We start from the raw sequence: 57671 nt of genomic DNA on the forward strand, positions 1-57671 counted from the left end.
TACCGGTGGACTGCTGGCCGAGCTGCTGGCCTTGTTCGACTCGGGTGTGTTGAGTCCGTTGCCGGTGCGGGTGTGGGATGTGCGGCGGCCCTTTCTTATGTGCGGCGGCCTTTTCGTATGTGCCGTACGGCCGCCGGCTCAGCCCTGCTGGAACAGCTCAGCGGGCAGGGGCTTGAGGAGGGCGTACAGGTCGTCCGTGATGGGGCGGTCCCAGGCGGCGATGGTCACCAGGACGTTGTCGCTGCGGTCGAACTGCACGCAGGAGATCCGGCCCTCGGAGAGCTTGACGCGGCGGACGATCAGGAGGTTGTCGCCCTGCATCACCGGCACGTCCTCGGTGCTGACGACGGTGACCTCCTCGTCGTTCTCCAGTGCCAGCAGCAGCTGGGCCACCTCGAAGGGGACCTGCCCCTCGGGGACCTCGCGCGCCGGGGAGCCCTCGGGCAGGTTGCCGATGATCATCGCGGGGCCGCGGCCGCCGAACAGGTCGTAGCGCAGGAAGACGCCCTGGCAGGTGCCGTCGGGGGCGGGCAGCAGTCCCGCACCGAGGTTGCCGGGCCAGTCGCCCGGGTCCATGGCCAGTACGTCGAAGTCAGGCCCGGCGGGAGTGGCGCTGCGGCGGCGGAGGAACGACATGTCGCCAATGGTACGTGCCCCGGCCTGCGAAGTGCCGGGCGGGCGGCGGCCCGGTCGGCCCGCGACAGGGCCTCAAGTCGTCGTCCGGTGCCGTTGGTGGTGGCGGGCGACCCGGGCGCGGTTGCCGCAGGACGGTTTGCACCACTCCTGGCGTGGGTGCTCCTTGAGGAAGTACCGCACGCAGCGCGGTGCGTGGCAGGCTCGCAGCCGGTCGCGGTCGGGGCTCGCGAGGAACGCGATCACGGCGTGCGCGAGGGTCGCCGTCAGGTCGTCGGCGCCATGTACGGGCCGCTGGTGGACGACGGGTCCGGCCTCCCGGGGCCAGTGCAGGACCGGCACGGTGGGGGTGCGGGCGGCTGCCTCGTTGAGCCGCCGCACGGCCTCGGTCTCGGGCAGGAGGCGGGCCGCGTCCGCAGGGCTGGGCTCGCCGGGGCGCACGGCGCGGGCGAAGAGCGCGCGGGTAGCGGCACGCAGCTCGCGGACGGCGGCGAGCCGCTCGGCGTCGGCGGTGACCACCTCGGTGTCCGGCAGGACCTCGGCGTGTGCCCGGACCCAGGCGGTCAGGTCCGCCGGGTCGGTCAGATCGTCGGCCACGCCGCCGTCGCCGTCGTGCCGGACGGTGAGGGCCAGGTCCAGGGCGAGCCGGGCGTCCCTGCTGATCGGTTCCCGCATGGGGCTAATGATAGGCCTGGCGGTATCCATTACAGCGCGGTCAGTCCTCGGGCGGCGCCGGCGGGACCACCGCGACGGGGCTCGCGGCGTGCAGCAGGACGGCGTGGGTGACCGAGCCCATCATGCGGGCGGGTGCCAGCAGGTGCCGGCGGTGCCGGCCCACCACGACGAGGTCGGCGTCCCGGGAGGCGGCCACGAGGTGCCCGGCCGCGTCGCCCGCAGCGGCGAGCGGCTCGGCCCGGACGTCGGGGTGCCGTTCGCGGTACGGGGCGAGGAAGCCCTCGGCGAGCACCCGGGCCTCGTCCTCGATGACGTCCTGGTCGACCACCGGCGGGGGCATCTCCCCGGGCATCATCCAGGGCTGCGCGGGCCACGGGTAGGCGGCGACCGCCTGGAGCCGCGCGCCGCGCCGGGCGGCCTCGGCAAAGGCGAACTCGAGCGTGGCCTCGTCGGGGCCGTCCACCTTCAGGCCGACGACGACCCGCGAGCCGGGGCCCTCGGATGTCTCGTCCCGCACGTCGCCCGCGGCCCGGGGCACCACGACGACGGGGCACTCGGCGTCACGGGCGGCGGCCATACCGTTGGAGCCGAGCAGCAGGCTGGCGAAGCCGCCGCGGCCCCGGGAGCCCAGCACCAGCAGCTGGGCGGAGGCTCCCAGTTCGGGCAGGACGGCGCTGACCACGCCCTCCAGTGCGACGTACTCCGTGTCCGGCTGGTCAGCGCGTCCTTCCAGCCGGGTGCGGACCCGGTCGAGGACGGGGTCGTCCTGTGGGTCCGCCGGCCCGGCGGCGAGCATCTCGGGCTGTGCCCAGTGGGCGTACTGGCGTACATGGACCACTCGCAGGGGCGCCGAACGCCGACGGGCGGCGTCGAGGGCCCACTCCAGGGCGCGCAGACTGTCGTCCGAACCGTCGACCGCCGCGATGACCGGCAGGTTGCTCACGGGTTCCTCACCTCCGGGATACGACCGTCCCTTCCGGGGGCCAGCCTGGCTCAGGTGCCGGCCCCGGGAGGATGTCTCGGGTCGCGTGTCCGGAAACGCGGGCGCAACACCCCCGGATCAGCCGTCGGATCACGGCCGTCCGGGACGGCTCACCCGGCCCGCGTCACGTGAGGTCGAACTCCCCTTCCCGCGCTCCCGACACGAACGCGCCCCACTCGTCGGGCGTGAAGATCAGGGAAGGGCTTTCCGGGCGGCCACTGTTCCGCATGGCGATGAAGCCCTCCACGAAGGCGATCTGGACATCTCCCACGCCACGGCTGCTGGACTGCCACGCCGCGTTGGTGAGGTCCAGATCCGGCTTGTCCCAGCCCATGAGCGGGCGCTGCTGGGTGGTGGTCTCGGCCACGTCCGTGCTCCTCCCGATTCGTCGTCCGCGGCCAGCCTAGCGATCGTGTCCCACGGCCAACAGGGCACGTGAGGGGGACCTTTCAGGAGTCGTCCCGGGAGTCGTTTCAGGACGCGGGGGGCTGTGCTCCCACGAGCCACATCGAGAAGAACTGCGATCCGCCGCCGTAGGCGTGTCCGAGGACCCTGCGGGCGCCGTCCACCTGGTGTTCCCCGGCCTGTCCGCGCACCTGGAGCGCCGCCTCCGCGAAGCGGATCATGCCGGAGGCGCCGATGGGGTTGGTGGACAGGACGCCGCCCGACATGTTGACGGGCAGGTCGCCGTCCAGTTCGGTCACGCCCGCCTCGGTGAGCTTCCAGCCCTCGCCCTCGCCGGCGAAGCCGAGGTTCTCCAGCCACATCGGCTCGTACCAGGAGAAGGGCACGTAGATCTCGGCGCCGTCGATCTCACGGCGGGGGTCGGTGATCCCGGCCTGCCGGTAGACGTCGGCCGCGCAGTCCTGGCCGGCCCGCGGGGAGACGAAGTCCTTGCCGGCGAAAAGGGTCGGTTCGCTGCGCATCGCGCCGCCCAGCATCCAGGCGGGCGGTCGTGGTGCCCGGGCGGCTCCGGCGCGGTCGGTGAGGATCATGGCGCAGGCGCCGTCGGAGGAGGGGCAGGTCTCCGAGTAGCGGACCGGGTCCCACAGCATGGGCGAGGCCGTCACCTTCTCCAGGGTGATGTCGTGTTCGTGCAGGTGGGCGTAGGGGTTCTTCAGCGCGTTGCGCCGGTCCTTGTAGGCGACGAGGGCGCCGATCGTCTCGGGTGCGCCGCTGCGTCGCATGTACGCGCGTATGTGCGGGGCGAAGAAGCCGCCGGCCCCGGCCAGCAGGGGCTGCTGGAAGGGGATGGGCAGGGACAGGCCCCACATGGCGTTCGACTCGGACTGTTTTTCGAAGGCGAGGGTGAGGACGGTGCCGTGGACGCGGGCCGCGACGAGGTTCGCTGCGACGAGCGCGGTGGAGCCGCCGACCGACCCGGCGGTGTGCACGCGGAGCATGGGTTTGCCGACGGCTCCGAGCGCGTCGGCGAGGTAGAGCTCCGGCATCATGACGCCCTCGAAGAAGTCGGGCGCCTTGCCGATCACGACGGCGTCGATGTCGGCCCAGGTCAGCTCGGCGTCGTCGAGCGCCCGTCGCGCCGCCTCCCGGACCATCCCGGCGATCGACAGGTCCCGGCGTGCCGCGACGTGCTTGGTCTGGCCGATGCCGACGACGGCCACGGGCTCCTTGCTCATCGGGGTTCCCCTTCGAGTACGGCGACCAGGTTCTGCTGCAGGCAGGGGCCCGACGTGGCGTGGGCGAGGGCGCGGTCGGACTCGCCGCGGTGGACGCGGGCGGCGGCCTCTCCGAGGCGGATGAGGCCGGCGGCCATGATCGGGTTGGCGGCGAGGGCTCCGCCGGAGGGGTTGACGTGGACGCCGTCGTCGAGCCGGAGGGCCTTGCGCAGGACGATCTCCTGCGCGGTGAAGGGCGCGTGCAGCTCGGCGGTGTCGACGGGCCGTTCGAAGGCGCCGGCCCGCTCGGCGGCCAGGCGGGTGGAGGGCGAGTCGGTCAGGTCGCGCACGCCGAGGCCGTGGGCCTCGATGCGGTGGTCGATGCCCCGGATCCAGGCGGGGCGGGCGCACAGTTCATGGGCCCGGTCCCCGGCCGCGAGGATCACGGCGGCCGCGCCGTCGCCGATGGGCGGGCAGTCGCCGGTGCGCAGGGGCCGTACCAGGTAGTCGCCGTGTGCCACGGGCCCCTTGAGCTGTGCGTGCGGGTTGGCGGAGGCCGCCTCCCGGTTGCGGGCGGCGACGGCCGCGAGGGCGGGCTCGTCGGTGTCGCCGGCGTCGATGAGTGCCTGTGCCTGGAGGGCCGCGAGCGCCACGGAGTCGGGCCACAGGGGTGCCACGTAGTAGGGGTCGAGCTGGCGGGTCAGCACGTCGCGGACCGGGCCGGGTGAGGACTTGCCGTACGAGTAGACCAGGGCGGTGTCGGCGTCGCCGGTGAGGAGCTTGGTCCAGGCCTCGTACAGGGCCCACGCGCCGTCCATCTCGACATGGGACTCGGAGATCGGCGGCCAGGCGCCGACGCCGTCGAGGGCGAGGGTGAAGGAGAAGGCGCGGCCGGCGAGGTAGTCGCTGGAGCCGGAGCAGGTGAAGCCGAGGTCGGCGGTCTTCAGGCCGGTCCGGTCGAGGACCTCGTGCAGCACCGGCATCAGCATCTCCACTTCGGAGAGCTCCTCGCTGGTGCGCCGGTGGGCGGTCTGGGCGAAGGCGACGACGGCGATCTCGCGGCCTCGCGGTGCGCTCGTCACAGCAGCTCCTTGTAGGTGTCGTAGTCCGCGTCGGGTTCGCCCGTGGGCCGGTAGTGGTCGGGGTAGCGGGCGCCCTCGGTCCAGACGGGTTCGACGCGCATGCCCATGCGGACCTCGTCGTAGGGGATGCCGCCGATCCGGCCGTGCAGCGCGAGCCCGGCGCCGTCGAGGGCGATGTGGGCGTAGACGTACGGCACCTCGATGTTGAGGTTCTTCGCCTTGATGTTGACGATGCAGAACGTGGTCACCGTGCCGTGCGGCCCGACCTCGACCTGTTCGTCCGTGGCGACTCCACAGGTGGGGCACGCGCCCCTCGGCGGGACGTAGACCTTCCGGCAGGAGGTGCAGCGCTCTCCGACGGTGCGCCGGCCGCCGAGGGCGTTGATGTAAGCGGTCTGGGCGCGGCCGGGCGAGTAGGTGTAGTCGAGGCGGGCGGCGGCGACGATGCCGGTGACCGGGTCCTCGAACTGGCCGGTGGCCCCGGCGAGTTGTGCGGGGCCACCCTCGTACGGCTCGAAGCAGGCGATGTCCGTGATGGCGCCGGTGCGTTCCTCGGCCCAGCGGACACGGACGCGCATGCCCGTGTGCACGGCGTCGGGGCCCGGGGCGTCGAGGGCGTGCAGGAGGGCGGTGTCGGCGCCGTCGAGGCGGACCAGGGCCCAGGCGAAGGGGGTGGTGAGGGGCTGGCCGCGGCGGGGGGCGTGGTTCCAGGCCCAGGTGGTGACCGTGCCGGTGGGGGCGACCTCGACGAGGTCGCGGATGTCCTCGGCGGTGACGGGGTCGTACTCGACGGGCGGGACGAGGACGCGGCCGTCGCTCGCCCGTACGCCCAGCACGACGCCTTCGCGCAGGCCGGTCAGGAAGGCGCTCTGGACGGGGCCGAGGGAGCGGGTGAAGGGGAACTCGACGACGAGGGGGGCTTTGAGGACTTCGGGCATGCCACGGGGCTCCTTCGGTCAGGCGCGCGGACGGGAGGGGACGGTCAGGCGCGCTTGTAGACGGGGGGTCGTTTCTCCGCGAAGGCGCGGGCGCCCTCCTTGGCGTCGGCGGTGTCGAACACCGGCCAGCCCCGGGTGAGTTCGGCCGCGAGGCCGTCGGACTCGGTCAGCTCCGCGGTCTCGTAGACGGAGGCCTTGACGGCCTCGACGGCCAGCGGGCCGCAGGAGTTGATCTGTTCGGCGATCTCCAGTGCCTTCGCGAGCGCGGTGCCGTCGGGGACGACGTGGCCGACCAGGCCGATGGCGGCGGCCTCGCGGGCGCTGTAGGGGCGGCCGGTGAGGAGCATCTCCAGGGCGTGGGTGCGTGGGATCTGGCGTTGCAGCCGGACCGTGGAGCCGCCGATGGGGAACAGGCCCCGCTTCACCTCGAACAGGCCGAAGGTCGCCGATTCTCCGGCGACGCGGATGTCGGTGCCCTGGAGCATCTCGGTGCCGCCCGCGACGCAGTACCCCTCGACGGCGGCGATCACCGGTTTGCGGGGGCGGTGGTGGCGCAGCATCGCCTTCCAGTGCAGGTCGGGGTCCGCCTTGAGCCGGTCGCGGTACTCCTCACCGGCCATGCCGTTCCCGGCGAGGGCCTTGAGGTCCATGCCCGAGCAGAACGAGCCGCCCGCGCCGGTGAAGACGATCGAGCGGATCGAGTCGTCCGCGTCGGCTTCGAGCCAGCCGTCGTGGAGGCCGACGAGCATCGGCAGCGAGAGCGCGTTCCTCGCCTCCGGCCTGTTGAGCGTGAGCACCAGTGTGGCGCCTTCGCGCCGCACGGTGAGGTGTTCCGTCCCACCCATGGCCAACTCCCCTCTCGAAGAACGAGAACAGGTTGCAGTAGGGAGGTGGGCACTTCAAGGGTTTTCTGACAGGTAGTCAGTTTTCTTCGCGCGGACCCTTCACAGTTGGGCCGCCCTTTGCTCTGATGACCGGCGAACCGTCCGATGCCAGGCACGTCCCGGGTCAGGAGGAGCGGTGGAGTACAACCTTGCCGACCTGTTCGAGTCGGTCGTCGACGTCGTTCCCGGCCGTGAGGCGCTGGTGTACGCCGACCATCCCGGCACGGGCGCGGAACGCCGTCTGACGTACGCGGAGCTGGACGCGGCGGCCAACCGCGTCGGCCACCATCTGCTCGACAGCGGGATACGGCCCGGTGAGCACCTCGGCCTTCACCTCTACAACGGGGTGGAGTATCTGCAGACGGTGCTGGGCTGCCTGAAGGCGCGGATCGTCCCCGTCAACGTCAACTACCGGTACGTCGAAGAGGAGTTGGTGTACCTCTACCGGGACGCGGATCTGGTGGCGCTGGTCTTCGACGCGGGGTTCACGGACCGGGTGGCGGCGGCAGGGCCGCGGGCGGAGAGGCTGCGGCATCTGGTCCGGGTGGGCACGCCGGCGCCGGGGGCTGCCGACGTGGCGTGTACGGAGTTCGCGGATGCCGAGGCCGCGGGGTCGCCGGGGCGCGGCTTCCCGGCGCGTTCGGCCGACGACCAGTTCATCATCTACACCGGCGGTACGACCGGGATGCCCAAGGGTGTGATGTGGCGGCAGGAGGATCTGTTCTTCGCGGGTCTCGGCGGGGGTGCCCCGACCGGTGAGCCGGTGAAGAAGCCGGAGGAGCTGGCCGAGCGGGTCGCGGCGGGTGGTTCCGGGATCACCTTCTTCCCCACGGCTCCGCTGATGCACGGCACCTCCACCCTCACGGCGTTCATCGGCTTCAACTTCGGGCAGCGGGTCGTGATCCACCGGAAGTTCGTGCCCGAGGAGGTGCTGCGGGCCGTGGAGAAGGAGAGGGTCAGCAGCATCTCGCTGGTGGGCGACGCGATGCTGCGGCCGCTGATCGACGCGCTGGCCGGTCCGCTGCGGCACATCGACCGCTCGTCGCTGTTCAGCGTGTCGTCGTCCGGCGCGATCATGTCGGACACGGTGCGCCGGCAGTTCCAGGAGCTGGTGCCGAACGCCATGCTGCTGAACAACTTCGGCTCGTCGGAGTCCGGTTTCAACGGCACGGCGACCGAGGACTCGGGACCCGAGCGGGGCTTCCGGATCCGGGTCCACGCCCGTACGCAGGTCGTGGACCCGGCCACGTACGAACCGGTGGCACCCGGCGAGGTGGGCCGGATCGCCCAGTGCGGACATGTGCCGCTCGGCTACTACAACGACCCCGCCAAGACCGCCGGGACCTTCTTCGAGAGGGGCGGCGAGCGGTGGGTGCTGCTCGGCGACATGGCCACGGTCGACGAGGAGGGCGTGGTCACCGTCCTGGGGCGCGGCTCGCAGTGCATCAACACCGGCGGCGAGAAGGTGTACCCGGAGGAGGTCGAGCAGGCCCTCAAGTCCCACCCGGACGTCTACGACGCGCTGGTGGCCGGGGTGCCGGACCCCCAGTGGGGCCACCATGTGGCGGCCGTGGTGCAACTGCGCGAGGGTGCGGTGCGGCCGTCGCTGGAGGACATCCGGGCGCACTGCCGTGACCGGCTCGCCGGCTACAAGATCCCGCGCCAGCTGGTGATCACGGAGTCGGTCCGGCGGTCGCCGAGCGGCAAGGCGGACTACCGGTGGGCGCGGGAGGTGGCGGTGGCGGCGGACGGGTGATTCTCCGGCCTGTCGTTTGAACCTAAGGTGACGTGCGGACGTACTGGTGGTGGCAGGCTCGGTTCACCGGGCTCTGTTTGCCATGCCTAGCAAGACCGCACGGAAGGACCTCCGGGTGTCGCTCTTCACTCGCTCCCGTCAGCAATCGGACCCGACCGGGGGCGGGGCGAAACCGGATGACGACGCGACCACGCCGGATTCCGACGACGACCCCGACGCCGCCACCGCCGTACGCGAAGAGCAGGAAGCCGCACCCCAGGAGACGCCGGACGCGACGAAGCCCGGCTGGTTCGGCTGGCGGCGGCGCTATCCCCGTACGGCACGCGGTGTCAGTGTCGGGACGACCGTCCTGGCCGGTGCGCTCGTGTTCTTCGCGCTCCTCGTGCCCAACCAGCTGGAGAAGATCGAGTTCGCCTCGTTCGTCCGCATCCCCGCCGAGGGCGTGCTGCTCGCCGGCCTGCTGCTCGCGCTGCCGCCACGGCCCAGGCGGATCGCGGCGGTCGTCTCGGGTGCGTTCCTCGGGCTCGTCACCATCCTGAAATTCGTCGACATGGGCTTCTACCAGGTGCTGGCCCGGCCCTTCGACCTGGTCCTCGACTGGATACTGATCGAGAACGCGACGGACTTCCTGAGGGAGACGTTCGGCCGGACCGGCCAGGTGCTGGCCGTGGTCGGCGTGATCGTGCTGTTCATCGCGGTGCTGGTCCTCACGACGCTCGCCATGGTGCGGCTGACGAACCTGATGGTCAGCCACCGTCCCGTCGCCGCCCGTACGACCCTGGTCCTCGGCACGGCGTGGATCACCGCCATGACACTGGGTGTGCAGGTGGGCAGCGTGCCGTTCGCCACCAAGGGCAACGCCGAGTTCATCGGCAACCGGGTGGACCAGGTGCAAGCGGGCCTGAAGGACGCGCGGGTCTTCCGGAAGCAGGCCGCCGTGGACGCCTTCGCGAAGACACCGCCCGACCAGTTGCTGACAGGGCTGCGCGGCAAGGACGTGCTGTTCACCTTCATCGAGAGCTACGGCCGTGTCGCGATCGACGACCCGTCCATGGCGCCCCGGATCGACTCGGTTCTCAAGGAGGGCACCAGCTCGCTGAAGGCCGCCGGTTTCGAGTCGCGCAGCGGCTGGCTGCAGTCGCCGGTGACGGGCGCGGGCAGCTGGCTCGCCCACTCGACGTTCCTGTCCGGGCTGTGGATCAAGAACCAGCAGCGCTACCGCAGCCTGACCACCAGTGACCGGATGACGCTCACCAACTATTTCGGCAAGACGAAGGCCTGGCGGACCGTCGGTGTCGTGCCCGGGGTGCGCCGGGCCTGGCCGGAGGGGAAGTACTTCGGCCTGGACCACATCTACGACTCCGAGCACCTCGGCTATCACGGCCCGTACTTCAGCTGGACGCCCGTGCCCGACCAGTTCAGCATGGAGGCCTTCCAGCGTCTGGAGCACGGCAAGAAGGACCGTGAGCCGATCATGGCGGAGATCATCCTCGCCTCCAGCCACAACCCCTGGTCGCCCATCGCGCGGATGATCGACTGGGAGGACCTCGGCGACGGCTCGGTGTTCCACCAGATCAAGAAGGAGGGCACCAACCCCACGGAGGTCTGGAAGGACCCGGAGAAGGTCCGCACCGAGTACCGCAAGGCGATCGAGTACTCGATCCGGAGCCTGACCGAGTGGCTCGAGCGCTACGGCGACGAGGACACGGTGCTCGTGTTCCTCGGCGACCACCAGCCGGTGCCGACCGTCACCGCCGGGGACACCGGCAAGGACGTGCCGATCACCATCGTCGCCAAGGACAAGAAAGTCCTGGACCGGGTCGCCGACTGGGGCTGGACCGACGGCCTCAAGCCCGCCGAGAACGCGCCCCGGTGGGGCATGGACAAGTTTCGCGACCGCTTTATGACGGCGTACGGTCCGCAGGGCTGAGGAACTCCTCCAAGCAGTTGGGCGAGAGCGGCGATCTGCTCCTGGGGGATCGGACTGGTCGGCCCACCACCTATCAACAGCGTGGGCATGGTGATCCGCCCCATGTGGTCCCACCACACAGGGTCCGGGGCGTTGTGCTGCCTGTGGGTGGCGAGGATCATCGCCCAGTCGTACGGCAGGTCCCCGTCGGGCCGTTGGGCGAGCGGGCGCGGGGGCCAGGGGAAAGGGCGCGGGTACGTCCTCCAGTACGAGGCGCCGTACGAGGTGCGGGCTGTGCTGGGCGAGCAGGCAGGCGACGACACCGCCGAGCCAGGAAGGCGTGCACGTCGTCGCGCATGGTCGCCTAGGCGTAGTCGCCGGGCCAGTCGCTGCGGCCGTGCCCGCCAAGGTCCGGGGCGTAGACCCGTCGGGGCCCGGCGGCCAGTGCCGGGGCGATCTCGGACCAGTCGGCCCCGTGGGCGTGGTGCGCTGTTCGGTGACCATGCCGGGCACGCTGGCGAGATGATCCCGGTCGGCCGGGCTCGCTCCGCCCACAGCAGAAGGACCCCTCACTCCCGTCCGGAGAGGAAGGCGGTCACGCGCCGCACGAACCATCCCGGATCGTCGAGCCACGGGTAGTGTCCCGCACCGGGCTGCACGGCCAACTCGGCCGCCGGGAAGGCGTCGGCGGTGCGCCGGGCGAGGGCGGGACTCGGACCACCGTCCATCTCTCCCGCCAGGACGAGTACCGATGCCGCGACCCGGGCGAGCCCGGTCCGTGTCGCGTCCGGGTCGTATGCGCCGTCCGCCCCGTACACCTCGGCCGCGTAATCGTTGGTCTCGTCATCCTCGCGGTCGGCATGGCTCCGGGCGGTGTCGTCCCACCGCCCGTAGAAGAACGGGACCAAGACGGGGTCGAAGTCCCCGGTGCCGGCCAGCCAGGCCTCGAACGCCGGGAACGCGTCCGCGAACCAGGGTTCCGACGCGCGCTGCCGGGCCGCGGCCAGCCGGTCCTCGGGCGTCGCGGGCATGCCGAGCGCCCACGGGGTGGCGGTGATCAGCGCCAGCCGTCCCAGCCGGTCCGGATGCCGGGCCGCGTAGCGCATGGCCAGACTCCCGCCCGCCGAGTGCGCGAGGACGTCCATCCGTTCCAGGCCCAGGTGTCGCCGCAACGCCTCCACGTCGTCCACTAGCCGGTCGCAGCGGTACGTCGTGGGATCCGCAGGGATCTCGGACCGCCCTGTGCCGCGCAGGTCGAGAAGCACCAACTGCCGGTGCGCGTCCAGCCCGCCCAGGTTGCCGAGGTACGCGGAGGCCCGCATGGGGCCGCCGGGCAGCACGACGAGCGGCTCGCCCTCACCGCGGATGTGGCAGGCCAGTCGGGTCCCGTCCGGGGCGCTGAAGATCGGCATGCCGTCGATCATCAGGCGCTAGCGCGGCCCGGTGGCAACGGAGTTGTCAGAGCGGGTGCAGGGACGGCAGGTCGGGAAGTCCTTCGGGAGCGCCGAACCAAGCCGCGAGTGCGACCGGGTCCGGCTGTGTGCCGGTCTCGGCGGTGATGCGGGCGAAGGCGGCACGGACGACCTCGGGGCGGTGGGTCAGGGCCCGTGCCGCGGCTGCGTCGGCGGTGTACTCGGGCGAGGCCTCCGCGCGCAGCGCGAGTCCGAGCCGGGCCCAGAGTTCGTGTCGATCGGGTTGCCGTGTCACCTGGTCGGTGGCGAGGTGGCGGGCCTCCTCCCGGCGGCCGAGGAGGCGGGCCAGGTCGCCGGGGTCGTCGACGGTGTCCTCGCCCGGGGCGGTCGCCCACCGGCCCAGCAAGGCCGTGTAGTGGCTGAGGGAGGGAACGGCGCTGTCGGGAAGCAGTACGGCAGCGGTCGTCCGGGGTGCGTGATCCGCGCCTGACCGCCATGCCTCGACGAGTTCCGAGACGGCCTGCGGGTCGGGGATCAGGTGGTGCAGCCGCCAGCGGGTGCGGTGGGCGACGACCGCCTCCGTCGCCAGCGCGGTCACCTCCTCGGGCACACCCGCGAGTTCGGTCCCTCGCGCGGTGCGCTCCCCCATCCTGGTGAGAAGCTCCCGCCCGTTCTCGTTGAGGCGCGATGTCGCGCACAGGGCGTCGTAGGCGTGCCTGGTCTGTGTGTGCCAGTAGGCGAACTGGAACTGAGCCCGCCGTCGCAGGTACTGGTCGCGGGCCTTTTGGCCGAGTGTCCGCCAGAAGTCGACCACGGCGACGAAGGCGAAAACGCCGTGGAGGAGTCCGGGCAGCGGGCGCGGGTCGTCGCGCCAGGGTGCGTAGTAGAGCTGCTCGCCGGAACCGTCGCCTGCCGTGTCGTAGAGGTCGCGCAGGTCCAGGACGGCATTCAGCTCCATGTGCCGGAACTCATGGACCAGGGTGACGGCGAGGTCCACGGCGTCCGGAGGTGTGCTGAGCACCGCTCCGCCGAACGCCCCGCTCGAGGAGAGAGACGTCATCATGCCGGCGTTGGGCTCCGGCTCGGGTCGGGGTGTGAGGGCGGTGACGGTCGCCGCGACGGCGTCGGCCTGCCGGGGCATGACGTCGGCCAGCAGTTCTCCCGCGTCGCGAATCGTCCGCCGCCAGTGGGTGACCTCCACCAGATCGAGTGGGCGCGGCGGCCGGGGCTCCGGGCTTTCGCGGTAGGGATCGATGTCCTCCAGGACGAGGTCGAGGTGCCCTCGTCCGACAGGGGTGCGCACGCGGTGCGCGGGGATCCAGCCGGGCGGGTTCGGATCGCTCCGGCTCGGCAGCCGTACCTCCGTGTCCTTGCCGTTCACGACGGCCGCGTTTCCCATGGAGACGACATGGGCCGTGACGGTTCCGGTCGTGCGCAGGTCGGCGGCGCCCAGGCCGGGGAGACAGACATACCCGTCATGCAGGGGGACGGGCAGGACGAACAGGAGCTCCGCCTTGACGGCGGCCGCCGCCACGATCGAGTGGAGATGGAGCAGGTCCGCGGGAGCCGTCCCGGTGCGGTCGGGCGGCCCATCGTGTGGTGTGTGCAGGGAGTTCAGTGCCCGGCTGAGCCAACGACCCACGGACGGGTGGAGCAGCACCGTCGTCACCGCTTCACGGTCGGTCTGCACTGCCCGCACGAGCAGATCCCGCACATCCCGGATCCGAAGGGACTCGTCACCCCGGCGGTGGGTGATCTCTGCGGCCAGGTCCAGGAGTTCGCGCAGCACGACCAGGCGGGCTCCGCGCTGCTGAGCCCGCAGCCGTTCGGCGAGGACACGGTCCTCCGTGCCGGCGGCCATCGCCTGGAGATCGGCGGGATCGGGGAAGGGAGAGCGCGCACAGTCCTCCTTGGACCGCCCGCGTACGCCACCGCCGCCCGAGGCCGGTGTGTAGCTCACCGGCCGGTCGGCGGAGCGCCGGTAGCTGACCTCCGAGTAGCCGCCGCCTCCAGGGTCGTCTCCGCCGCGGCTGACCCAAGGCCGCACGTACCGTCCCACGAGGCGTGCGGCGGCGGCGTGGGCGGGGCCTGTCAAGGCCTGTTCGAGGGAGAGGTCCGTCAGGTCGGGGGTGGTGGACGCCGGTGTGTCCTGGCCGTCGGGGCGATCGTCCATCGGGGGGTCTCCTCGTGGTGGCGCGTCAGCGCCGTCGCTGTCGGCTTCTCCGCCGGAGGTCTCGCGTTCGGCGAGTTCGGCCCGGACCCGGGCGAGATTGCGTGCGCAGCGCAGGACGTTGGGGTGCTGCTCGCCCAGCCGCCGTCTGCCTGCTTCCAGCGCGGCCTCGTAGTGCTCTGCCGCCGTCTCCAGGTCGCCGAGCAGGTGCCAGGTCGTGGCGAGTTCGTGCCGGGCGGCGATGGTGTCCGGGTGGTCGGGTCCCAGGCGGCGTTCGTCGATCTGCCAGATGTCGGCGAACTCGTCCCTCGCCCGGCGCGGGCACTCGGGGTCCGACTCGTGGTCGCGAATCAGCCGGGCGCGTTCGTGGCGGGCCATGAGCACATCGGGGTGCTCAGGGTCGAGCACCTTCAGGTATCCGCGTACGACGTTCTCGATGACCTTCTCGGCTTCCCCGGCGTGCCCGGCTTCGCGCAGAGCCCGGGCAAGGCTCACGCCGGTGGCGAGGGTGTCCAGGTCCCCCTCCCCGGCCAGGTCCTTGAACTCGCGGGCGAGCAACCGGAGTTCGGTCACCGCCTCGTCGTTCCGCCCGCGTTTGTAGGCGAGCGTCGCCAGGTCGTGCCGGATGCGCAGTATGCCGCGCGGGTGGGTCCGGGCCCGCAGGCGCATCTCGAGGGCCGCGCGCAACTCCTCCTCCGCGGTCTCGTACCGTCCCAGCTCACGCAGGACCCGAGCCCGGCCGGTCTTCGCCGACTGGAGATAGGCGTGACCGTCCGGCAGCGCGCGTGCGCAGGCCTGGGCCACGTCCTGGTACAGCCGGTCCGCTTCGGTGAGGTCTCCGATGTGGCGTACGGCCCAGGCGCGGTGGAGGGCGGCGGCGATGGTGTCCGGGTGATCGTCGCCGAGCAGCCTGGCCCGGATCGAGCCGAGTGTGTCCAGGTCGGAGATGGCTTCGCCGTACATCCCGAGGCCGCTGCGGTACTGCGCGGTCCGTACGGCGGGCTCCGTGGCCGCGGCGGCCAGGGCCGGGTCCACGAGGTCGCCCATGGGGTCGCCCTCGGGGTCGCCCTCGGGGAGCAGGGCGAGGACCGCGGCACAGTGCGGGGCGATGGCCTGCCAACGGGGCCAGTCCTTGGGGTCGAAGGTGTCGAGTGGCTTGGTGTAGTTCCCCAGCAGGTCGGTGACGAGCCGCAGCAGCAGGGGTTTGTGGGCGGTGAAGTCGGCGTGTGCGCGGCAGGCGGCCCGGACCACCGGGTGGATGGTGATCCAGCGGCTCGGCCGGTCCTTCGCTCGCGTGGGTTCGCGTGTGGTTTCGATGGTGATCAGCTGGAGACCAGTGAGGCCCTGGACCGCCTCCTTGAGCCGTTTCCCCGTGGGTTCGGGAAACAAGGCGTTGCCGGCAAGGAGTTCCGGCTCGATGAGCTCGCGGTACGGGATGGCCGCCGGCCCCAGGGCCGACAGCAGCCGCAGGAGCGGGCGGGCGAGGTCGGTGCCCCGCCGGTGCAGTAGGTCGAGGGAGAGTTCCCAGGTACTGACGATCGCCCGGCGGCTGCGCTGGTCGAGCCCCAGATCCGTGTCCGGGTCCGACGCCATGTCGGACAGCCGGGCGTCGAAGCTGGCGCGGTACTCGTCGAAGGTCTCGGGCGTCGGCGACTCCGGCCAGGGGTCTTCCAGTGCCCGGGCCAGATAGGAGCCGGCGAGGTTGAGCGCGAGGGGAAGGCCCCCGAGGTGTTCGGCGAGTTCCCGGGCCTCCTGTGGCGTACCGGCGCCCGGCGCGAGGTCGTGCAGGACTTCGGCCCCGTCATCGGCGGAGAGGATGCCGACCGCGACCCTGTGCACCCACTTCCCCCAACGATCGCTGCGGGATTCGCGGCTGGTGAGCAGCACGGTTCCCCAGGGGTTCGCGGGCGGGCGCAGCCAGCCGACGCCCTCGGCGGTGGGGGCCTTCTCCGCCGCCAGCGCCGAGTGGTCGTCGACGTTGTCCAGGATCAGCATCCAGGGGGTGGTGAGAGCGTTGAGGCAGTCCCACAGCACGTCCGCCGGGTGCGGTCCGGCGAAGTCGGCCGCTCGGGCGCCCGCGGCGAACGCGACCGCCCGCAGCGTCGCGGGAAGGGCCTCGGCGTCCGCTCCGGACACCCACCACACCCGCGTCATGGTTCCGGCGAGCCGGTGTGCCGCCTCCAGCGCGATGGTCGTCTTGCCGGATCCGCCCATGCCGGACAGTAGCCAGACGCCCGGTACGGACGCGTCGCCGCGGGCCCGCCGGATGAGGGCAGCGGTCAGGTCTCCCACCATCTCGTCCCGGCCGCGCAGCCGGTCCGATGCGATCCTGCGTTGCGGAACCGCCAGCGGTACGGCGGCCGGGCCGGACGCGGGAGGGGCGAACTGGCCGAGCGGTCCGCCCAACTGTTCCGTGGGCGGCGCGCCGTGGCCGGTAGCCTCCGTGACATCGGGTAGCTCGGCGGGCGTCAGCCCGCAGCGCAGCAGACGCTCCAAGGCGTCGAGTTCGGCCCTGGGCAGGGTCTCGGCCCAGCGGTCCACGCGGCCCGCGGCGATCCGTCCCGGCCCGTCGCTCCGGTGGTGGCGGGAGACGACGCCCACCAAATGGCCTTCGCAGAAGACGGCCGCGCCGGACATCCCCTCCCATGCGTCCTTGCCAGGGTCCGGGTCCTCCGCCGGCGGCGGGGTGACCTGCAGGTCGAGGGTGCCTTCACCCCTGTTGGAGAGTGCCAGGCAGGTAGCCTCCACGTGTTCCGTGTCCCGGAAGAGCGAACCGTCGGTGTCCGTGCGGAGCTTGAAGCGCGGGAACCCCAGCGCGGTGCAGCGCAGGGAGACGTTCCTCTCCGCGATCCGGCCGAAGGTCACGGAGAGCACCGGGGAGGTCCCCGGAGTGCCCGGGCGGACCGGTACCGCCAGCACGGCGACGTCGATGTCCTTGTGCCGCCACTCGACGTCCGCCGCCACAGTCGACTCGTCCGGACGCTCGGCCTGGAAGCGGACCTCGACCTTCGCCGCGTCCACGACGACGTGGGCTGCGGTCAGGACACGCCCCGCGGCGACGAGATACCCCGAACCGCGTCGGCGCGAGCCGCCGTTCGTAGTGACGATGATCTTGGCGGCGCGCTCAGGCACCAGCCCGCGATCGGATCGCATGCGCGCCCGGTCAGCGCTCGTCTGCGGCCTCGTCGCCCGCGATCAGGGCGGGTTGCGGTGGTCCTCCGGCGACCGGGACGGTGATGGGGTTGAGGGTGAGCTTGACGCGCTGCGTCTGCGCGTTCGCGTAGGAGCCCTTCGTACCGGCGTCGACGACCCAGAAGCGGACCTTGGCGTCGGCGCCCGCCTCGCGGGTGACGGCGACGGTCGCCTCTATCTCGACGGGCCCCGCCTCGAACCGGATGGCCTCGCCCGCGCCGTCCGCCAGTGCGGTGGTGAGCTGGCTCCGCAACTCACGGATCATGTCGGACAGTTCGATCACGACGCCCCCCTCGTGTCCGCTACCCCGCTATCCGGATGTTACCGAGCCGGGCCCGCTCCCGAGGTCTTTCCTGAGCTCCCGCTTGAGGATCTTCCCGCTGGCGTTGCGCGGGAGTTCGTCCACGAAGAGCACTTTCTTCGGTGCTTTGAAGTGCGGCAGGTTCTCGCGGACGTGGTCGATCAGTTCCGCCTCCGTGACCTCGCCGCGCGGGACGACGACGGCTGTGACGGCCTCGATCCAGTGGTCGTCGGGGAGGCCGACGACGGCGGCCTCGGCGACCCGGGGGTGGGTGTACAGGGCGTCCTCGACCTGGCGTGAGGCGACCAGGACACCGCCCGAGTTGATGACGTCCTTCACCCGGTCGACGATCGTGAAATAGCCGTGCGCGTCGCGGACCGCGAGGTCGCCGGAACGGAACCAGCCGTCGCGGAAGGCCTCGGCGGTCTCCTCGGGCTTGTCCCAGTAGCCCTCGCACAGTTGCGGGGAGCGGTAGACGATCTCGCCGGGGGTGCCGTCGGGTACGACCTCGCCGTCCTCGTCGACCACGCGCGCGTCGACGAACAGCACGGTACGGCCGCAGGAGTCCATACGGCCCTTGTGCTCCTCGGGGGCGAGGACCGTGGCGAGGGGGCCGATCTCGCTCTGGCCGAAGCAGTTGTAGAAGGCCAGCTTCGGCAGGCGTTCCTTGAGCCGTTCCAGTACGGGGACCGGCATGATCGACGCCCCGTAGTAGGCCTTGCGCAGTCCGCTGAGGTCGCGGGTGGCGAAGTCGGGGCGGTTGGACAGGGCGATCCAGACGGTGGGCGGTGCGAACAGGCTGTCCACGCGGCCCGCTTCGACCAGGTCGAGGAGCCGGTCGCCGTCGGGTGCGTCGAGGACGAGGTTCGTCGCGCCGACCGCGAGGTAGGGCAGCAGGAAGACGTGCATCTGCGCCGAGTGGTACAGGGGCAGCGAGTGGGCGGGGCGGTCGCCCGCACTGAGGTCGAGGGCCGAGATGGCGCTCAGGTACTCGTGCACCAGGGCCCGGTGCGTCATCATCGCGCCCTTGGGCAGCGCGGTCGTCCCTGAGGTGTACAGCAGTTGCACGAGGTCCTCGGGGCGCGGCTCGGGGCCGTCGTACACGGGCGCCTCGGCCAGCCGCGCGAGCAGCGAGTCGTCGGTGTCGCGCAGGGGCGTTGTCCGTACGCCGTCGGGGAGCCGGCCGGCGAGGTCCGGGTCGGTGAGGACCAGGGAGCTGCCGGACTGGCCGACGATGTAGGCGAGGTCGTCGCCGGTGAGGTTCTGGTTGACGGGTACGTGCACCAGGCCGGCCCGGGCGCAGGCCAGGAAGGCGATCAGGTAGGCGTCGGAGTTGTGGCCGTAGGCGCCGACCCGATCCCCGGGCGACAGACCCTGGTCGAGGAGGACGCTCGCCGCGCGGGAGACGGCGGTGTCGAGTTCGTCGTAGGTCCAGGTGCGTTCGCCGTACTCCACCGCGACGCGCGCCGGTGTGCGCCGGGCGCTGCGCCGTAGGACTCCGTCGACCGTGCTGCCGTGTCCGGGCGTCGTCATGACAAGTGATCCTCGGCCGACCGTCCGGGGAGGTCAAGGACCGACCGGCTCAACCCTGCCGTCGCCAGAGGCGTCCGCTGTGATGGTACTGACGTATGAACCAAGAACATTTGTACGCTCAAGTCTCCTTTCCCTCAACGACGTTGGAGGGCACGATGCGCAGCCGCCTGAGACGCCTCGTCCTCGGGGCCACGGCCCTGTTCACGGCCGCGTCCGCGTTACCCGCGGCCGCCGCCCCGAGCCAAGGGCGAGCGGAGCAGCACCTTTCCCGTGACGGCCTGTCCGCCGTCATCCGCTACACCGAGTACGGCATCCCGCACATCCTCGCGAAGAACTACGCCGACCTGGGCTTCGGCACGGGCTGGGCGCAGGCCGCCGACGAGGTCTGCACGCTCGCCGACGGGTTCGTGACCCTGCGGGGCGAGCGCTCCCGGTATTTCGGCGCCGACAAAGCCGCCGACGGCGCCCTTTCCGGGGCCAGGACGAACCTCGCCAGTGATCTGTACTTCCGTGGGGTCCGTGAGAGCCGCACCGTGGAGAAGGTGCTCGCCGAGCCCGCTCCCAGGGGCCCGAGCCGCGACGCCCGGGGCATGCTGCGGGGCTGGGCGGCCGGTTACAACGCCTGGCTGAAGCAGAACAAGATCACGGATCCCGCCTGTGCGGGCGCCTCCTGGATCCGGCCGGTCACCGAGCTCGACGTGGCCGCCCGCTCGCTCGCCATCGCCTCGATCTCCGGCGAGGGGCGCTTCGTGGACACGATCACGACCGCGCGGCCCCCGGCCGGAACCCCGGCCGCCGGGAGCGGTCCCTCCGCTCCCAAGCCCGACGCCAAGGCCGTGGCGAAGGCGGCGGACGAGCTGTGGGGCGACCCCGGCATGGGCTCCAACGCGGTCGCCTTCCGCGGTGACACGACGGCGAACGGCAGCGGCCTGCTGCTGGGCAATCCGCACTACCCCTGGGAGGGCGGGCGCCGGTTCTGGCAGTCCCAGCAGACGATCCCCGGGGAGCTGAACGTCTCCGGCGGCTCCCTGCTCGGCACCCCGGCAATCTCCATCGGGTTCAACGCACAGGTGGCGTGGAGCCACACCGTCTCGACCGGCATCCCGGCCAGCTTCCACCGGCTGACCCTGGACCCGGCCGATCCCACGACGTACCTCGTGGACGGCGAGCCGGAGCGGATGAGGAAGCGGACCGTGACGGTCGCGGTGAAGGACGGCGCGCCGGTGACCCGCACCCAGTGGTGGACCCGCTACGGCCCGGTCGTCACCTCGCTCAACTCCCAGGTCCCGCTGCCGTGGACCGGCACGACGGCGTACGCGCTGTACGACCCGAACGCCGCGAACCTCCGTTTCGCCGACACCTCGCTCGGCTTCAGCAAGGCACGGAGCACGGACGAGGTCCTCGCGTCCCTCGCACGGCACCAGGGCATCCCCTGGGTGAACACGATCGCCGCCGACCGGGCGGGGCACTCCCTCTACACCCAGTCGCAGGTACTCCCCCGGATCACCGACGGGCTGGCGGAACGCTGCTCGACGGAGCTCGGCAGGACCACGTATCCGGCGTCCGGCATCGCGATCCTCGACGGCTCGCGCGGTGACTGCGCCCTCGGCAGCGACCCCGACGCCGTGGGGCCGGGCATCTTCGGCCCGTCGAGGATGCCGACGCTCAAGAACGCGCCGTACGTCGAGAACTCGAACGGCACCCCGTGGATGACCAACGCCGACCGGCCGATCACCGGTTACGAGCGGGTCTTCGGCACGGTGGGCACCCAGCTCGGCCTGCGCACACGGGGCGGGATCGAGGACGTGGCGGCGATGGCGGACAAGGGCCGTCTGACCGTACGCGACCTGCAGCGGCAGCAGTTCGCCAACCGGGTGCCCGCGGGCGATCTCGCCGCCGGGGACGTGGCACGGGCGTGCGCCGCTCTGCCCGGCGGCAAGGCGACGGGCAGGGACGGCACGCCTGTCGACGTGTCGGAGGCCTGCGGCGTGCTGAAGGCGTGGGACCGCACCATGGACACCGGGAGCCGGGGAGCGCTGCTCTTCGACCGGTTCTGGCGGAGGCTGGAGCAGGCGGTGCCCCCGGAGCAGTTGTGGAAGGTGCCGTTCTCGGCGGCCGACCCGGTACGCACCCCGAACACGCTGAACACGGACGCTCCCGGTCTCGCCACCGCCCTCGCCGACACGGTGACGGAACTGCGGGCCGCGGGCATCGCGCTCGACGCGCCGCTCGGCGCACACCAGTTCGTCGTCCGCGACGGCGAGCGCCTCCCCGTGCCCGGCGGTGCGGGCCAGCTCGGTGTGTGGAACGTGATCCAGCCGACGTGGGACGCGGCCGGCGGTGGCTACACGGAGGTGCCGTTCGGCTCCAGTCACCTCCAGGCGGTGGGCTGGGACGGCAGCCGCTGTCCGGTGGCCCGCACCCTGCTGACGTACTCCCAGTCGTCGAACCCCGAGTCGCCGCACTTCGCCGATCAGACACGGCTGTTCTCCGGTGAGAAGTGGGTGACGTCGCGCTTCTGCGAGAAGGACATCCTGTCCTCGCCGAAGCTGAACGTCGTCCGCGTGCACGAGCGGCGCTGACCGTGCCGGGCGGGGTGCCGCTCCCGGTGGGGCGGCACCCCGCTCATCCCGCACGGCGGCCGTACATCAGCCGGCGCAGCACCGTTTCCGCGGGACCCCGGCGGCCGGCGCGTTCCAGGGCGTACGCCCCGGCCAACGTGACCAGCCAGACGGCGAACGCGAAGAGCGCCATGGTCGCGCTGCCCAGGTGCTCGCCGAGGCCCAGTCCCCAGGCGGCCAGCACCGGGGCGAAGAGCAGCGAGTGGGCGAGGTAGCAGGACAGGGACCGTTTGCCCACGGAGGCCACCGCGTTCACCGCCGTCGCACCGCGCCGGGTCGTGCGAGTGGTCCACCAGTGCACGAAGAGGGCGACGGCCGCGACATAGCCGAGGCCCGCGGCGTTGCCGGTGATGTCGCGGAGCACCGTGAGCGCTCCGGACTCGCTCTGCATGGCGTCCGGCACGCGCAGGACGCCGATGTGGGCGAGTGCGGCGGGCAGCGCGCCGAGCCAGCCGACCGCGATGCCGAGCACCGCCGTCAGGCGCAGCAGCGTGCGGTGGCGGCCCGGTTCCTCCAGGATCCGGCGCCGTGCGGCCCGGAAGCCGAGCAGGAAGAGGATGAACCCGCCGCCTACGAGGGTCAGCGGGGCAGCGACGAAGGTGACGAACAGGCCGGTCTGGAGTCGGGTACCCGCGGCGGTGAGCCAGTTCGCCTCCTGCGCTGCGTACGCCTTGAAGCCCGGGTCGGCCCCGGCGTCGCCGAACGTGCCCAGTTCGCCCCGGAGGAGGGCCGAGAGGGCGGGCCCGGCCGAGACGAGCACGATCAGGGCGACCCCGATCCAGACCCACCACTTCAGGGCGCGCTCGCCGCGCCGCAGGAAGGCCAGGCCGAGGATGAGGCTCAGCACTCCGTAGAAGCCGATGATGTCCCCCGCCATCAGCAGGGCGGCGTGCGTCAGGCCGATGACGATCAGCCAGAGACTGCGCCTGCGCAGGATCTTCGCCGCGTCGCGCGGGGCGGTGCCGGCGGCGGTCTGGCGGAGGTAGAGCTGCGTCATGCCGTAGCCGAAGAGGAAGGCGAAAAGCGGGTAGACGCGCAGGTCGAGCACGATGATCATGGTGAACTGCACGGCGTGGTCGAGCCACGAGCCGTCCACCGGCTGCCACCCGGAGGGCCCGCGCCGAGCCGCCCACAGGTGGAAGGCGGTGTTGGACAGCACGATGCCCAGCAGCATGATCCCGCGGGCGAGATCGGGGGCGAGTGCTCGCTCGCCCGGCCGTACGGCGCCACGCCGCAGTGGGCCCTCTTCGGTCGCGATCGTCATGGATTCACGCTAGGGAGGCGGGGCGCGGCCGGACATCGGCCGGAGGGCGAGCGGGCGCCGACCAAAGGATGACGCCCGTGCCCGCCCACGCGACCAAAGCCGCACCGCCGCCTACACCGGTCGGGTCCGACCCTCCCAGTACGGCTCCCGCAGCCGCCGCTTGTAAAGCTTGCCGTTGGGGTCGCGGGGCATCTCGGTGATGAAGTCGACGCTCCTGGGCCGCTTGTACCCGGCGAGCCGGTGCGCGCAGTGGTCGAGGAGGTCGGCCGCGAGGGCGGGTCCCGGCCGGTGTCCGGGGGCCGCCTCCACGACCGCCTTGACCTCCTCGCCCCAGTCGTCGTGCGGGATGCCGAAGACGGCGGCGTCCGCTACGGCGGGGTGGGCGAGCAGGGCCGACTCGATCTCGGCCGGGTAGATGTTGACGCCGCCGGAGATGATCAGGTCGATCTTCCGGTCGCGCAGGAAGAGATAGCCGTCCTCGTCGAGGTGGCCGAGGTCGCCGACGGTGAAGAAGTCGCCGATGCGGTTCTTGCGGGTCTTGGCCTCGTCCTTGTGGTACGAGAAGCCGCCGGTGTTCATCTTCATGTAGACGGTGCCGAGTTCGCCGGGCGGCAGCCTCTTGCCGTCGTCGTCGAAGATCGCGAGTTCGCTGATGGGCCAGGCCTTGCCGACGGTGCCGGGCTTCTTCAGCCAGTCCTCGGCGGTGGCGAAGGCGCCGCCACCCTCGCTGGCCGCGTAGTACTCCTCCACGCAGGGGCCCCACCAGTCGAGCATGGCCCGTTTCACGTGGTCGGGGCAGGGGGCCGCGCCGTGGATGGCGTGCCGCATGGCGGAGACGTCGTAGCGGTCCTTGTCCTCGTCGGGCAGGGCCAGCAGGCGGTGGAACTGGGTGGGGACCATATGGGTGTGGGTGCAGCGGTGGTGGTCGATGAGTCGGAGCATCTCCTGGGGCGTCCACTTGTCCATCAGGACCAGCCGGTGGCCGATGTGCAGGGACGCGCCGGCGAACTGCAGGACGGCCGTGTGGTAGAGGGGCGAGCACACCAGGTGCACATTGCCGTCGAACGGCCTGATGCCGAAGATGCCGAGGAAACCGCCGAGGTAGGCCTCCTCCGGCGGCTTGCCGGGCAGGGGGCGGCGGATGCCGCGCGGGCGGCCGGTGGTGCCCGAGGTGTAGTTCATGACCCAGCCGAGGGTGCGGTCGGCGGGCGCCGACTCGGGCTGTCCGTCGAGGAGTTCGGCGTACGGCCGGAAGCCCTCGACCGTGCCGACGGCGTAGCGGTGGGTGGCCGGGAGGCCGGCCTCGTCGGCGGCGTGGCGTGCAGCGTCGGCGAACCGCTGGTGGGCGAGGAGGACCTTGGCACCGGAGTCGGTGACGATCCAGGCGATCTCCGGTCCGACCAGGTGGTGGTTGACGGGGACGAGGTAGAGCCCGGCCTGGCTGGCGGCCAGATACGCGGTCAGGAACTCGACGCCGTTGGGCAGGACCACGGCGAAGGTGTCGCCGCGTTCGAGTCCGGCGGCGCGTAGGCCGTGCACGAGCCGGTTGGCGGCGGCGTGCAGGCGCCCGGCGGTCCACTCCTCGCCGTCGGGTGCGACGAGCACGCTGCGGCCGGGGTCCTGTGTGGCCTGGGCCCAGAAGCCCACTGCGGGTGTGCTCACGACTGTCCGCTCCTTCCGGCGATGCGGTTGACGCGGTCCACGGCCTGTTCGAAGCCGCGGGTGAGGTCGTCAAAGACGGCCTGGACGCTGCGTTCGCTGTTCATCCGGCCGACGATCTGCCCGACCGGGGTGCCGAGCAGCGGTTCGACCTCGTGCTTCTGGATGCGCGAGACGGCCTCGGCAACGAGGAGGCCCTGCAAGGGCATGGGCAGGGTGCCGGGTCCTGCCGGGTCGTCCCAGGCGTCGGTCCACTCGGTGCGCAGCTGGCGTGCGGGTTTGCCGGTCAGGGCGCGGGAGCGGACGGTGTCGCCGGAGCCGGCGGCGAGCAGTTTGCGGGTCAGGGCGGGCGAGTGGAGGTCCGCCTCTGTGGTGGTCAGCCATATGGAGCCCAGCCACACACCCTGGGCGCCGAGGCTTAGCGCGGCGGCCACCTGCTGTCCGCTGCCGATGCCGCCGGCGGCCAGCACGGGCAGCGGGGCGACGGCGTCGACGACCTCGGGGGTGAGCACCATGGAGGCGATCTCGCCGGTGTGGCCGCCGGCCTCGTAGCCCTGCGCCACGACGATGTCGATCCCGGCGTCCTGGTGCTTGCGGGCGTGCCGGGCACTGCCCGCGAGGGCGGCGACGAGCACGTGCTGGTCGTGGGCGCGTGCGATGACGTCGGCGGGCGGGGAGCCGAGGGCGTTGGCGAGGAGTTTGATCGGGTAGTCGAAGGCGACGTCGAGCTGGCTGCGGGCGACCTGCTCCATCCAGCCGGTGATGCGCCAGCCGGACGCCTCGCCCTCGGCGAGCTCCGGCACGCCGTGCTTGGCGAGGGTGTCCAGGACGAACTGCCGGTGCCCCTCGGGGATCATCGCCTCGACGTCGGCTTCGGTCACGCCCTCGACCTTCTTCGCCGGCATCACGACGTCGAGGCCGTACGGCCGGCCGTCCACGTGCGCCTCGATCCAGTCCAGGTCGCGTTTGAGCTCGTCGGGGGCGGTGTAGCGGACCGCGCCGAGCACGCCGAAGCCGCCGGCCCGGCTGATGGCCGCGGCGACGGCGGGGAACGGCGTGAAGCCGAAGACGGCGTGCTCGACTCCCAGTTTCTGGCTCAGCTCCGTCTGCATGGGCGCAGGATGCCGGAGTCCTCCGGAGGACGGAAGGGGTTTTCTGATGCTCCGTCAGATTGAGAGGCCGGATTCAGGGTCGGATTCAGGGTCGGATTCGGGGGGGGGCCTGTTCATGCGCGCCGTCTATTTGCGGAGGCGTGCGGCGGACATACTTCATGGGACATGCGAGGCGGTTGAGGAGAAGGGGTGTGCGCGGTGACCGACAGACCGGTGAGCGGTGAACTGACCCGACGTCAACTGGGCAGAGCGGGCCTGGCCCTGGGCGGTGCGCTCGCCCTCGCCCCGTTGCCCGCCGGCCCCGCCCAGGCCGCCCCGGCGACGGGACGCCACCACCCCACCCTCCACCACGGCTCCGCCGCTCGCGCCGGCCTGCTTTCCTCGCACCTTCGCCGGCTCGTCACCGACGCCGAGGCGTTCCTCGGTCCCTCCCCCAAGCACCCCTGGTACGCCGGAGCCGTCCTGCTCGCCGGACGCGGCGGCACCGTGGCCCTGCACCGGCCCATCGGCATGGCGGTGCGCTACCGGGCCTACGACGAGAAGACCGACACCGGTGTGGAGTTCCCGCCGGACGAGCGGATCCCCATGGCCGAGGACACCGTCTTCGACCTGGCGTCGGTGTCGAAGCTGTTCACCTCGATCCTCGCCGTGCAGCAGATCGAGCGGGGCAAGCTGGAGCTGGAGGGCAGGGTCGCCTCGTACCTGCCGGAGTTCGGACGTGCGGGCAAGCAGGACATCACGATCCGTCAGCTCCTCACGCACACCTCGGGTTTCCGCGCCTGGATCCCGCTGTACAGCGCGCCGACGTACGAGGAGAAGCTCGAGCTCATCTGGAACGAGAAGCCGGTGAGCGCGCCGGGCACGGCGTATCTGTACTCGGACCTGAACCTCATCTCCCTCCAGCTCGTGCTGGAGGGGATCACGGGCCGCTCCCTGGACACCCTCCTGCGGGATGTGGTCACCGCGCCGCTCGGCATGCGCCGCACCCGCTACAACCCGCCCGCCTCCTGGCGGCCGAAGATCGCGGCCACGGAGGACGCACGCCCCCCATGGTCCGGCCTGGACCGGGGCCTGGTGTGGGGCGAGGTGCACGACGAGAACGCCTTCAGCCTGGGCGGAGTCGCGGGGCACGCCGGTGTGTTCTCCGACGCGTGGGACCTCGCGGTCCTCGGCCGTACGCTGCTCAACGGCGGTGTCTACGGGCGGGAACGGATCCTCACGCCGGAGTCGGTGGAGCTGATGTTCACCGACTTCAACACCGCCTTCCCCGGCGACGAGCACGGGCTCGGCTTCGAGCTCTACCAGCACTGGTACATGGGCGCGATGGCCACGCCGCGCACGGCCGGGCACACCGGTTTCACGGGCACCTCGCTCGTGCTCGACCCGACGACCGACTCCTTCCTGATCGTGCTCGGCAACTCCGTCCACCCGGTGCGCGGTTGGCGTTCCGGGTCGGCTCCTCGGGTCGCCGCAGCGAACAACCTGGCACGGGCCGTGGCGGTCCGGCCGGTGCGGGGGCGCGGCGCCTGGTTCTCCGGGATGGCGGTCTCCACGACGGCGACGCTCGCTCTCCCCGCGCTCGACACCTCCGCGGGCGGGGCACGGCTGCGCTGTGCGCTGTGGTGGGACACCGAGCCGAAGGCCGACGTCCTGGTCCTGGAGGCGACGACCGACGGCGGCACGACCTGGCAGCCGGTGCCCTTCACGACGTCCCGCCGGGGCGAGGACCCCCGGCAGCATCCGTCGGGCTCGGTCACCGGCTGGTCCGGCCGCGTCTGGCACCGGCTCACCGCCGACGTCCCCGCCGCGCGGGAACTCGCCCTGCGCTGGCGGTACGCGACGGACCGGCTGTATGTCGGGCGAGGGTGCTACGTGGACGGGCTGCGGGTCGAGGCGGCAGGCGGCGCCCTGTTCGACGAGACCCGCCCGGCGGACGCGTCGCGCCTTCAGGCGGTGGGGTGGACGCCGTCGGCGGACTGAGGCATCACCGGGGTTCCTTCTCCAGTACCGCCATCGCCGCGTTGTGCCCGGGCACCCCGCTCACTCCGCCGCCGCGCACGGCTCCGGCACCGCACAGCAGCACGTTGGCGTGGCCGGTCTCCACGCCCCAGCGGCCGGTGCCGTCCTGGGCGTAGGGCCAGCTCAGGTCGCGGTGGAAGATGTTGCCGCCGGGCAGGCCGAGGTCCCGCTCCAGGTCGAGCGGGGTCCTGGCCTCGATGCAGGGCCGCCCGTCCGCGTCCGTGGCCAGGCAGTCGGCGAGCGGTTCCGCCAGGTGTGCGTCGAGCTGGGCGAGGGTCGACTTCAGCAGCTCCTCGCGTACGGCGTCGTTGTCCCGTTCGAACAGGCGGGCCGGGGTGTGCAGACCGAAGAGGGTGAGCGTCTGGTAGCCCCGCTCGGCCAGGTCGGGGCCGAGGATGGTCGGGTCGGTGAGCGAGTGGCAGTAGATCTCGGAAGGCGGCGCGGCGGGCAGGCCTCCGGCGGCGGCCTGGGCGTGGGCGGTGGCGAGTTGGTGGTAGCCCTCGGCGATGTGGAAGGTGCCGGCGAACGCCTCGCGCGGGTCCACGGCGCTGTCCCGCAGCCTCGGCAGCCGCTTGAGCAGCATGTTCACCTTCAGCTGGGCGCCCTCGGCCGGAGCCGGGGGTGTGCCGCCGGTCAGTTCCGCAAGGGCCTGCGGGGAGGCGTTCACCAGGACGTGCCGGGCGGCGACGGTGCCCTCGCTGTCGGCCGTGCGGTAGGTTACCTCGGCCGTACGGCCGTCCGTGGCGATGCGCAGCGCCTCGTGGCCGGTGGCGAGGACGGCGCCGGCCGCGCGTGCCGTGTCGGCCAGTGCGTCGGTGAGGGCGCCCATGCCGCCGACCGGTACGTCCCAGTCGCCGGTGCCGCCGCCGATCACGTGGTAGAGGAAGCAGCGGTTCTGCTTCAGTGAGGGGTCGTGGGCGTCGGCGAAGGTGCCGATGAGCGCGTCGGTGAGGACGACGCCGCGCACCAGGTCGTCCGCGAACCGCTCTTCGACGGTGACCCCGATCGGCTCCTCGAACAGCGTCCGCCAGGCCTGCTCGTCGTCGAGGCGGGTCCGGAGTTCCTCGCGTGTGGGCAGCGGCTCGGTGAGGGTCGGGAAGACCCGCTGGGCGACACGGCCGGTCATGCCGTAGAACTCCTGCCAGGCCCGGTACTCGCGGTCCGAGCCGGTGAGCCGGGCGAAGGCCTCCCTGGTCCGCCGTTCGCCGCCGCCGACGAGGAGCCCGGTGGGCCGGCCGTCGCGCTCGGCGGGTGTGTAGGAAGAGACGGTGCGGGTGCGGACGCGGAAGTCCAGGCCGAGGTCCCGCACGATCTTCTTGGGCAGCAGGCTGACCAGATACGAGTACCGGGACAGCCGGGCGTCGACCCCGGCGAACGGCCGGGTGGACACGGCAGCGCCGCCGGTGTGGTCCAGCCGCTCCAGAACCAGCACGGAGCGCCCGGCCCGGGCCAGGTAGGCGGCGGCGACCAGGCCGTTGTGTCCACCGCCGACGATGACGGCGTCGTACGTCCGGTGCGAGCGGGGTCCCTCGGATGCGGTCATGGTTCTTCGTAACACGGGGTGATCCGCATCGGCCAGATGACGGCGACCGGGCCCTCACGTGGGGCGTCGAGGCTGGCGGACGGGCTCTGCGGCCGTTGGCGGCAGGGCGGGCGGCGGGCCTCGGCGGCCGTGGGCGTCGATCCGGGGGACGGGCACTGCGGTGCGGGCGGCGGGCCTATCGACCGTCGACGTCCGAGCGGCCGCCGTCTGTCTTACCCGGCTGCCCGGCCTGGTTTCGCCCCTGTCACCGTCCGGCCGATGCCCGCTGCTCGCGCAGGGCCGCCACCTGGCGGTAGAGCGTCACGGCTTCGGTGTCCCGGCCCAGCTGCTGCAGGCAGTGCGCCTCGTCGTTGCGGCTGGCGAGGGTGTCGGGGTGGTCCGCGCCGAGGACGCGTTCGCGGGCGGCGGCAACGCGCCGGTACTCGGTGAGCGCGTCGGCCCAGCGGGCCAGCCAGCCCAGACCGACGGCGACCTCGCGGAGGCTGACCAGGGTGTCCGGATGGTCCGGGCCGAGGACCCGCTCGCGGACGGCGGCGACGTCCCGGGACTCGGCGAGGGCCTCCTCCCAGCGGCCCAGCCGACCGAGGTTGACGCAGCGGCCGTGGCGGGCACGCAGGGTCTCGGGATGGGTGGGGCCCTGGACGCGGGTACGGTCCTCGGCCAGGTCGCGATAGAGGTCCAGGGCCTCCGCGCTGCGGCCGAGGCGGCCCAGGCTGATGCCGATCTCGTGCCGGGCGGCGAGCGCGTCGGGGTGGTCGGCGCCGAGGGCCCGGGCACGGGCCGCTGCGACCTCACGGTAGGTCTCCAGGGCCTCGGCCCAGCGACCCAACTGGCCGAGGGCGTAGGCGACTTCGTAGCGAGTGACGAGGGTGTCGGGATGGTCCTGGCCGAGCACCCGGGCGCGGGCGGCGGCCACCTCGCGGGCCATGCGGTAGGAGTCCTCGAGTCGGCCCAGGCGGCTGAGGTTGAAGGCGAGGTTGTGCCGGCAGCGCAGGGTGTCGGGGTGGTCGGGACCCATGGTGCGCTCCCGGGCGGCGAGCACCGACGTGTACACCCGGTGGGCGTCGAAGGGACGGCCCAACTGGCCGAGCACGTAGGCCATCTCCTGGCGGGCGGCGAGCGTGTCGGGGTGATCGGCGCCATGGCTGCGGATCCTGGCCTCGGCGACGTGCTTGTACTCGCGCAGGGCGTCCGGGGCACGACCGGTGCGGCTGAGGGTGAAGGCGACCTCGTAACGGCTGGCGAGGGTGTCGGGGTGGTCGGGGCCGAGGAGGTGCTCACGTTCGGCGGCGACCGCCCGGTGCACCTCCCCCGCTTCCGCCCAGCGGCCGAGCCGGCCGAGGCTCAGCCCCGCGTTGTGGCGGCCGGCCAGGGCGGTCAGGACGTCCGGGGACGGGGCGGGCCGTTCCTCGGGGACGGGTTCCTCGACGGGCCCGGCGGCGGGCCGGGCGATCCATTCGCCGGAGAGCCCGGCGGCCGGATCCGGCGGTGTGGTGCGCAGCCCGGCACCGGCCGCCTTGTGACCGGTGGTCATGCCCTGGGTCCAGGACGGCATGCGACCCGCTCCCGCCAGCGCGTCGGGCGCGGGACGGGCCGCGAGCACGGTCGCCACATACGCGGGCGCGGCCCGGTGCATGCTGATCCGGCGGGCCAGCTCGCGCGCGTCATCGGGTCTGTGCGCGGGTTCCTTGGCCAGCAGGTCCAGGACGACGCGCTCCAGATACTCGGGCAGTTCGCTGCGGTGTTCGCGGAGCGGCCGGGGCGGGGTGTCGCGGTGGCCGACGAGGATCGCCCAGGGGTCGTCCAGGTCGAACGGCGGTACGCCGGTGGCGATCTCGTAGAGCACGCACCCGAAGGAGTACAGATCGCTGCGCTGGTCGACCTCGGTGCCGCTGATCTGCTCCGGGGACATGTAGTGCGGGGTGCCCATGGCGATGCCGGTGCCGGTCAGCCGGGAGGTGAAGCCGATGTCGTGGCCGAGGCGGGCTATGCCGAAGTCGCAGATCTTCACCGTGCCGTCGCCGAGCCGCACGATGTTGGCGGGTTTCAGGTCGCGGTGGACGATGTTCTGCTCGTGGCAGTAGGCCAGCGCGGCGGCGACCTGCTCGGCGATCTCCACGACGTCGGCGACCGGCAGCGGGTGCTGCTTGTTGTCCTCCAGGAGCTGGCTGAGATTGCGGCCGTCCAGCAGCTCCATGACGAGGTAGAGGACGCCGTCGGACTCTCCGAAGTCGTGCACCACGGTGATGCCCCGGTGCTGGAGCGCGGCGGCCACCCGGGCCTCACGCCGGAACCGCTCCCGCAGGACCCGCGTGAAGGCGTGGTCGTGGTTGGGGCCCAGCGGTTTGAGGCACTTGACGGCGACGTGCCGGCCCAGGGACTCGTCCCGCGCCCGCCACACCTCGCCCATGCCGCCGCGTCCGATCAGATCGAGCAGCCGGTATCGGCCGTGGATGAGCCTGGTCTCCCCCATGTCGCGCGACGCTCCCCCCGGTAGCTGTTCGCTCGCTCCTCCCACTGGCTCACTCAGTATGGCGGCCTATCGTCCGAGTTTGTACGGTGCCGGGCGCGCGTCCGGGCCGAGCCTCGCCATGGCGCGCAGGATGTGTTTGGGCGGGAGTTGCCACCGCAGACGTGCGGGAATCCGGCGCAACAGGAGACCGGTGAGGCGCAGTTGCCGGGCGGCGGTGGCGGGTGCGGGGGCCGGTCTGCCGTACAGCTCGTGGGCGTACGGGGGCAGAGAGGCGTACGCCAGTTGTGCCACGCGCCGCCACAGCACCTCGCGCACCGGTACCAGGAGCGGGTGCGTCGGCGGGTGGAGGAGGAAGTCGTCCACTTCGCGTGCCTCGGGTCCGGCGGCCAGCTCCGGGCGCACCTTCTCGAAGTAGGCGGCCAGCTCGGCCCGGTCGGCCGGTACGGTGCCCGGGTCGAGTCCCACCAGGCGTGCGCTCTGGCGGTGTTCGGCGATGTAGCGGTCGGCCTCGGCGTCGGTGAGCCGGAACCCGGATCCGCGCAGCACCTGCAGATAGGAGTCGATCTCGGCGCAGTGGACCCACAGGAGCAGGTCGGGTTCGTCGACGCCGTAGCGCTCGCCGGTGTCCGGGTCGGTCGCCGTCAGCATGCGGTGGATCTTCCGGACGCGGGCGCCAGCCTGCTCGGCGGCCTCGGTGGTGCCGTACGTCGTGGTGCCGACGAAGTGCGCGGTGCGCATCAGCCGGCCCCAGGCGTCCCGGCGGAAGTCGGAGTTCTGCATGACGCCGCGTACGGCGCGCGGGTGCAGGGCCTGGAGGTAGAGCGCCCGGATGCCGGCGATCCACATCATCGGGTCGCCGTGCATCTGCCAGGTCACCGAATCAGGAGTGAACAGCCCCGGGTCCGCGCCGGTCATGCACTCACCTCCGCCCGGCGCCCACGATGACACAGCTCGAACAGCAGGTCGATACCGCGAGAACACCCAGGACCGTCCAGTCGTTGAGATTTCACCCACCCGGCTAAAGGTTTGGTAAGGCTCCCCTTATAGGCTGGCGCCGCCGATCAAGCCCGCACCGGGCCGCAACGGCATGCCCGGCCTCCCGCACGACAGGACTCGACATGCGCACCACCTCCCGCGGTCTCATAGCGGCACTCGCTCTCCCCCCTCTGCTGGCCGGCTGCTTCGCCCCGAGCGACAGCGGCGAGGGCGCCGGAGCCGGATCGGGCGGTCGGCTGCGGGTCGCGCTGGCCGTCCCGCCGGTACAGGCGCTGTCCCCGTACAGCAACGACGCCACCGTGCTGAGCAAGCTGTCCGTCGCCGAGGGCCTCACCGCCCTCGACAAGAACGGCACGGCCAAGCCCGCGCTGGCGAAGTCCTGGAAGCAGGACGGCGACACCACCTGGACCTTCGAACTGCGCAAGGCCACGTTCCAGGACGGCACCGAGCTCACCGCCCAGTCGGTCGTCGACGCGCTCGGCCACGCGGGCCGCGCCAAGCCCAAGCCCCGCGTGCTGAGCGATGTGGCCCTCACCGCCGAGGCCGAGGACGCCGACACCGTCACCCTCACCACCAAGTCGCCCGACCCGGTGCTGCCGCTGCGGCTGGCCAGCCCCGCGCTGGCGATCCTGTCGGCGAAGGCGTACGCGAAGGACGGAGCCGTCAGCCCGGTCGGCACCGGCACCGGCCCGTTCGAGATCACCCGGCTGAGCGGCAAGGCCAAGGCGACGCTCACCCGCTTCGACGGCTACTGGGGCGGCAAGGCGAAGGCGCCGGGCATCGACGTCAGCTGGATCGCGGACGGCACGGCCCGCGCCAACGCCCTGCGCGGCGGCGAGGCCGACATCGCCGAGTGGATCCCCACCGCCCAGGCGAAGCTGCTCGACAAGGACACCCGGCACGAGGTGCCCTCGGTGCGCACCGACAGCCTGATCCTCAACACCGGCAGCGGCCTGTTCACCGACGCCCCGCTGCGCGCCGCCGCCCGCGAGGCCGTGGACGGCTCCGCGCTGGTCGACTCCGTCTTCGGCGGCTACGCCGACCCCGCCGAGGGCCTGTTCGGGCCCGCCGTCCCGTGGGCCGACGACAAGCGTGTGAAGGTGTCCGGGCGCGCCGGGGCCGCGACGACCGCCCAGGTGAAGTCGAAGGCCAAGGGCAGGACCCTGCGGCTGGCCACCTACACCAACCGGGCCGAGCTTCCGGAGGCCGCGACCGTGCTCCAGCAGCAGCTGGAGAAGGCCGGGTTCACGGTGAAGCAGGACGTGCGCGAGTACACGCAGATGGAGGCCGACCTGCTCGCGGGCAAGTACGACGCCCTCGTCTTCTCCCGGGTGACCCTCCTCGACACCGGTGACGCGGTCGACTACCTCGCCAGCGACTTCACCAGCGAGGGCGTCTACAACATCCCCGGTCTGAAGGACGCCGCGGTGGACAAGGCCATCCGGGCCGCTGCCGCCGAGCGCGACACGGAGCGCCGCCAGGAGAAGATCATGAAGGCGGAGGCGGAGATCCTGCGCACCGACGCCGTGCTGCCGCTGGTCCACGAGCAGGCCGTGCAGGGCATCGCGTCCGATGTCGAGGGCGTGATCCTCGACCCGCGCGAGCGCTCCCTCGTCGACGTCGACACGCGCGTCAAGTAGCCCCGCATGAGCGTCGCCCACGCCACCGCCGCCCGCCCGTCCCTCTGGCCGGCGGCGGCCGGCCGTGTGCTCGCCGCGGTCGCGCTGCTCGGGGCCGTGGCCCTGCTGCCGTGGCTGACCGGCGCGGACCCGGCCCGCACGGTGCTGCGGGCCCGCTCCGCCGACCAGAACCCGACACCCGCGGAACTGGCGGTCGTGCGGGAGCAGTTGGGCCTGGACGAGGGTCCGCTCGCGCATCTCGGGCACTCGCTGGGCGGACTGCCGCGCGGGGACGCGGGCGTCTCGTGGGTGTCCGGGGAAGCCGTCATGCCGCAGGTGGGGGCCGCCCTTTCGGTGTCGCTGACGCTGATGCTGGGCGCGTTCGTGATCACCGCCGTGGTGGCCGCGCTGGTGTGCGCCCGGACGGTGTTCCTCGGCTCCCGGCGCCGGCTGCGGCAGGACCGTGCGGGTACCACGGCCGCTGTGCTCGCCGCGCTGCCGAAGTTCCTGCTCGCCTCGGTGCTGGCCACGGTGTGCGGGGTGTGGTGGGGGTGGTTCCCGTCCAGCGGCTGGGAGGGGCCGCGGTCGATGGTGCTGCCCTCGCTCGCCCTCGGCGTCCCGTCGGGCGCGATGCTGGGCGGGCTGCTCGACCAGGCGCTGCCCGCCGCGTTCCACGAACCGTGGGCGCGCACGGCGTACGCCGTCGGTCTCCCGCCGGGCCGCATCGCCCGCAACGCGCTGCGCCGCACCCTGCCCGGCATGCTGCCGCAACTGCTGCCGACCGTCGTGGCCCTGGTCGGCGGTGCGGTCGCCGTGGAGAAGATCTTCAACATCCCCGGGCTCGGCCGGCTCTCCCTGGAGGCCGCCGTCGCGCAGGACCTCCCGGTGCTGCAGACCGCGACCCTGGCACTGGTCCTGCTCGGCGTGAGCGCCGGCGTCCTGATCCGGGCCCTGCGCCACGCGCTCCTCGGCCGTCCCCTGCGCGACGGCGCCCTGCCGGCGCTGCACCGGCCCCCGCTCATCGCGCCGCGCTCCCTGAGCTGGATCACCGCGGTCTGCGGGCTGGCCCTGCTGGCCCTGGTCGCGGCCGGCCTGCTGCGCGACCCCCTGGGGGTCGACACGACGGCGCGGCTGCTGTCCCCCTCTGTCGAACACCCCCTGGGCACCGATGCTCTCGGCCGGGATCTGCTGGCCCGGCTGGGTCACGGGGCCGTGCGCACGGCGGGGGTCGCCCTCGCCGTCACCGTACTCAGCGCCCTCACCGGACTCCTGCTGGGCATGGCACCACGGGCGAGCGCGGGTCCGACGGAGGTCGTGTCGACGCTGCCCGCCGTCCTCGCGGGCCTGCTGATCGCGGGCGTGACCGGACCGTCGGTGTGGGGAGCGGCCTGCGCGGTCTGCGCGGTGGGCTGGAGCCCCTACGCCGCCCAGACCGCCGCTCTGCTCGAACAGGCACGCGCGAGCGGCCATATCGCCGCGTCCGTCGCGCTCGGGGCCGGGCGGCTGCACCTGCTGCGCCGCCATCTGCTCCCCGCGGTGGTCCCGGCCCTGCTGCGCAACGCCCTGCTCCGGCTGCCCACCACCGTCCTGGTCCTCGCCTCGCTCGGCTTCCTCGGCCTCGGCGAACAGCCGCCCACCCCCGAGTGGGGACGGCTCCTGTCGGAGAACCAGCCGTACGCGGAACTGGCCCCCTGGACCGTGCTGGGGCCTGCCGCGGCGCTGGTGGTGCTCTCCGTGCTGGCGGTGACGGGCAGCGCGGTGGGGCGGGAGAAGGCCTCGCACGGCGGATAGCGCCAGACGTTCCTGTGGCAAGGCCTTCTTCGAACAGCTGGACCGGCTCGACCGCCTCAGTCCTCGTGTCCTGCCGGAGGCAGCTTGGTGCCGGCCCGGCAGCCGATGAAGGACGTGTTGGGGCAGAAGGCGTCGAAGCCCATGCCGTACCGGGCGAAGGATCCCCAGGCCGCCTTGCGCACCCCGGGGTACTCGGCATCGGTGAACGCCGTGCCCTTGAGGTCCTTCAGGGCCCGCAGGATCGCGCCACGGGCGGTGAGGAACGACGGGTTCTTCGGGGTGAGCTTCAGCCCGTCGACGACGGCCTGCCAGGAGACCCTGTAGCCGCGCTCTCTGCCGCCGAGTTCCGCGCTGATCCGGCGGGTCATCTCCATGAGGGCCGCACACCAGATCTCGCCGACGTTGTGGATCCTCGTGTAGTCGAGTCCGCCCGTGGCCTGCCCGATGTCCCCGAAGCCACCGGGGTAGCGGTCGTCGTACGGTCGCTGGCGGATGCCGCCCGGGTCGTCGATGACCCAGTCGCCGACCACGGTGTGCTCGTGCTCGCGGGAGAAGTTGAAGATGGTGAGCGCGAAGTAGTCGGACCAGCCCTCGCCCATCGCCCGGGACTGCGGTTCGCGCAGACCGTTGGCGTCGTGCAGCCCGCCGACGAGCCGGTTGGTCGTACCGTGCGTGGCCTCGTGGACGATGACGTCCATGGCCAGGGCCGTGTGCCTGCCGGTCCCTTCGACCAGCCCCATGTTCATCTCCGCCGCCAGACCGTCGGCGCGGGTGAGCATGGTGGCGGTGCCCGGGATCGCCACGGGATGCGTGAAGGCGCGGACCGGGTCGGTGCCCTGGCCGAGGCCCGAGAAATTGACGGTCTGGAAGTTGCCGTGCTCCTCCGTGAAGCCGAGCATGACGAAGAAGTCACGCATGTAGTTGCAGCCGTAGAAGATGTTGGTGACCAGCTGCTCAGGAGTGTCGGGGTCCGGGGCGAACAGCGCGTTGCCCGCCGCGTCGAGGTCGACCTCGAAGCTCTTGCCGGTGACGCCGTCGACGGCCTCGACGTTGTTCCCGACGGTCGCCACATGCCCGTTCTGCTGCGTGACCCAAGGTCCGAAGAGCCCGGCCGCCGGCGACGGCGGCGGTTTGACCGGGTAGTCGGTCAGGGGCAGCGGGAAGGAGGCCAGCGCGAATCCGGTCTCGGCCGGGTTCTGACGGACCACCACGCCTCCGACGACATGGTTCGACAGGTCCTGGAGATACAGGACCTGGGGTGCCGACCTGTCCGGCGTCATCTCGTCGGCCTCCACGAGCGCGTGGTACTGCACGGCCCCGTTCGCGCGGGAGAACCTGAACGACCACGCGAGCCGGACGGTGTCGCCCATGTAGAAGTACACGAGCCGGGCGGGGATCGCCTCGTCGAAGGCGCCTTGGTCGAATGTCATCGGCTGGTCGTTGCGCGCCTGGGAGCTGAGCCGGCGGAAGCCGGCTGAGACGTCCAGGGCCGGGAGGGCGTCGTCGCCGAAGGGACTTTCGATCGTGACGGGTGCGGCGGCCTTCGCGGCGCCGGCGGCGAGGGCTGCCTCGACCGGCACCACGGGCATCGTGGGCACGCTGCCCGGCACGCTCGCCGTGTCCCCGACGACCCTGTCGACCGTGCCGTCCACGCCCAGCCACACCTTGGGAGCCATGCCCCATACGTCGATGCCGTTGAGTGTCTGCTGGAGGCTGACCACGCGTATGCCGCCGCTCGTGGACGTCACCTTCGGATCGGCCTCGAACTCGGCGGGCTCTCCGGCGGCGAAGCCGATCGCCCCCGATACGGAGGAGAGGTATTCCTTGGCGCGGGCGATGTAGTCGCCGTCGGCGGCCTCGGCGCCCGCCCGTTCGGCGAGGCCTGCCGGTGCGCCCTCCACCCGCAGCTCGGTCAGGTGCCCGGTGAAGCGGTTGACCTTGCTGTCGTCGGCGATGAGGGTGTGCTGCACCGACTCCGCCACACGATCGGTCTCGGCGAGGAACGCCTCGGCGCCCTGGACCCGGGCGAGCCGGTCGTACTCCAGATCCCGCTTGTCGATCAGCTGTGTCATGACGGTTGCTCCTGTCACCGGGCGCGCGAAGCCCGGCTTCCGCTGTCTTGTGGGTTACAGGCCCGCGAGGGTGAGGGCGGTCGCCGTGACGGAGCGGGCGACCGTGGCCGCGAACTCGGGGCTGTGATCTTGGTCAATGAGCGTGTCTCCCGGGGTGTGGTACTGCCTGGTGCCTGTACCGGGCCCACCGTCCGGAGCGAAGATGTCCTCAGAGACGGCGATGGCGGCCCACCCCCGCTCATGGAAGCTGGCATGGTCGCTCCGTCCGATCGCCGGATCGGAGGGGCCCGTGAGCTGTTGGACGGTCACCGTGGGGTCGATGGCGGGGACGGTGTCCGCGACGAGAGCGCCCAGCGTGTCGGAGGCTCCGACGACCGGACCCGGCACCGAGGAACCGGCGTGGATCTCGACGGTGGGTGTGCTGCCCTCCTGGCGACCCGCGATCATGTCCATCTGGAAGACACCGGCGATACGGTCGTCCGCCGCGGCGGCGGCCCGCGCATAGAACTTGCTGCCGACCAGGCCCTGTTCCTCGGCGTTGAAGAGCACGAAGCGTACGTTCCGGGTCGGTGTCCTGCCCTCGGCGAGCACGTCGTGCAGGCACTCGGCCGCGGCCATGACGGCGGCGGTTCCGCTGCCGTCGTCGTCGGCGCCCGGTGCGGGGTCCACAGCGGGGTCGTAGGGGCGTGGGTCCCCGCTCTCGTCGACGAATTCGCCGCTGGAGGCAGTGGAGTCCAGGTGCGCGGTGATGAGCACCGTGGAGTCCGCCCCGGCCGCGCGGTGCTCGGCCTCCACGTTGAACAACGGGCGTCCGCGCCACCGGAATCGGTGCAGTCGTACCGTCAGGCCGAGATTCTGGAAGCGGTCCGCGAGTGCCTCGACGACTCGGTGGTTGTCCTCGGCGGACGCGTCACGGCTGCGGACCAGGAGCGCCTCGCCGTCTCTGAGCGGTTCGGCACCGGAGATGCGCGCGACGTGACCGCGCAGTACCTCGGGGGTCACGGCCGCCCGTACCGCGGCGACCGTTTCCGGGGAGGGACGGCCGTCACCGGCTGCCGGTGCGGGTGGGCCCGGCTCCGCCGGGCCTTCCCTGAGGCCCCCGGCGCGTCCTTGTGTCGCCCGTGCCTCACCGGGACGGGAGAGGAGCGCCGGGTCCGGGAGCAGCCGCTCGGTATGGCCGGGCTTCGCACCCGGCAGGTGGACGTCCTCGATCGGAGCGCCGACGGGTGCGGCTACGTAGACACCGCCCGGCGCGGCGCCCAGCGGGAGCAGGGGCGGTGCCTCCAAGGCGGCGAGTTCGCCGGCGACGACGCCGAAGGCCGACGTGGCGCGTGTCGTCGCCCTGTCCGGGGCGTCCGCGAAGTCCTGGCCGGCGGTGAGGGGGCGGTCGTCGCGGATCAGGAAGGCCGCCGTGTTGTCCACCGGCCCCCGGAGGTCGACCGCGAATCCGGCCTGCTCGAGTGCGGCGGCGCCGCGCATGGTGACCATGGCCAGCACGAGCCGCGGGGAGGCGATGTGCACGGGAACGACCTCGGTCCGGTTCGCGACCGTCTCCAGCGCGGGCAGCCCCCGGTCCTCGGGCAGTTCGATGCGGGCCCAGAGGACGGGCCGGTTCTCCAGGGCGGCGCGGGTGAACACGGGGTGGGCCGCGGTACGCAGCCCCGCCTGCTCGGCGAACGCGCGCTCCTGGTGGTCCTCGCCCACGAACACGCACTCGCCGGGTGCGGCGGCGGGGACCCCCTCGCCCGCCGTGCCGGCGACCGCCTGGTCGAAGATCTCCCGGCTGTTCTTGGGGCCCCAGTGGATGAGCGCGTCGTCCGTGAACCGGCCGGGGAACGCCTCCCGCAGGGCCGACGCGGCCCGCTCCGCGGCGCCTTCGCTCGATCCCGGGTTGGAAATGATGCCTTTGGGGACGTCGAGGAGGCTGTCGAGCACGGCGAGAACGCGAGGTCGTGGCAGCAACGTCAGCGAACCGTCCGCCTCCTCCCGGGCGTCTGCCAGGGTCGCTCCTATGTCGAAGAAGGGCACGGGCATTTCGCTGCCTCCACTACGTGATACCGGTACGGAATCGGCACGTGACCGAGTGAACGTCCCGGGCGGCAGGGGCCGTTCGAGAACGAAGGGAACCGCGGCAGGGAACCGTGAAAGGTCCCGCGCTGGTTTGCCCTACTTCTCCATCGTCCGCCTTCGGTTGCGCGTTCGCATCCCGGGGTGTAGGCGAATGCCGTTCAACTCCGGACAGTTGAAGAAGTTACGGAACGCGAACGACCGCCAGCACCGCTGATTCATCAGCATCCGGTAGTGGGCCTCCAGCTTGCCGTTGTCGGCACCCGTGATCAGCAAATCGTGGAACTCCTGGACCAGTTCCGCGTACCGCTCCCGGTCGTCCTGGTCCACCGCTTCGTCGGCCTCGCGCAGATTCCGCTCGAGCAGGTCGATCTCCGTGACGCGGCCGCGCCGGGCGAGGAGGCGGGCGGCCGCGCCCTCGAGGAGTTCCTTCATCTCGAAGAGTTCCGTGATCTCGCGGCGGGAGGGGGTGGTCACGAACGTCCCGACACGGGCCGGATCTCCATTGACCGAGAGGGTCGCCCACGCGGTGCGTGCCCGCGTCGAAACCCGCGGTGAGCAGCCCCATGCGCCTCAACGGCGAGAGCTGTCCTCCAGCTTCTCGAAGAAGAACTCGTGCTTGAGGAAGGAGACGTCGTACTCGTGACCGGCCTGAGGCGGCAGCAGCTGGGATGCCTGGAACAGGCGCCACCCGTCGTGCAGCGCGGCAAGCCCTGTGGGATAGGGCGGCTCGTCGCTGTCACCGGTCGTCGGGTGGGTCCGGCCGGTCCCGTCGTAGCGGGACCAGCCCACGACGTCGGAGTCCAGCGTCGACGTCGCGAGATAGAGGACCAGAACCTGCTGCCTCATGCGTGACTCCTCAGGGTCGGCCGGTTGCTGACGCGCGTGACCCAGTACTCGATGTCGAACGAGTCGTCACCGGTCAGGGCCCGCCACAGGAGGACCCGGTTGTAGATCTCCAGCCGGGCCGTGGCCTGCTCGTACCAGGGGAAGTACGTGTTGAGCTCCGCGGTCACCGCAGGGTCGTGCAGGTCGGAGACGTCCCACAGACGCACCTGCGGCACGGTCGGGTTGAGGCGGAGTTTGTACATGTAGCGACGGCGGGCGGTGTCGTTGCGGCGGCCACCGTGCCAGATGCCGTGGTGCACAAGAACGACCGTGCCTGCCGGGCAGGTCAGACGGGTCTGCCCCCTGAGGTTCTGGACGCGGCCGACGTCCGTCTCGTTGATCCTGCGCAGATGGCTTCCGGGCACACTGAGTGTGCCGCCCATCTCGGCGGTCACCTCGTGCGGGTAGTACATGAGCTGGATGTCGAACGCATCCGGCCGCACGTCGATGATCGCGTCTCCGTGGAGCGGCTGAGCCTGTCCCTCGTGCGGCTCCCGCACATGAACCGCGTGGTGGTCGACGGTCGGCTCGGGGCCGACCAGGCTCTCGACAGCGCCTGCGACGACCGGCAGGGACAGCAGCTCGTGGACGAAGGTGTGCCTCGCGAACGCCCCGCTCAGCGGAGTGCCGTAGGACACCTCCGGCAGGCCCTCGGCCAAGGCCGCGATGGCCCGTTCATTGATCTCCTGCGGCACCACCCCGTCCAGGCGCAGGAATCCCTGCGCGGCGAAGCGCGCCACCTGAACCGATGTCAGGAGTTGCTTGCTGGTTGACATACGACGAACGTACGTGCAGGGCCCGGCCCGGTCGTGGGCTGAAATCGTCCAGTGCTGGTAATTTTCCGTCCTCGTGAGGCACACGACAGTACGGCTCGACGAGGCGCCCACCGTGGTCGATGCCGGCATCGGGGTACACGGCGTCTCCAGCGCCCACGACGTCTTCCGGCTGCCCGACCTGTGGCAGCTGCACCTCTACAACTACGAGGGTGCTCTGTCCCTCGGGCAGTCGGTCCACCCCATACGCCCCGGTTACGTCAGCCTGGTGCCGCCGAACACCGAGGTGCACTTTCACTACCGAGGCAGGTCGGAGCATTTCTACGTCCATCTGCGGCTGCACGACGGCGGGACCGCGCGGGTGGTGCCGGTGATGCAGGACGCCGCGACCGAGAGCCCACGCCTGGCCGATCTGCTCCGACACGCCGTGACGGCCATGCCGACTTCTCCCCCGCGAGCCACGGCCGAGGTCTGGGCGGCTCTGTGGCGCATCGCCGAGTTGCCGAGGATCGATGGCGCCGGGCTTCGCCACCCCTTCGTGGCCGCCGCACAGGCCTACGTCGAGGAACATCTGGCCGGCCCGTTGTCCGTGCCGGACGTCGCTCGCGCCGTCGGGATCTCCCACACACACCTGACGCGCGTGTTCCGTGCCGAGACCGGCCTCACGGTCGTGTCGTACATCCGGCACCGACGCCTTCAACGCGCACGCCACCTGCTGTTGTCCTCCACCCTGTCCATCACAGCCATCGCGGCGGCCGTGGGTATCGCCGATCTCCAGGCTTTCAACAAGGCCTGCCGTCGTGAGTTCGGCGCGAGTCCACGTGCCGTACGTGCGGCCGGACCTGCGGGGCTGGACGGCCGACGACGTGTTCACGGAGATACGGATCGGCCGCCGGCTCGGGGCGGGCCACCGTGACCGCGACGGCCCGACCGCCCCGTGACCGGGCGAGGCAGACCGTCCCCATGCCTCCCGCGCCGGCTCTCCTTCGACGGTGTGCACCCCGGCCGATCTCCGGTCCCGTGTTTGCGTCCGGCGGCGTAGACGAAGAGACCGCCCGGCAGTCCGGGAAGCCGGTCTCAGCCGCCGCGCCGCACCCTGGCCGCTTTGCGGGCCTCCGTGAGCTTTCGGGCCTCGCTGCTCTTGCGGGACGACCTGCCGCCGGAGCCGCCCTTCGCATCCTTGGAGCTGCCCAGGCCGCGGAACGGGGCGTTGTGGTTCTTGGGGCGCGGTACGGCCGGTCCGCCGTCGAGAGGCTTTCCGGAGGGGACCTTGGCACCGGTGATCCGGCTCAGCTCCGCCTCGCCGGACCGCACTTTGGTGACCTTGGGGGCGACGTCGGCGTCCGCCATGACCTGGCTCGTCTCGCGGCGCTGTCCCGACAGGACGAGTGTCACGACGGTCCCGGAGCGACCTGCCCGGGCCGTGCGGCCCGCCCGGTGCAGATAGTCCTTCGGGTCGACGGCCGGGTCGACGTTGACCACGAGGTCGAGGTCGTCGACGTGCAGACCGCGTGCGGCGACGTTCGTCGCCACCAGCGCGGTGACCTGCCCGCTCTTGAACTGGGCCAGGGTCCGGGTGCGCTGCGGCTGAGACTTCCCGCTGTGCAGGGCGGCGGCGGTCACGCCGCTGGCCCGCAGATGCCGCGTGAGCTGGTCGACACCGTGCTTGGTGTCCAGGAACAGCAGGACGCGGCCGTCCCGGGCGGCGATCTCCGTCGTAACGGCGTACCGGTCCGGACCGTGCACGACGAAGACGTGGTGCTCGATCGCGGAGACCGCGCTGGACGAGGGGTCCACGGAGTGGACGGCGGGGTCGCGCAGGTAGCGCTGCACCAGCTGGTCGACGTCGCCGTCGAGGGTGGCGGAGAACAGCATCCGCTGCCCGTCGGGACGCACCTGGTCCAAGATCTCGGAGACCTGCGGCAGGAACCCCATGTCACACATCTGGTCGGCCTCGTCCAGGACCGCGATGCGCACGCGTCCCAGTCGGCAGTCCTTGCGCTCGATGAGGTCGTGCAGCCTACCGGGCGTGGCGACGACGATCTCGGCGCCGTCCCGCAGCACGGCGGCCTGCCGTCCGATGGACACCCCGCCCACCACGGTCGCGAGCCGCAGCCGCAGCGCCTCGGCATAGGGGGTGAGCGCCTCGCCGACCTGCTGCGCCAGCTCCCTGGTGGGCACCAGAACGAGCGCCAGCGGTTCTTTCGGCTGCGCGCGCCGCCCGGCCGTCCGGGCGAGCATCCCGAGGCCGAAGGCGAGCGTCTTGCCGGATCCTGTGCGGCCCCGGCCCAGGACGTCCCGTCCCGTGAGCGCGTTCGGCAGCGCCGCCGCCTGGATGGGGGAGGGCACAGTCACACCGTGCTCATCGAGCGCCCGCAGAATCCCGGCCGGCAGCCCCAGCTGCGCGAAGGACGCCTTCGTGGGCACTGCCGAAGTGGCGCCCGCCGCCTGGGACACATCGTCCTGCTGCCGGGCATCGGCACGTGCTGATTCGCTCACAGACAGCCTTCCTCAGCGACGCGGCAAACGCGCAACGTTAGCACGGAGTACGGAGCCCGTGCCTCCCGTGATCGCGCCGCCCGGCCGAGGAACGACAGCAGGACCTGCCAGTGCGGCTTGTATCGCTTGCTCATCGCGAGCCCGGGGGCGTGAAGGGCGGCGGCGGACGGGGCGGATGTCGGCTTGAGAGGGACTTGTCGAAGCGCATCGACTCCTGCGGTGCCGCTGACAAAGCTGTCAAAGACCCAGTACGAAGAAACTTTCTTCGCGCAGGACCTCTTGTTTCGCACGAAACATGTCCGTTAACTTCCCCTCGAAGTGAAGCGCTTCGACACCTCGCGGGAAAGGGCCGCCCTATGACGCACGAGGTGAACCGCCGAATCTTCGGCATCAACCACCGCGAGGAAACCGTGCCCCTGCCGGATCCCGCCGACGAACTGTCGCCCTGCGCCCGCGCGGTCCTGCGCGGCCACTGCCCCGGAGAAGGCCACCATGGAAACGGAACAGCCGGCTCCGGCACCAGCGCCGACCCCGGCGAGAGCGCGGGCGCCGGACTGCTCGGCCACAACCGCGCCCACCTGGACTGGCTCGACGGCATCCTGGACCGCCATCCGCACCTGGTGGTGGAGAACTGCGCCTCGGGCGGCATGCGCTGGGACCACGCACTGCTGTCACGGCTGCAACTGCAGTCCACCAGCGACCAGCAGAACCTCCACCACTACGCGCCCATCGCGGCCTCCGCGCCCACCGCCGTCACCCCCGAGCAGGGTGCCGTGTGGGCCTACCCGCAGCCGGAGGACTCACTCGACGAGGTCGCCTTCACCAGGGCGAGCGCCCTCCTCGGCCGTATCCATCTCTCCGGCCGCCTGCTGGAGCTGGGGCCCGAGGCCCGCGCCCTGGTCCACGAAGCGGTGGCCACGTACAAGGCCGTCCGCGCCGACCTGCCGCGAGCCGTGCCCTCCTGGCCGCTCGGCCTCCCCGGCTGGGACGACCCCTGGATCGCGCTCGCCCTGCACACCCCCGCCGCCACCTACCTCACCGTCTGGCGGCGCACGGGCGGCGAGGCCACCACCACCCTCCGGCTGGCTGAGCGGGCGAGCGGCGCGGCCCGTGCCGAGGTGCTGTACCCCGCCGCAGGTCAGACGGTCGCCGTCTGGAACCCGGACACCGCCGACCTCACCGTGACCCTGCCCACCGCGCCCTCCGCGGCGCTGCTCCGCATCACCCGCACGGGACCGGACGCTCCCTGAGCGCCGACCCCGCCGTCCACCCACCCGACGAAAGGACAACCGAGGGTGCCCGCTCAGAACCAGCCCGTCCTCGCCACCAACCCAGTGCTCCCCGGGTTCCACCCCGACCCGAGCATCTGCCGTGTCGGCGACGACTACTACCTCGCCTGCTCCAGCTTCGAGTACTTCCCCGGCGTACCCCTCTTCCACAGCCGGGACCTGGTGAACTGGCGTCAGATCGGCAACGTCCTGGACCGGCCGGAACAACTGCCGCTGTCGCAGGCGAAGCCCTCCGGCGGCATCTACGCCCCCACCCTGCGCCATCACGACGGCCGCTTCTGGCTGATCGTCACCAACTGCGCCGAGGGCGGCGGCAACTTCATCGTCACGGCCACCGATCCCGCCGGACCGTGGTCGGACCCCATCCTGGCACCGGGCGTGCCCGGCATCGATCCCGACCTGGCCTGGGACAAGGACGGCACGTGCTGGTGCACGGTCGCCGGGGTGTCGCAGGTCCGGATCGACCCGTCCACCGGACAGACGTACGGCACTCCGCACAAGCTCTGGTCCGGTGGCCCCGGCGCGAAGGCCCCGGAGGCGCCGCACCTGTACCGGATCGGCGACTACTGGTACCTGCTCATCGCCGAGGGCGGCACCGAGCGCGGCCACGGCGTGTCGATTGCCCGCAGCCTTTCGCCGACCGGTCCGTTCGAGCCGCACCCGGCCAACCCGATCCTCACCCACCGCGGCACCGACCACCCGGTCCAGAACACCGGGCACGGGGACCTGGTCCAAGGCCCCGACGGCTCATGGTGGATGGTCTTCCTCGGCGTACGCCCGCGCGGCGGCACCCCCGGCTGGCACGTGCTCGGCCGGGAGACCTTTCTCGCGCCCGTGACCTGGGAGGACGGCTGGCTGGTCGTCGGCGAGGTCGCCCTGGACATGCCCGCGCCGCCCTGGCCGCTCTCCCCCGTCCCCGCCGAGGAGCGGCGCGAGGACTTCGACCTCAGCGAACTCGCGCCGGCCTGGATCTCCTTGCGGGACCGCCCCGTCGAGCTCTGCACCACCAAGGAGCGCCCCGGCTGGCTGACGCTCCGCGCGCGGGGCGCCTCCCTGGACGAGCCCGACGTGGTGTTCACGGGCCGACGTCAGCGGCACTTCTCCTGCCGGGCGCGCACGCTGGTCGACGCGGGGCAGGGGCGCGGCGGCCTCGCCGTACGGCTGGACGAGCGGCACCACTACGCGATCGAGGCGTGCGGAGCGGAGGTGCGGGTGATCGCGCGCGTCGGTTCCCTGCGGACGGTCGTGGCCGCCCAGTCCGTGCCCGCCGGGCCGGTGACCCTTGCCGTCGCCGTCACCGACCCGCCGTCACCGCACGGGCCCTGCACCGGACCCGATGTCGTATCGCTGGGGATCGAAGCCCCGGACGGAACGTTCACCGAGCTCGCGTCCCTCGACGGCCGCTACCTGTCGACGGAGGTCGCCGGCGGCTTCACCGGCCGGGTCATCGGCCTGTACGCCACGGCAGGCACCGTCCACTTCGACTGGTTCGACTACGAGCCCCTCGACGACTGAACCCCAACCCCTACGACCGAACGAAGGGAAAGAAAGTGAAGGACACATACGGCAACCGGCGCGCCATCGTGGCCGCGGCCCCGGACGCCTGGCCGGCCTGCTGCTGGCACTTGAAGTACAAGGTCACGAAGTCCGGAGACTCGGTCACCGGCACGGCCGTCAAGGAATCCTGACCGACAGGCCCCTCGCCCCGGTCGCCCGCTTCCCGGGCAGCGACGTCTCCGCGCGCAGCCTCAATCCTCTTTCGGCGGTGCGGTGCTGCCCCGGACGGTCAGAGTGGTGGCGATCTCCAGCCCCATCTGCGCCACCTGCTCACCCCGCCCGAGGGCCAGGGCCAGCTCGGTGGCGGCCGTCGCCATCTCGGCCAGCGGCTGGTGGACCGTGGTCAAGGGCGGATCCATCCATGCCACGGCCGGTACGTCGTCGAAGCCCACCACGCTGAGATCGTGCGGGATGCGGAGGCCCAGCTCGCGCGCGGCCTGGTAGACACCGAGCGCCTGCAGTTCGTTGGCGGTGAACACGGCGGTGGGCGATCGGGTCGGGCCAGCAAATCCCGTGCGGCGGCGTACCCGTGCTCACGCGTGAGCTGGGTCTTCACCACCAGGCCGGGTTCCACCGGCAGTCCGGCTTCCGCGAGAGCGGACGAGAAGCCGGACAACCGGGCGAGACAGAAGGGGTGATCGGGCCCGCTGACCATGGCGATGCGCCGGTGTCCCAGGCCGACCAGATGCCGGGTCGCCGCCTGCCCGCCCCTCCAGTTCGTGGCACCCACGAACGGAACGTCGTCCGGCAACTCGTCGACCGGGTCGCAGACGACGAACGGGATGCCCTTCGCTGTCAGTTGGTCCCGTTCGGCTTCGGAGAGCTGCGCGACCGACAGGACGCATTGAGGGCGCCGGCCGACCGTGTCGTCGATGGTCATGGCCGCCGTGTCGTGCAGCCCGAACTCAGACACCAGCACACCGATCTTGTTCCTGCGGGCCACGCGCTCGACACCGCGGATGATCTCCACGGCCCACATGCTCTCCAGCTCGCGGAACACGAGCTCCACGAGATTGCTGCGGTGCTTCGGAGGCTTGCGGTATCCGTGCCGATGGATCAGTTCCTCGACGCGGGACCGGGTTTCGTCCGACACCCCCGAGCGGCCGTTGAGCACCTTCGACACGGTGGGTACGGAGACGCCCGCTGACTCGGCGATATAGGCGATCGTCATCGATGCGGGTCCCCCGCCGCGCTCGCCCTGGTCTTCGGTCATCCCGAGTAGGTGGTGTCCCGGTGCGCGTCACGCTGCGGGTCGAACCAGCAGTCGTCGACCACCACATACCGGTAGCCGGCGTCGCGCTGTTCCGCCATGGGCGGGAGACAAGAAGATCAATGTCACGTCCATGACATTAGACAGAAGGGAGATAGACAGTCCGAAATTTCGCGAACCGCTCGGAAATCAAGGCCTCACGGATACTAGGCAGACCATCGAACATGTCAACACTCATCACCGCACCGCCTCACGATCCGGCCATGCAGGCTCATGGAAGGTGGTGAATTCACCTGATCCGGACAGCTGGCCCGCCATGACATGGGATCAAAACTCTCGAATGTTTCGGAGGTGACGACGATTCATGCGAGAGGTATTGACGGGATTCACCGGCCTCCTATCATCCAGAATGCTCAACGCACCGATCCGCGTTCGACATCTCGCACACCGAGCAGCCACGCCGCGTGAGCCAGCAGGGCACCTCCGGGCACCTCCAGCCGTCAACGACTGGGCCACAGAAGGAGAACGCCACTCGTGCACATGTCATGGACTCATCACTTCCTGTCCCGTCGCCGCGCACTGACGGCCGCGACCGGTCTTGCCGCCGGTGCCCTGCTTCCTCCGCCGGCGACCGCGGCGGCCTTCACGAACCCGGTGATCTGGCAGGACTTCGCGGACATCGACGTCATCCGCGTGGGGGACGCCTTCTACGCCTCGGCCTCGACGATGCACTACTCGCCGGGCGCGCCCGTCCTGCGGTCGTACGACCTGGTGAACTGGGAGATCGTCGGTCACTCGGTGCCCGTGCTCGACTTCGGCGCCAAGTACGACCTGAACGGTGCCCGTGGCTACGTCAGGGGGATCTGGGCGTCCTCACTGGCCTACCGGCCGAGCAACAGGACCTTCTACTGGCTGGGCCAGATCGACTTCGCCCGGACGTACGTCTACACCGCCACCGCCGCCGAGGGGCCGTGGAGCAGACTGACGACGATCAGCACCCCCTACTACGACGCGGGGCTGCTCGTCGACAGCGACGACACCCTGTACGTGGCGTACGGCAACACCACCATCAGCGTGGCCCAGCTCTCGCCCGACGGCCGCACCCAGGTCCGCACCCAGCAGGTGTTCACGACACCGTCGAGCGTAGGCACCCTCGAGGGCTCCCGCTTCTACAAGATCAACGGGCAGTACTACATCTTCCTGACCCGCCCCGCGAACGGCCAGTACATCCTGAAGTCGTCGAGCGGCCCCTTCGGCCCGTACACGATGCGACAGGTCCTCCTGGACCTACGAGGGCCGATCCCCGGCGGTGGTGTCCCGCACCAGGGCGGGCTGGTGCGGACACAGAGCGGCGCCTGGTACTACCTGGCCTTCGTCGACGCCTACCCCGGTGGCCGGATGCCCGCCTTGGCGCCGGTCACCTGGACCGCGGACGGCTGGCCGGTCGTACAACTCGTCAACGGCGCATGGGGCACCTCGTATCCCAGCCCGGCCGTGCCCCCGCCGCCTCGCCCGGTACCCCCCATGACCGGCGTCGACACCTTCGACGGCCCGACCCTGAAACCGCGATGGGAGTGGAACCACAACCCGGACAACACCAAGTGGTCCGTCGGCAACGGGCTGACCCTGCGGACAGCCACCGTCACCGACGACCTCTACTGGGCCCGCAACACCCTGACGCACCGTATCCAGGGCCCCACCTCCACCGCCACGGTCCTGCTCGACCACTCCGCGATGCGGGACGGCGACCGGGCCGGACTCGCGCTGCTGCGTGACTCCTCCGCCTGGATCGGCGTCAGGCGTGACGGCGGTGTGACACGGCTCGTGATGGTCAACGCGCTGACCATGGACGGAAGTTGGAACACCACACACACCGGCACCGAGGTCGCGAGCGCGGCCGTGTCGGGCAGCCGTGTCTGGTTGCGCGCGAGCGCGGACATCCGCCCCGGTACGGCACGCCCCGGCACCTTCTCCTACAGCACCGACGGCACCACCTTCACCCGCCTCGGCCCCGCTTTCTCCATGGGCAACGACTGGCGGTTCTTCATGGGCTACCGATTCGCCCTCTTCAACCACGCCACACAGGCCCTCGGCGGCGCGGTCCGCGTCACGCGGTTCGAGCTGTCCACGCCCTGAAGTGGCCCACCGATCGCACCACCCAACCCCCCACCCACCCCACGAGGAGAACTATGAACTTACTGAAACGGCTCGGCTGTCGCCGAGCCTCGGTCCTCGGCCTACTGGCCGCGACCGTCCTGGTGACACCCGGGACCGCGGCCGGCGCGCCCGAAGGTGTGAAGGCCTCCACTCTGGGCGCCCAGGCGGCCCAGTCCGGACGGTACTTCGGAACCGCCGTGGCCGCGGGCCGGCTCGGTGACGGCACGTACGCCGGGATCCTGGACCGTGAGTTCAACTCGGTCACGCCCGAGAACGAGATGAAGTGGGACACGACCGAGCCGTCCCGCGGCTCGTTCAACTTCGGCCCCGCCGACCAGATCGCCAACCGCGCCCAGGCCCGCGGTCAGCGCCTGCGCGGCCACACCCTGGTCTGGCACTCCCAGCTGCCCGGCTGGGTCAGCTCCATCAGGGACGCGAACACGCTGCGCGGCGTGATGAACAACCACATCACCACGGTGATGAACCGCTACAAGGGCCGGATCCACTCCTGGGACGTGGTCAACGAGGCCTTCGCCGACGGCGGCAGCGGCCAGCTCCGCAGCTCGGTCTTCCGGGACGTGCTGGGCAACGGCTTCCTCGAGCAGGCGTTCCGCACGGCCCGGACGGCCGACCCGGCGGCCAAGCTCTGCTACAACGACTACAACATCGAGAACTGGAGCGACGCCAAGACCCAGGGCGTCTACCGCCTGGTGCGCGACTTCAAGGCACGCGGCGTGCCCATCGACTGCGTCGGCCTTCAGGCCCACTTCGGCGCCGGCGGCCCGCCCGCCGGCTTCCAGACGACGCTGTCGAACTTCGCCGCCCTCGGCGTGGACGTGCAGATCACCGAACTGGACATCGCGCAGGCGCCGCCGAACGCGTACGCGAACACCGTCCGGGCCTGTATGAACGTGGCCCGCTGCACCGGCATCACCGTCTGGGGCATCCGCGACAGCGACTCCTGGCGCAGCCAGGAGAACCCCCTGCTGTTCGACCGCAACGGCAACAAGAAACCGGCCTACCAGTCAGCGCTCACCTCGATGGGCGGCTCGGTCGCGACGAAGCGGGCCGACGGGCCTTCGCCCCGGTCCGCCGCCGCGCTGCCCTCCCGCTTCTCCTGGAGCTCCAGCGGAACGCTGATCTCACCGAAGTCGGACGCCACCCACAACATCGCCGGGATCAAGGATCCGACGGTCGTCCAGCACAACGGCAAGTACCACGTGTTCGCCAGTACCGCGAGCTCCTCCGGATACAACCTGGTGTACCTGAACTTCAGTGACTGGTCGCAGGCCGGCTCGGCCACGCACCACTATCTGGACCGCAGTGCCATCGGACGGGGGTACCGGGCCGCGCCGCAGGTCTTCTACTACGCGCCGCAGCGCCTGTGGTACCTCGTCTACCAGACGGGCAACGCCTCGTACTCCACGAACCCCGACATCAGCAACCCCAACGGGTGGAGCGCCCCACGCAACTTCTACTCGTCGATGCCGGACATCATCCGGCAGAACATCGGCAACGGTCACTGGGTCGACATGTGGGTGATCTGCGACAGCGCCAACTGCTATCTGTTCTCCTCCGACGACAACGGGCATCTGTACCGGTCCCAGACGACTGTCGGCCAGTTCCCCAACGGGTTCACGAACACGGTCATCGCGCTACAGGACTCCAAGTACGCGTTGTTCGAGGCGAGCAACGTGTACAAGGTGCAGGGCAGCAACCAGTACCTGCTCCTCGTCGAGGCCATCGGTTCCGACGGGCGGCGCTACTTCCGCTCCTGGACCGCCAACAGCCTCGCCGGATCCTGGTCACAACTGGCCGCCTCCGAGGGCAACCCCTTCGCCAAGTCGAACAACGTGACCTTCCCGTCCGGGTCCTGGACCAGGGACATCAGCCACGGCGAGATGATCCGGGCCGGCTACGACCAGACGCTGACCATCCCCTCCTGCCGCCTCCAGTACTCTACCAGGGCATGAACCCCAACGCGGGCGGCGACTACAACCTCCTCCCGTGGCGGCTCGGCCTCCTCACCCAGACGAACTCGACCTGCTGACCGACCCTGCCGTGGGGAGCGCCTCCGATGGGAGCGCTCCCCACCCTCACCGCCGACCATCGGACACATCCCTGTCAGAAAGCCGAGGTACCGTCATGCGCCGCAGACTGCTCGCCCTGGTGGCAGCCCTCTCCTCGCTGCCGCTGGCGCTCGCCGCCGCACCGTCCGCCCACGCGGCCGACCCGACGACCATGACCAACGGGTACTACGTGGACCCCGACTCCAGCGCGAAGCGGTGGGTCGCCGCCAACCCCGGTGACGGCCGGGCGACCGCGATCAACGCCTCCATCGCCAACACCCCGACAGCCCGCTGGTTCGGCTCCTGGAGCGGCACCATCGGCACCGCCACCGGCGCGTACGTGGGCGCCGCGGACGCCCGGGACAAGCTGCCCGTCCTCGTCGCCTACAACATCTACCACCGCGACTACTGCGGCGGGCACTCCGCGGGCGGAGCCTCCTCGCCGTCCGCCTACGCGAACTGGATCGCGCAGTTCGCGGGCGGGATCGCCGGTCGCCCGGCCGTCGTCGTCCTCGAACCGGACTCCCTCGGGGACTACGGCTGCATGAACCAGGCGCAGATCGACGAACGCGAGAGCATGCTGACCGGAGCGCTCGCCGAGTTCAACCGCCAGGCTCCCAACACCTGGGTCTATCTCGACGCCGGCAACCCGGCATGGGCGAGCGCGGCGACCATGGCCCGGCGCCTCCACGAAGCCGGACTCCGACAGGCCCACGGCTTCTCGCTCAACGTCTCCAACTATCTGACCACGGCCGAGAACACCGCGTACGGCAACGCCGTCAACAGTGAGCTCAGGGCCCGGTACGGCTACACCAAGCCGTTCGTCGTGGACACCAGCCGCAACGGCAACGGCTCCAACGGCCAGTGGTGCAACCCCTCAGGCCGCCGTATCGGCGCCCCCACCCAGCTGGGCGGAGGCGCCGAGATGCTCCTGTGGATCAAGGTCCCGGGCGAGTCCGACGGCAACTGCGGCGTAGGAAACGGCTCCTCGGCCGGTCAGTTCCTCCCGGAGGTCGCCTACAAGATGATCTACGGCTACTGATCCGGCGGACCGACCTCGGCCCTGATTCTGCATCAGCCTCCGTTGATGTCAGGTTGTTGGTGTTGAAGTTGAGGCCGCCTGACGGCGTTGGAGCCGGACGTCCGCAGGAACGAGAAGACCTCGTTGGACCCGTTGGTGCCCTTGTAGACGTTCCAGTTGTGGCCGCCGAGGGAGACGTTGTCCTCATAGCCGCCGATCGGGCCGACGGATCCGTTGTAGTTGACCCAGAGCATGATCTCGTAGTCGTGGTCGGTGTCCCAGATGTCGTACGACGTGTTGTACGCGCCGGACGCCGGGACACCGACGTTGTAGTCGCTGGTGAGCCAGCCGAGGGAGTCGATCGTCTAGTTGATCGACTTCGTCGAGTTCGGGTAGGACTTGGTGCCGCCGGTGTTGGGGTGGTCGGCCCAGACACCCCAGCCGGTCCCGGAGTTGGCCCAGATGCACTGGCCGTCGGCGCGAGCACAGCCATGACGATCTTGCGTATGTCGCGACTGTCCATGGTGTTCCTTCCAGGGGTGGAGGGAATGCTCTTCAGCCCTTGATGGCTCCGGTGAGCATGCCCTTCTTGAAGTGCCGCTGGACGAAGGGGGAGGCGACGGCGACGGGGATCAGCGCGAGGACCATGACCGCCATCTGCAGCCCCAGCGAGGAGAGTTGCCCGGTGCGGACCGCCTGCTGGAGGCCGGTCGGCGCCTCGGTGTTCTTCTGGACCAGTTGGATGAGCACGTTCTGCAGCGGCATCATCTGCTGGTCGCTGAGGTATATGGAGGCGTTGAAAGAGCGTGACACCGACCGAGACCATGATGGCCCGGCTGACCTGGCCGCCGCCGAGCAGTTCGGTGTAGTTGACGAACGTGATGCCCTGCGGGATCACGACGAGGCCGTCGGCCCGGTCGATCACGGGCTTGGGAGAGAGGCTGGTGACGATCACGATCCACAGCGGACCGAGCACCCCCAGGCAGCAGAGCAGGAGGAAGCCGCTCTGGGCGGTGATTCCGGCCTTGCTCGGCGGCTCCTCCCACACCGGGCGGGCGCCTTGACACTGCGGATGAGCTGCGCATTAAGGCTCTCAAAGCGGACATTCCATTACTGCGACGGGATTCGCTGTCGAAGCGCTTCGATGTGGAGGCTAGGTGAACACCCATAGGCACACATAGGCACACATAGGCACACAAGGGTCGCTTCCAAAATTCCTCTGAGGTGGGGAAAAGGCAGCATCGAAGCGCTTCGAGAAGGATCATTGCTCCCCCTCAGGAAATACCATGTCTGCTGTGGCCGACTGCGGGGGCGCGAAGGCCCCACCCCAGTCGCTCCGGCACTGGCACCCCGAACGCACCGGCCCGGGGCGCCTTGGGAGTGGGGCGGATCTAGGCTGGAAGTGGCTGCTGAGACCAGCCCTGACGGGCACGGCTGTCCGGACGGAGGCGTGGCGCGTGGAGATGGCCGGCAGACAGGACGCGCCCAGCGCCGTTGCCATGGTGGACCCGGACGGCATGGTGAGCGGCTGGAGCGAGGGGGGCCGGCTGCTGCTGGGCTGGACGGCGGAGGACACCGTCGGCCGTCCCGTGGCCGACCTGCTGGTCGATCCCCCGCCACCCGGCTTCCCCGAGGGCTACGGCGCCGGCCCCGACCCCACGGGGTTCATCCTCCTGCGGCACCGGGACGGTTCCACGCTGGACGCCGTGGTGACGGCTCAACCGCTGTTCGGCCCCGACGGGCGGGCACTGGGTCATGCGGTGACCATCCAGCGCTGGGGAAGCCGCCCGGTGATCGCCGACCGGGCCTTCGAGCAGTCCCCCTTCGCTCTGGGTGTCTACGACCCTGAGCTGCGGTTCCTGTGGATCAACGCCTCCTCGGGCCGGGTGATCGCGCACTCCGAGGAGCAAGTGCTCGGCAGGAAGTACCGCGAGATGTTTCCCGAGTTCGACCGCTCGCTGTTTCCCGAGCGGGACGACAAGCCCTACACGGACGCCCTCGCCGAAGTGGCGAGAACGGGCAAGCCCGCGCGTCTCATCACCGTCTTCCGCCCGCGCGGCAGTGACTACGCCAATGCCTGGGCCACCAGCATCTGGCCCGTCCGAGACGCCGAAGGCAGGGTCCGGGCGATCGCCAACTGGGGATTCGACATGAGCGCCGAGTACTGGGCCCGGCAGCGCCTGCTCATGCTCAACGAGGCCAGCGGCGGCATCGGCCGGACACTCGACGTGATCGGCACCGCCCAGGAACTGGCCGGCGCCGCCGTGCCGACATTCGTCGACCTCGTCACCGTGGATCTCTTCGACGAGGTGCTGCGCGGAGAGGAGCCGCCCTCCGTGTCCGGGTTCACCCCCGGCGAGACCATCGTGCTCAGCCGTGCCGCCCAGCACAGCGCGAAGGGGGACACCGACCGGGCTCCCGGGCCCTCCCCGCAGGTCAGTCACGCTCCCGGTTCCGTCGCCGCCCGCTGCATGGCCACCGGCAGGTCCACGGTCCAGCTCGCGGCCGAACCCGGCCAGGGCGGCGAATGGGCCTTCGGGCCCGGCCTCGCCTCCGACCCGGCCCACTGGCCACCGGGCAACCCGTTGATCGACGGGTCCATCGCCGCGGACGGGCTGACCGGCCGGATCACCGTGCCGCTCCAGGCGCGCGGCGCGCTGCTCGGGGTCGTCGCCTTCTCCCGTCTCGACCGGCCCGAGGCCTTCACCGCCGACGACCTGATCCTCGCCGAAGAGCTGACCGCCAAGGCAGCCGTCGCCATCGACAACGCCCGCCGGTACTCGCGCGAGCGCACGACCGCGCTGACCCTGCAACGCAGCCTCCTGCCGCAGGTGATGCCCAACCAGGAGGCGGTCGAGGTGGCATCCCGCTACCTGCCCGGCGGAGCCGGCGCGGAAGTGGGCGGTGACTGGTTCGACGTCATTCCGCTGTCCGGTGCCCGGGTCGCCCTGGTCGTCGGCGATGTCGTCGGCCATGGCCTGCACGCCTCGGCCAGCATGGGCAGGCTGCGCACGGCGGTCCGCACCCTCGCCGACGTCGACCTGCCACCGGACGAGCTGCTGACCCACCTGGACGACCTGGTCCTGCACCTCGCCAGCGACCTGCAGTCCGACAGCCACTTCCAGCCGACCGGCGAGTCCGGCGCCACCTGCCTGTACACCGTCTACGACCCTGTCTCCCGGCGCCTTACGCTGGCGAGCGCCGGCCATCCCCTGCCGCTGATCATCTCTCCGGACGGCACCAGCACCCCGGTGCCCGCCCACCCTGGACCGCCGCTCGGCATCGGTGGGCTGCCTTTCGAGGCCACCGAGCTCGAACTGCCCGAGGGCAGCATGGTCGCCCTCTACACCGACGGACTCGTGCACAGCCGCGAGTCCGATGTCGACCAGCGGATCACCGAGCTGCGGCAAGCCCTGAACCAGTCGGCCACCTCGCTGGAGGCCCTGTGCGACACGGTGATGGACGCCATGCTCCCTGATCGCCGCACCGACGACGCCGCCTTGCTGCTCGCTCGCACTCACGCGCTGGCTCGCCACCACGTCGCCGACTGGGAGGTCGAGCCCGACCACGCGCAGGTGCCGCGCGCCAGGAAGTTCGCGGTCGACCAGGTGGACGCCTGGGGCCTGGAGGAGGCGGCCTTCGTCACCGAACTGGTCGTCAGCGAGCTGGTCACCAACGCCATCCGATACGGCGAGCCGCCGATCAGGCTGCGGCTGATTCGCGACACCTCCCTGATCTGCGAGGTCTCCGACGCCAGCAACACCGCCCCGCACCTGCGCCGGGCCCGCGCCTTCGACGAGGGCGGCCGGGGCCTGTTGCTCGTCGCCCAGCTCACCCAGGGGTGGGGCACCCGGCACACCACCAACGGCAAGACGATCTGGTGCGC

General features: G+C 71.2%; 37 protein-coding genes and 5 pseudogenes (1 of these 42 running past the window's edge). 14 read left to right on the plus strand and 28 right to left on the minus strand.

The window, feature by feature from the left end; all coding sequences use genetic code 11:
• Positions 1 to 138 precede the first annotated feature (138 nt).
• From ACWIF2_RS04605 to ACWIF2_RS04640, 8 genes are all read right to left on the minus strand, one after another.
• Complete coding sequence (locus ACWIF2_RS04605) at positions 139 to 636, minus strand: glycosyltransferase family protein (RefSeq protein ID WP_003987988.1); 498 nt, start codon at positions 634 to 636, stop codon at positions 139 to 141.
• 72 nt (positions 637 to 708) lie between these two features.
• Positions 709 to 1308 carry a CGNR zinc finger domain-containing protein gene (locus ACWIF2_RS04610; protein ID WP_454358577.1) on the minus strand — a complete coding sequence of 200 codons (600 nt, stop codon included), beginning with the start codon at positions 1306 to 1308 and terminating at the stop codon, positions 709 to 711.
• Between the two features lie 40 nt (positions 1309 to 1348).
• On the minus strand, positions 1349 to 2251 hold the full coding sequence (locus ACWIF2_RS04615; protein WP_454358578.1) for a universal stress protein: 903 nt from the start codon (positions 2249 to 2251) through the stop codon (positions 1349 to 1351).
• A 163-nt stretch (positions 2252 to 2414) separates the two neighbouring features.
• The gene (locus ACWIF2_RS04620) at positions 2415 to 2657 is read right to left on the minus strand and encodes a DUF397 domain-containing protein (RefSeq protein ID WP_454358580.1); all 243 of its coding nucleotides are present in this window, start codon (positions 2655 to 2657) and stop codon (positions 2415 to 2417) included.
• Positions 2658 to 2763: 106 nt separating this feature from the next.
• A complete protein-coding gene (locus ACWIF2_RS04625; protein ID WP_454358581.1) occupies positions 2764 to 3930 on the minus strand; it encodes a thiolase domain-containing protein in 1167 nt (388 codons plus the stop codon).
• On the minus strand, positions 3927 to 4991 hold the full coding sequence (locus ACWIF2_RS04630) for a thiolase domain-containing protein (RefSeq protein ID WP_454358582.1): 1065 nt from the start codon (positions 4989 to 4991) through the stop codon (positions 3927 to 3929). The genes ACWIF2_RS04625 and ACWIF2_RS04630 overlap by 4 nt, the downstream gene beginning before the upstream one ends.
• The gene (locus tag ACWIF2_RS04635; protein WP_454358583.1) at positions 4988 to 5929 is read right to left on the minus strand and encodes a Zn-ribbon domain-containing OB-fold protein; all 942 of its coding nucleotides are present in this window, start codon (positions 5927 to 5929) and stop codon (positions 4988 to 4990) included. The genes ACWIF2_RS04630 and ACWIF2_RS04635 overlap by 4 nt, the downstream gene beginning before the upstream one ends.
• A 44-nt stretch (positions 5930 to 5973) precedes the next feature.
• Entirely contained in the window at positions 5974 to 6774 is an 801-nt protein-coding gene (locus ACWIF2_RS04640; RefSeq protein ID WP_454358584.1) for a crotonase/enoyl-CoA hydratase family protein, read from the minus strand.
• A 175-nt stretch (positions 6775 to 6949) separates the two neighbouring features.
• Between ACWIF2_RS04640 and ACWIF2_RS04645 the strand changes: the two genes are divergently transcribed.
• Together ACWIF2_RS04645 and ACWIF2_RS04650 are read left to right on the plus strand one after the other, a co-directional pair.
• Positions 6950 to 8569, plus strand: coding sequence for an acyl-CoA synthetase (locus ACWIF2_RS04645; protein WP_454358585.1), 1620 nt, complete (start codon positions 6950 to 6952; stop codon positions 8567 to 8569).
• 115 nt (positions 8570 to 8684) lie between these two features.
• Positions 8685 to 10499, plus strand: a complete 1815-nt coding sequence (locus ACWIF2_RS04650) for a sulfatase (RefSeq protein WP_454358587.1) — start codon at positions 8685 to 8687, stop codon at positions 10497 to 10499.
• Positions 10500 to 11047: 548 nt separating this feature from the next.
• Here the strand turns inward: ACWIF2_RS04650 and ACWIF2_RS04655 are convergent.
• Genes ACWIF2_RS04655 through ACWIF2_RS04670 form a run of 4 tightly spaced genes read right to left on the minus strand, consistent with a single transcriptional unit; the run spans position 11048 to position 19086 of the window.
• Positions 11048 to 11890 carry an alpha/beta fold hydrolase gene (locus tag ACWIF2_RS04655; protein WP_454358588.1) on the minus strand — a complete coding sequence of 281 codons (843 nt, stop codon included), beginning with the start codon at positions 11888 to 11890 and terminating at the stop codon, positions 11048 to 11050.
• A 46-nt stretch (positions 11891 to 11936) separates the two neighbouring features.
• The gene (locus ACWIF2_RS04660) at positions 11937 to 17192 is read right to left on the minus strand and encodes an aKG-HExxH-type peptide beta-hydroxylase (RefSeq protein WP_454358589.1); all 5256 of its coding nucleotides are present in this window, start codon (positions 17190 to 17192) and stop codon (positions 11937 to 11939) included.
• A gap of 31 nt (positions 17193 to 17223) precedes the next feature.
• Positions 17224 to 17535 (minus strand): trypco2 family protein, encoded by a 312-nt coding sequence (locus ACWIF2_RS04665; RefSeq protein ID WP_454358590.1) that lies wholly within the window; start codon positions 17533 to 17535, stop codon positions 17224 to 17226.
• A gap of 27 nt (positions 17536 to 17562) precedes the next feature.
• Positions 17563 to 19086 (minus strand): acyl-CoA synthetase, encoded by a 1524-nt coding sequence (locus tag ACWIF2_RS04670; RefSeq protein WP_454358591.1) that lies wholly within the window; start codon positions 19084 to 19086, stop codon positions 17563 to 17565.
• 155 nt (positions 19087 to 19241) lie between these two features.
• Between ACWIF2_RS04670 and ACWIF2_RS04675 the strand changes: the two genes are divergently transcribed.
• The gene (locus ACWIF2_RS04675; protein ID WP_454358592.1) at positions 19242 to 21668 is read left to right on the plus strand and encodes a penicillin acylase family protein; all 2427 of its coding nucleotides are present in this window, start codon (positions 19242 to 19244) and stop codon (positions 21666 to 21668) included.
• A gap of 43 nt (positions 21669 to 21711) precedes the next feature.
• Here the strand turns inward: ACWIF2_RS04675 and ACWIF2_RS04680 are convergent, their stop codons facing one another.
• From ACWIF2_RS04680 to ACWIF2_RS04690, 3 genes are all read right to left on the minus strand, one after another.
• The gene (locus tag ACWIF2_RS04680) at positions 21712 to 22971 is read right to left on the minus strand and encodes a DUF418 domain-containing protein (protein ID WP_454358593.1); all 1260 of its coding nucleotides are present in this window, start codon (positions 22969 to 22971) and stop codon (positions 21712 to 21714) included.
• A 111-nt stretch (positions 22972 to 23082) separates the two neighbouring features.
• Positions 23083 to 24633, minus strand: coding sequence for an acyl-CoA synthetase (locus ACWIF2_RS04685; protein WP_454358594.1), 1551 nt, complete (start codon positions 24631 to 24633; stop codon positions 23083 to 23085).
• Positions 24630 to 25742: an NAD(P)H-dependent flavin oxidoreductase gene (locus tag ACWIF2_RS04690; RefSeq protein ID WP_454358595.1), complete on the minus strand. Its 1113-nt coding sequence runs from the start codon at positions 25740 to 25742 to the stop codon at positions 24630 to 24632. The genes ACWIF2_RS04685 and ACWIF2_RS04690 overlap by 4 nt, the downstream gene beginning before the upstream one ends.
• A gap of 198 nt (positions 25743 to 25940) precedes the next feature.
• On the opposite strand from ACWIF2_RS04690, the gene ACWIF2_RS04695 reads away from it, so the two are divergent.
• Complete coding sequence (locus ACWIF2_RS04695; RefSeq protein ID WP_454358596.1) at positions 25941 to 27722, plus strand: serine hydrolase; 1782 nt, start codon at positions 25941 to 25943, stop codon at positions 27720 to 27722.
• A 4-nt stretch (positions 27723 to 27726) separates the two neighbouring features.
• Here the strand turns inward: ACWIF2_RS04695 and ACWIF2_RS04700 are convergent, their stop codons facing one another.
• The 3 genes from ACWIF2_RS04700 to ACWIF2_RS04710 form a co-directional block, all read right to left on the minus strand.
• Positions 27727 to 29304, minus strand: a complete 1578-nt coding sequence (locus tag ACWIF2_RS04700; protein ID WP_454358597.1) for a phytoene desaturase family protein — start codon at positions 29302 to 29304, stop codon at positions 27727 to 27729.
• A gap of 244 nt (positions 29305 to 29548) precedes the next feature.
• Positions 29549 to 31777, minus strand: a complete 2229-nt coding sequence (locus ACWIF2_RS04705; protein ID WP_454358598.1) for a tetratricopeptide repeat protein — start codon at positions 31775 to 31777, stop codon at positions 29549 to 29551.
• A gap of 66 nt (positions 31778 to 31843) precedes the next feature.
• Entirely contained in the window at positions 31844 to 32692 is an 849-nt protein-coding gene (locus tag ACWIF2_RS04710; protein WP_454358599.1) for an oxygenase MpaB family protein, read from the minus strand.
• Positions 32693 to 32895: 203 nt separating this feature from the next.
• Here ACWIF2_RS04710 and ACWIF2_RS04715 point away from each other — a divergent pair, with 203 nt between their 5' ends.
• Both ACWIF2_RS04715 and ACWIF2_RS04720 read left to right on the plus strand, forming a co-directional pair.
• Positions 32896 to 34413: an ABC transporter substrate-binding protein gene (locus tag ACWIF2_RS04715; protein WP_454358600.1), complete on the plus strand. Its 1518-nt coding sequence runs from the start codon at positions 32896 to 32898 to the stop codon at positions 34411 to 34413.
• 6 nt (positions 34414 to 34419) lie between these two features.
• Positions 34420 to 36183 (plus strand): ABC transporter permease subunit, encoded by a 1764-nt coding sequence (locus ACWIF2_RS04720; RefSeq protein WP_454358601.1) that lies wholly within the window; start codon positions 34420 to 34422, stop codon positions 36181 to 36183.
• Between the two features lie 56 nt (positions 36184 to 36239).
• On the opposite strand, the gene ACWIF2_RS04725 is transcribed toward ACWIF2_RS04720, so the two are convergent.
• The 5 genes from ACWIF2_RS04725 to ACWIF2_RS04745 form a co-directional block, all read right to left on the minus strand.
• Positions 36240 to 38255, minus strand: coding sequence for a M36 family metallopeptidase (locus ACWIF2_RS04725; protein ID WP_454358602.1), 2016 nt, complete (start codon positions 38253 to 38255; stop codon positions 36240 to 36242).
• A gap of 54 nt (positions 38256 to 38309) precedes the next feature.
• Positions 38310 to 40289, minus strand: a complete 1980-nt coding sequence (locus tag ACWIF2_RS04730) for a M20/M25/M40 family metallo-hydrolase (RefSeq protein WP_454358603.1) — start codon at positions 40287 to 40289, stop codon at positions 38310 to 38312.
• A 132-nt stretch (positions 40290 to 40421) separates the two neighbouring features.
• The gene (locus tag ACWIF2_RS04735) at positions 40422 to 40799 is read right to left on the minus strand and encodes an FCD domain-containing protein (protein ID WP_454358604.1); all 378 of its coding nucleotides are present in this window, start codon (positions 40797 to 40799) and stop codon (positions 40422 to 40424) included.
• Positions 40800 to 40895: 96 nt separating this feature from the next.
• Positions 40896 to 41171 (minus strand): hypothetical protein, encoded by a 276-nt coding sequence (locus ACWIF2_RS04740; RefSeq protein ID WP_454358605.1) that lies wholly within the window; start codon positions 41169 to 41171, stop codon positions 40896 to 40898.
• Positions 41168 to 41986, minus strand: coding sequence for a phytanoyl-CoA dioxygenase family protein (locus tag ACWIF2_RS04745; RefSeq protein WP_454358606.1), 819 nt, complete (start codon positions 41984 to 41986; stop codon positions 41168 to 41170). The genes ACWIF2_RS04740 and ACWIF2_RS04745 overlap by 4 nt, the downstream gene beginning before the upstream one ends.
• Positions 41987 to 42059: 73 nt before the next feature.
• On the opposite strand from ACWIF2_RS04745, the gene ACWIF2_RS04750 reads away from it, so the two are divergent.
• Positions 42060 to 42899, plus strand: coding sequence for a helix-turn-helix domain-containing protein (locus ACWIF2_RS04750; RefSeq protein ID WP_454358608.1), 840 nt, complete (start codon positions 42060 to 42062; stop codon positions 42897 to 42899).
• Positions 42900 to 43060: 161 nt separating this feature from the next.
• Here the strand turns inward: ACWIF2_RS04750 and ACWIF2_RS04755 are convergent, their stop codons facing one another.
• The gene (locus ACWIF2_RS04755) at positions 43061 to 44482 is read right to left on the minus strand and encodes a DEAD/DEAH box helicase (protein ID WP_454358609.1); all 1422 of its coding nucleotides are present in this window, start codon (positions 44480 to 44482) and stop codon (positions 43061 to 43063) included.
• A gap of 368 nt (positions 44483 to 44850) precedes the next feature.
• Here ACWIF2_RS04755 and ACWIF2_RS04760 point away from each other — a divergent pair, with 368 nt between their 5' ends.
• From ACWIF2_RS04760 to ACWIF2_RS04770, 3 genes are read left to right on the plus strand one after another with little or no spacing between them, the layout of a single operon-like run.
• A complete protein-coding gene (locus ACWIF2_RS04760; protein WP_454358610.1) occupies positions 44851 to 45732 on the plus strand; it encodes a hypothetical protein in 882 nt (293 codons plus the stop codon).
• Between the two features lie 45 nt (positions 45733 to 45777).
• On the plus strand, positions 45778 to 47286 hold the full coding sequence (locus ACWIF2_RS04765; RefSeq protein WP_454358611.1) for a glycoside hydrolase family 43 protein: 1509 nt from the start codon (positions 45778 to 45780) through the stop codon (positions 47284 to 47286).
• Positions 47287 to 47321: 35 nt separating this feature from the next.
• Positions 47322 to 47459, plus strand: coding sequence for a hypothetical protein (locus tag ACWIF2_RS04770; protein WP_454358612.1), 138 nt, complete (start codon positions 47322 to 47324; stop codon positions 47457 to 47459).
• Positions 47460 to 47519: 60 nt separating this feature from the next.
• Here ACWIF2_RS04770 and ACWIF2_RS04775 read toward each other — a convergent pair.
• Both ACWIF2_RS04775 and ACWIF2_RS04780 read right to left on the minus strand, forming a co-directional pair.
• Positions 47520 to 48499, minus strand: a pseudogene (locus tag ACWIF2_RS04775) (LacI family DNA-binding transcriptional regulator).
• A gap of 65 nt (positions 48500 to 48564) precedes the next feature.
• Positions 48565 to 48627, minus strand: a pseudogene (locus tag ACWIF2_RS04780) (hypothetical protein); the annotation flags it as partial.
• 451 nt (positions 48628 to 49078) lie between these two features.
• Between ACWIF2_RS04780 and ACWIF2_RS04785 the strand changes: the two are divergent.
• The 3 genes and pseudogenes from ACWIF2_RS04785 to ACWIF2_RS04795 all read left to right on the plus strand — a co-directional run bounded on the left by ACWIF2_RS04785 (position 49079) and on the right by ACWIF2_RS04795 (position 53806).
• Complete coding sequence (locus ACWIF2_RS04785) at positions 49079 to 50674, plus strand: glycoside hydrolase family 43 protein (protein WP_454358613.1); 1596 nt, start codon at positions 49079 to 49081, stop codon at positions 50672 to 50674.
• A 53-nt stretch (positions 50675 to 50727) separates the two neighbouring features.
• Positions 50728 to 52745, plus strand: a pseudogene (locus ACWIF2_RS04790) (non-reducing end alpha-L-arabinofuranosidase family hydrolase).
• 95 nt (positions 52746 to 52840) lie between these two features.
• Positions 52841 to 53806 carry a glycoside hydrolase family 6 protein gene (locus tag ACWIF2_RS04795; RefSeq protein ID WP_454358614.1) on the plus strand — a complete coding sequence of 322 codons (966 nt, stop codon included), beginning with the start codon at positions 52841 to 52843 and terminating at the stop codon, positions 53804 to 53806.
• An 83-nt stretch (positions 53807 to 53889) separates the two neighbouring features.
• On the opposite strand, the pseudogene ACWIF2_RS04800 reads toward ACWIF2_RS04795, so the two are convergent.
• Positions 53890 to 54264, minus strand: a pseudogene (locus tag ACWIF2_RS04800) (GH12 family glycosyl hydrolase domain-containing protein); the annotation flags it as partial.
• A 76-nt stretch (positions 54265 to 54340) separates the two neighbouring features.
• Positions 54341 to 54839 (minus strand): annotated as a pseudogene (locus tag ACWIF2_RS04805) (carbohydrate ABC transporter permease); the annotation flags it as partial.
• 409 nt (positions 54840 to 55248) lie between these two features.
• Between ACWIF2_RS04805 and ACWIF2_RS04810 the strand changes: the two are divergent.
• Positions 55249 to 57671: the 5' portion of a SpoIIE family protein phosphatase gene (locus tag ACWIF2_RS04810; protein WP_454358615.1), read on the plus strand. It continues 31 nt past the right edge of the window; only the first 2423 of its 2454 coding nucleotides appear in the window; the start codon lies at positions 55249 to 55251; its stop codon lies beyond the right edge, outside the window.

The sequence above is a fragment of the Streptomyces sp. NPDC055506 genome, assembly GCF_053643595.1.

Bases quoted from the DNA above. Each gene is read 5' to 3' on its own strand.
- ACWIF2_RS04605 (WP_003987988.1), bottom strand. From the start codon at position 636: ATGTCGTTCCTCCGCCGCCGCAGCGCCACTCCCGCCGGGCCTGACTTC.
- ACWIF2_RS04610 (WP_454358577.1), bottom strand. From the start codon at position 1,308: ATGCGGGAACCGATCAGCAGGGACGCCCGGCTCGCCCTGGACCTGGCC.
- ACWIF2_RS04625 (WP_454358581.1), bottom strand. From the start codon at position 3,930: ATGAGCAAGGAGCCCGTGGCCGTCGTCGGCATCGGCCAGACCAAGCAC.
- ACWIF2_RS04635 (WP_454358583.1), bottom strand. From the start codon at position 5,929: ATGCCCGAAGTCCTCAAAGCCCCCCTCGTCGTCGAGTTCCCCTTCACC.
- ACWIF2_RS04640 (WP_454358584.1), bottom strand. From the start codon at position 6,774: ATGGGTGGGACGGAACACCTCACCGTGCGGCGCGAAGGCGCCACACTG.
- ACWIF2_RS04655 (WP_454358588.1), bottom strand. From the start codon at position 11,890: ATGCCGATCTTCAGCGCCCCGGACGGGACCCGACTGGCCTGCCACATC.
- ACWIF2_RS04670 (WP_454358591.1), bottom strand. From the start codon at position 19,086: ATGACGACGCCCGGACACGGCAGCACGGTCGACGGAGTCCTACGGCGC.
- ACWIF2_RS04675 (WP_454358592.1), top strand. From the start codon at position 19,242: ATGCGCAGCCGCCTGAGACGCCTCGTCCTCGGGGCCACGGCCCTGTTC.
- ACWIF2_RS04680 (WP_454358593.1), bottom strand. From the start codon at position 22,971: ATGACGATCGCGACCGAAGAGGGCCCACTGCGGCGTGGCGCCGTACGG.
- ACWIF2_RS04690 (WP_454358595.1), bottom strand. From the start codon at position 25,742: ATGCAGACGGAGCTGAGCCAGAAACTGGGAGTCGAGCACGCCGTCTTC.
- ACWIF2_RS04700 (WP_454358597.1), bottom strand. From the start codon at position 29,304: ATGACCGCATCCGAGGGACCCCGCTCGCACCGGACGTACGACGCCGTC.
- ACWIF2_RS04705 (WP_454358598.1), bottom strand. From the start codon at position 31,777: ATGGGGGAGACCAGGCTCATCCACGGCCGATACCGGCTGCTCGATCTG.
- ACWIF2_RS04710 (WP_454358599.1), bottom strand. From the start codon at position 32,692: ATGACCGGCGCGGACCCGGGGCTGTTCACTCCTGATTCGGTGACCTGG.
- ACWIF2_RS04715 (WP_454358600.1), top strand. From the start codon at position 32,896: ATGCGCACCACCTCCCGCGGTCTCATAGCGGCACTCGCTCTCCCCCCT.
- ACWIF2_RS04720 (WP_454358601.1), top strand. From the start codon at position 34,420: ATGAGCGTCGCCCACGCCACCGCCGCCCGCCCGTCCCTCTGGCCGGCG.
- ACWIF2_RS04725 (WP_454358602.1), bottom strand. From the start codon at position 38,255: ATGACACAGCTGATCGACAAGCGGGATCTGGAGTACGACCGGCTCGCC.
- ACWIF2_RS04730 (WP_454358603.1), bottom strand. From the start codon at position 40,289: ATGCCCGTGCCCTTCTTCGACATAGGAGCGACCCTGGCAGACGCCCGG.
- ACWIF2_RS04740 (WP_454358605.1), bottom strand. From the start codon at position 41,171: ATGAGGCAGCAGGTTCTGGTCCTCTATCTCGCGACGTCGACGCTGGAC.
- ACWIF2_RS04745 (WP_454358606.1), bottom strand. From the start codon at position 41,986: ATGTCAACCAGCAAGCAACTCCTGACATCGGTTCAGGTGGCGCGCTTC.
- ACWIF2_RS04785 (WP_454358613.1), top strand. From the start codon at position 49,079: ATGTCATGGACTCATCACTTCCTGTCCCGTCGCCGCGCACTGACGGCC.
- ACWIF2_RS04795 (WP_454358614.1), top strand. From the start codon at position 52,841: ATGCGCCGCAGACTGCTCGCCCTGGTGGCAGCCCTCTCCTCGCTGCCG.